Consider the following 56,953-nt stretch of genomic DNA (forward strand, 5'->3'; position numbering starts at 1 on the left):
TGAATATCCATTCTGATGTTAATAATATTCCCACGGATAGTTCAATTGCAGTATTAACCAGCGGTTTGTTGGGTGAGAAGTATCTGGGGATATCGATTGGTGCGGACGATGAAATGCTGAAAAATGGCAGTGAAATATACGATACGCAATCTGCACTTGTTTTGGAAACCTTGATTAGTCAGTTTTTGTTTAAAGCTGGTGACTCGGAGAAGTAAGATATGTCTAGAATTTTGATGAGTTTTTTGCTTGCTTTTACCATGCTGAGACCTCAAGTTTAGTCTGGTCTAATGTGGATGGTGCAAGGGATGCCGTTATTAATGTGGTGGATGCTTTTCGTAAGGATATTGTCGCTGAAAAAACTGTTTTAGCTTCAAATCCCGCTCTGCTTGAGCAGCGTGTCAACGCTATTCTTGAAGATGTTGTGGATTTTGATGATTTTTCAAAGAAAGTAATGGGAAAGTATTATCGCAGGGCGACGGCTGAGCAAAGAGTTCGTTTTGCTACTGTCACTAAAGATACCTTATTGAAAACGTATGGTGCCTCTCTTCTTGAGCTTGATGCAAATCGTATCAATGTTTTGCCACTGGGTCCTCAAGGTCAAGGGCGTGAAACGAAAGTCGATGTGGATTTCCAAATGGAAGCTGGTGGTATGTTGAATATTAGTTTCTATATGGAGCAGTCCAAGGCGAATAAATGGATGCTTAGTAATGTCGTTATTAATAATATTAATTTTGGTTTAACTTTTCGCAAGCAGTTTGCGGTGATGATGGAACAAAATAGAAACGATATTGATGCGGCTATTTCTGCTTGGCGTGACTCTTTGGCGAAAAAGTCTTAACGATTATCGTTGTTTGTTTTTTGTTCTCTAAGGATCCGAATTCATTATATGAGTTCGGATTTTTTTGGTTTTTTTGTCTGGTATTGTCAGTCTGGATTAAAATCTTGGAAAACAAGTGGTTTTTTATTCAGAGTTAGGCATCTGGGTGTTAAGTAGTTGGCTGTACTCATGTAGAATAGTGCGATCAAGTATCTTTATCTATTGGAGCGACTGTGAACGCAGGTGAAGTTAAAGCACTTTTAGAATCCTCTATTCCTAACTGTGAAGTGGTTGCAGAAGGGGAAGGTTGTAATTTCCAAGTGGTTGTAGTGACAAGTGAATTTGAGGGCCTGTCAACAGTGAAGAGGCAGCAGCTTGTATACTCACACCTTCAAAAGGCTATATCCAGTGGCGCCATTCATGCCGTTACAATGAAAACCTATACGCCAGAACAAATAAGCAAGCTATAAATGCGATTATAAGAGATTAAATATATGGATAAGCTTCTGATTACCGGTGGTACTCGGCTTAATGGTGTTGTTCGTGCTTCCGGTGCGAAAAACGCTGCGTTGCCTATTTTAGCGGCAACTTTGTTAACAAAAGAACTAATTACAATTAAAAATCTTCCTCATTTACATGATATTACCACCATGCTTGAACTGCTTGGTTCTATGGGCTGTGGTGTGGTTGTTGATGAAAAAATGAGTGTGCAGTTAGATGTTTCTACACTCAATAACTGTGAAGCACCATATGACCTCGTTAAAACGATGCGAGCTTCTATTTTGGTCCTTGGGCCATTAGTAAGTCATTTTGGTAAAGCGGTTGTTTCTCTTCCTGGCGGATGTGCCATTGGTAGTCGTCCGGTTGACCTTCATCTTCGTGGTTTAGAAGCAATGGGGGCGAAAATTTCGGTTGAAGGTGGCGATATCATTGCAAGCGTAGATGGTCGCCTTAAAGGTGCGCGTATCTTCTTTGATAAGGTGACAGTTACTGGGACCGAGAACTTGTTGATGGCTGCGACCTTGGCAGATGGAAAAACGATTTTAGAAAACGCAGCGCGTGAGCCTGAAGTGGTTGATTTGGCTGAGTGTTTGATTTCTATGGGAGCCAAGATTAAGGGGCATGGTACAGATACTATTACTATTGAAGGCGTTGAGTCCTTACATGGTACTACTTATCCTGTTATGCCTGATCGTATTGAAACAGGGACTTTTTTAGTCGCTGCGGCTATTACTGGCGGTAAAGTAAGAGTGATTGATACGAATGTAAAATCTCTTGAGGCAGTGCTGTCTAAATTGGAAGAAGCCGGCGCAAAAGTGACTTGCGGTGATAACTGGATAGAAGTGGATATGGAGGGACGCCGTCCTGATGCTGTTAATATCAGCACTGCACCTTACCCAGCGTTTCCAACGGATATGCAAGCGCAGTTTGTTGCGTTGAACTCTATTGCTAACGGTGTTGGTCGAGTCATCGAAAATATTTTTGAAAACCGCTTCATGCATGTCGATGAGATGCTTCGTATGGGGGCAGACATTGAAGTGAGTGGTAATACAGCGATTGTTCGTGGTTGTGAGCGTTTGAAAGGTGCTCCGGTCATGGCGACAGATTTGCGTGCATCCGCTAGTTTGGTGCTTTCGGCTTTGGTTGCTGAGGGCGATACGAAAATTGATCGTATTTACCATATTGATCGTGGTTACGAGTGCATCGAAGAGAAATTCGGAGCATTAGGTGCGAAAATTTCACGAGTTTTAAATTAATATGAGCAGAACATTAACGATTGCTCTGTCGAAAGGGCGTATTCTTGGCGAGACTTTACCTCTTTTAGAAAAAGCGAATATTGTTCCAATTGAAGACATTAGCAAAAGTCGTAAGCTGATTTTTGATACCAATCATGAGCATATTAAGTTGGTGATTCTGCGTGCAACGGACGTGCCGACTTATGTTGACCATGGCGTGGCGGATTTTGGTGTTGCTGGTAAAGATGTGTTAATGGAAGCATCCACTAAAAACCTTTATGAGCTTCTGGATCTTAAAATAGCCAAATGTCGCTTGATGACCGCCGGTGTGGTGGGGCAGCCGCTGCCAAATAGGCGTTTGAAAGTCGCTTCTAAGTTTATTAAAACAGCGAAGGCGTATTTTGCCGAACAAGGTATTCAGGCTGATGTCATTAAGCTTTATGGTGCCATGGAGTTAGCGCCTATCATGGGGTTAGCTGACCTGATTGTTGATATTGTTGATACGGGTAATACACTAAAAGCCAATGGTCTAGAGGCGCGAGAACTGATTGCGCCGATTAGCACGCGTTTAGTGGTCAATAAAGCGGCTTATAAAACTAAGTACGCTGAAATTGAGCCTATTTTAGAAATGATACGACGTGCGGTTGACGATAACGAGGGTAAATAATTGAATCTTAATATTCGAGCGTTTTCTTCTAGCTCTGATGGTTTTCGCTCTGAGCTAGAATCTTTGCTGGCATGGGACTCTGTTTCCGATGCCGGTGTGCAGAAAGCCGTTGCTGATATTGTTGAGCAAGTACGCCTTAACGGCGACCAGGCCGTTATTGAGTTTACCAATCGATTTGACCGTCGAAATGTTGCGTCCTCTTCTGAGCTTGAAATAACACGTGAAGAATTGGCTCTGGCGAAAGGTCGAGTCAGTGCTGAGCTTGTGACTAGCTTAGAGGCGGCCGCCAAACGTGTACATGATTATCATGAGCGCCAAAAGCAACCTTCTTGGCAGTATCAAGAAAATGACGGTACGGTGCTTGGTCAAAAAGTGACGCCTTTAGATCGTGTTGGTGTGTATGTGCCAGGCGGCAAAGCAGCGTATCCTTCTTCTGTATTGATGAATGTTATGCCTGCAAAAGTAGCTGGTGTTGGTGAAATTATCATGGTGGTTCCAACGCCTGATGGTTTAGTGAATGATATCGTTTTGGCGGCGGCTTACATTGCGGGTGTTGATCGTGTATTCACTATAGGCGGTGCTCAGGCAGTGGCTGCTTTGGCGTACGGAACAGCCACTATTCCCAAAGTCGATAAAATTGTTGGTCCGGGTAATATTTATGTGGCCACCGCGAAGAAAATGGTTTTTGGTGTTGTTGGTATAGATATGATCGCTGGGCCTTCCGAAATTTTGGTTGTTTGCGATGGTAAGACAGATCCAGATTGGATCGCTATGGATTTATTTTCTCAAGCTGAGCACGACGAAGATGCCCAATCTATTTTAATCTCTCCTGACATGGCTTTTCTAAAAGAAGTAAAAGCGTCAATGGAGCGCTTGATTGAGACTCAGAGTCGCAAAGACATTATTAAGGCTTCATTAGAGGGGCGCGGTGCTTTCATTCATGTTGAAAATATGGATGAAGCGATGGATATTGCCAATATTGTTGCTGCTGAGCATCTTGAGTTGTCGATTGATGAACCCGAAAAATGGGTAGAGAAAATTCGTCATGCTGGTGCGATTTTTATGGGGCGCCATACACCAGAAGCGCTAGGTGACTACTGTGCTGGGCCGAATCATGTTTTACCAACGTCTGGTACAGCAAGATTCTCATCTCCTTTGGGGGTGTATGACTTCCAAAAGCGTAGTTCATTGATTTATTGTTCACCTGAAGGTGCAAGTGCACTGGCAAAAATAGCATCACCCTTAGCGCGAGGCGAATCATTAGAGGCGCATGCTATGTCGGCTGAATATCGTATTCTGAAGAGCTTGTAATGGTAGGCGGTTCATCACATCCGACAGCGCTTTATAAACTTAGAAGAGTAACTCGTGTTACTGCGTTGGTTATTTTGCTTTTGGTGGTAGTGGGTTTTTTTATGCCGACTGACTACCGTGTGGAGCGTGGTGTTTTTATACAGGCTCCAAAGGCAACGGTTTATAAAGACATGCTGCATGGGGACTATTTGGCAGAATGGATGTTTATCCAAGATGGTCAGTTGGAAGTATTTGATGGCGTTTTAGAGGAGGGCGACTCAGTTGCCTTAATCTACGATAAAACAAGTGATCAAGGTGTTTTGTCGATAGTGTCGTCCTCTGAGTCTGTTATTCGTTTCGACGTTCGCCCTAAGCCCAATGTGAATCTTGTTCATAATCAAATTATGTTATCTGATGTGGACGGTGGTACTTTGGTGAATTGGGTGATTGATGGTGATCTTAGTGCTGGGTTGTTGAGTCCTTATCTTGCTTTGTTTGCTAATGACATTGCAGGCAATAACTTCGAGCGTAGTTTGAATCAATTAAAAGTGCTGATTGAGCGTCAACACTAATAATTGATTCTTTGCATGGTAGGCTGCTTTTCTAGCGTGATATTGGTTTGGTAGGATTGTAGCCCTCTAATGCCCACTAAGGATATGTGTGTTCCTGGCTTCAGAGATGCGATAAAGCGTCTGATTTGAAATGGATCTTCGCTTGGTGTGTTGTTTATTTCTAGTATGATGTCGCCAACTTCAATGCCTGCTTTTTCTGCAGGACTCTCTTTCGTAATGTCGTTTACAAGAAGGCCATGATTGGATGGTAGGGATAAATTGTCAGCCAGTAAAGGGGTGATTTTTTGTGCCTCCATTCCTAAATAGCCTCTTATGACTTCTCCGTATTTTATTATGTCGGTCATGACTTCCATGGCGTCATCGACCGAGGTTGCAAAGCCAATTCCTTGAGATCCACCAGAGCTTGAGTAAATGGCTGAACTGATGCCAATGAGACTCGCCTTTTAAGTTGACTAAAGCGCCACCGGAGTTGCCTGGGTTAATGGCTGCGTCTGTTTGTAAGAAATTTTCATAGGTATTAAGGCCTATGCTGTTACGGCCTTTGGCGCTAATGATTCCGGCTGTTACGGTTTGTCCTATTCCAAAAGGATTACCGATAGCTAGGATGCGATCTCCTACTGATACCTTGCTACTGTCTCCCATTTTAATGCTTGGTAGGTTGAGGTGTGGTATTTTTAAAACTGCCAGATCAGTTGATGGGTCTGAGCCGATGAGTTGTGCTTCGATACGTCGATCGTCGTGTAGGGCGATAACAATGCTTTGGGCGTTTTGAATCACATGATGGTTGGTGAGAATAAAGCCATCTTTTGTGACGATTACACCTGAACCTAAATTAATGCTATGTTTTGCTGTGTCTAAGTCATTAAGTCCTTTCTGTTGGATCACTTGAGTGTAAATATTAACCACTGATGGTGTGGCTATTTGCACGGGAGTGGAATAGCTAGCATTCGTTGCTTTGTGCTTTTCTTGTATTAAGAGAACCGTTAAGCCTATGCATGTGCCAGCAAGTGCAGAAAAGATGAGGGGTGACCAAACGTTTTTTTGATTCATAAAATATAAGGGGTTATTTTGCTACGCAGTGAATTTGATAGTCTACTTGATAAGACATTATGTCCCAATCGTTTTAAAGATTATGCGCCCAATGGTTTGCAGGTGGAAGGGAAAAAAGAGATTCAACGTGTTGTTACTGGCGTTACAGCGAGCCAAGCGTTAATCGATGCCGCAATTGATTATAAGGCAGATGCGATCTTTGTTCACCATGGGTATTTTTGGAAAAATGAAGATCCTCGTGTGATTGGCATGAAGTATCGTCGCCTTGCCGCCTTGATAAAGAACGACATAAATCTATATGGGTATCACTTGCCATTGGATGCGCATCCAACGTTAGGGAATAATGCTGGATTGGCGGATGCTCTTGGGCTTTTAAACCGATCTGGGTTGCAAGCTGGGGTTGCTATTGAGGACTCTATTGGTGTGGTTGGTGAATTAAGCGAACCAGTTTCGCCATCAGTATTTCGTCAAAAAATAGAGTCGGCAGTAGGGCGTGACGTATTGTTTGAATGCGTCAATGACCATTTGATACATCGGGTTGCACTTTGCACGGGTGGCGCTCAAGGTTATATTGAGCAGGCAGTCGCGTCAGGTGCGGATGTCTATATTACGGGTGAAGTTTCTGAGCAGACAATTCATATAGCTCGTGAAATGGGAATTCATTTTGTGGCAGCTGGGCATCATGCTACGGAGCGTTTTGGTGCGAAATCAATGGCAGATTTTCTTGTTCAAGAATGTGGGCTGGATGCTGTGTTTATTGATATTGATAATCCGGCTTGATCTATGGTCGGAAATAAAAAAACGGGCTATTCATGGCCCGTTTTCTCGTTTAAATGGTGCGTTTTGGTTCTAGGTCTTGTGCTCTGCCTTCTAGGCCGAAGTTTTCGCTTAACATGCCAGGCTCTTTTCCATGTTTTAGGGCGTAATCCCTTGGAGGTTCTACTGAATCTGAAAACTCAGACGTTTGGTTTTGTTCTCCTATTGCGCTGGATTCAACAGGAATGTTGCTCAATTGACTAGCGTTTTCTGCTAGGCAGTTGCGTAATTCTGCTAATCGTTTTTCAACGGAAATGAGGTGTTGGTTGCTGTCAGTGAAAAAATTATCAATGATGACTTGTTTGCTGTCTAATTCCTGCTGCAATGTCTTCATAGTGATGATGTTTGAGCTTGAGTCCGTTTTATTGCGGTTGTTTTTCGCAATGTAACCTTTAAGAGCAAGTGTGGCGACACAGCCAATAATAATACCAGTGATAAAGATAATAATGTTAAATTCTTCTAAGTTCATGACTTTCTCCAAAAAACAGATAATCCATTATAGCGAAACACCCCTTACGATAACAGCTTGATAGGTGTTGTTTAAGATGCAATTTGTTAGAATAGATATAATTCACTTATTCTAATGAAAGAGCGGCGATGACACCCATTACACGTTATAAGCAAGATTTAACAAGAGCAGACTTTAATTATGACCCAGCGCAAGAGGAAGCAGTAGAAGCGCTTCAAGATTTATTTGATCGCTTGGTTGCAAGCCAATCAGAGGCATCCTCTACTGGTTTTCTAGGGCGTCTTTTGAAAAAGAAAGCGCCTGCGGTGGAGCAAGGGCTTTATTTTTGGGGGGAGTAGGCCGAGGCAAGACCTACTTAATGGATACTTTTTTTGATTGTTTGCCGACGGAAAAGAAAATGCGTCTGCATTTTCATCGTTTCATGCAGATGGTGCATCAAGAATTGCGCAAATTGCACGATGTAAAAAATCCACTTGAGATTGTCGGTAAAGAAATTTCGTCGAAAGCTCAAGTGTTATGTTTTGATGAGTTTTTTGTGACTGATATTACAGACGCGATGATTTTAGCCGGTTTGCTTGATGTGTTGTTTAAGAATGGTACGACGTTAGTGGCAACGTCTAACATAGAGCCAGATGGTTTGTATAAAAATGGTTTGCAACGTGCGCGCTTTTTGCCTGCCATTGATCTAGTAAAGAAACACACCAAAGTGATGAATGTTGATGGGGGTAGATTACCGCTTGCGTACTTTAAAACAAGCTAAGTTGTATCACTTCCCACTAAGCGAGATGGCGAATAAAGAGCCTCAATGATCGTTTTATGAGCTTGATCTCTGATGCTTCCCATATTGTTGAGGGGGGCGCGGTTGAAATCGAAGGACGAAACATCCCGTTATTGCGTAGCTGTGAAGGGATGGCATGGTTTGATATTAAAGCGCTGTGTGACGGTCCAAGAAGTCAAATTGACTATATTGAGATTGCGCGTTTGTATAGCACAGTGATTATTTCCAATTTACCGCAAATGGATGCATCACGAGATGACTTGGCGAGACGTTTCATTAACTTGGTGGATGAGTTCTATGATCGTCATGTTAAGGTAATTTTTAGCGCTGAAGTGGCTATTCCAGATATCTACACGGGCACTAGATTGGCGTTCGAATACGACCGTACAGTAAGTCGACTATTAGAAATGCAATCAGAAGAGTATTTGTCTTTAGAGCACCGCCCATAATCTTCTTATGGCTTTCATATTTGGTTGTGTTGGTGTATACTTCGCCTCGCCTTTTTAAAGGTAAGTGTACGTTGATCAGATAGTATTTATTTGGCCAACCAATAATAATAGGTATAGCGTGCTATTAAGCTCGCGTATTGAAAGGGTTTTTTGATGAAAACTTTTACAGCTAAACCTGCTGAAGTTCGCCGCGACTGGTTCGTGGTTGATGCTGAAGGCAAAACTCTAGGCCGCTTGGCTACTGAAATTGCTCGCCGTCTACGTGGCAAGCATAAAGCTGAATACACTCCACACGTTGACACTGGCGATTACATCGTTGTTATTAACGCTGAGAAAATTCACGTTACAGGTAACAAAGCAGCTGCTAAACAATACTACCGCCATACTGGTTACCCAGGCGGCTTGCGTTCTATGAATTTCGAGAAGTTGATTGATCACGCTCCTGAGCGCGTTCTTGAAATCGCCGTAAAAGGTATGTTGCCAAAAGGTCCTTTGGGCCGTGCAATGCACAAGAAAATGAAAGTGTACGCTGGTACTGAGCATCCACATACTGCTCAACAACCTCAAGCCCTTAACATTTAATACGGAAGATCATTATGTCAGCTACTCAATACTACGGTACAGGTCGTCGTAAAACGTCTACCGCTCGTGTGTTCCTTAAAGCGGGTTCTGGTAACTTAGTTATCAACAACCGTACTCTTTCTCAGTACTTCGGTCGTGAAACGGCTCAGATGGTTGTTCGTCAACCTCTTGAACTTGTTGGTGCTACTGAAAAATTTGACGTTTATATCACTGTTAAAGGTGGTGGTATCTCTGGTCAAGCTGGTGCGATCCGTCACGGTATCACACGTGCTTTGATGCAATATGATGAGACTCTACGTCGTACTCTACGTTCTGCAGGATTCGTTACTCGCGACTCTCGTGAAGTTGAACGTAAGAAAGTTGGTCTACGCAAAGCACGTCGTCGTCCTCAGTTCTCTAAGCGTTAATTTTCGCTTTGGAATTATTATCAAAACGCTTGGTGTTTCGCCAAGCGTTTTTTTTGTTTTAAATAAAGCGCATTATACTATTCTTGCAACAAAATCGTTTTTCTAAGAAAATTTTTCTGAAAATGATGTTAGAATAGCTTGGCTTTAAACTCCATGACTTCATGGTGGTATTCTGAACTTGCTGCGTATCGCTTAGTTTATTGGATGCACGATCGTTTATTCTAATAATGCTAGGCGCTAAGTTGAAGCCTTGTTTTGTAAAAGGTCCGTGGTAAAGTTTCATTAAAGATTTTTTGTGGTGGCGAAATCGTGTAATATTTTTGTTATTTTGCCATCATATTATAGTTTGTCCCCTCCTTTGAAGGGGACGTAGATGTTTTCAATATAGGGGTTAGACATGGGTGTTATTGCAAAGCGCTCCTCAATGACGTTCTTCTCTGATGGAGAAGATCATTACAGCCATCGAGTTCGTATTGTATTGGCTGAAAAAGCCGTCACAGTGGATATCATAGATGTAGACCCGTTTAACAAGCCGGACGAGTTAGCTGATGTTAATCCATATAATGAGTTGCCAGCTTTAGTCGATCGTGACTTGGTTCTTTATGAGCCAAACGTCATGATGGAATATTTGGATGAACGTTTTCCACATCCACCGTTATTGCCTGTATATCCTGTTGCTCGTGCTGAAAGTCGTTTGTTTATGTACCGCATTCAGCGTGACTGGGCAAAGTTAGTGGATTTGATTTTAACAAGCAAAGATAAAGAAGCGGTCGCAAAGGCTCAAAAAGAGCTACGTGAAGGTCTTCTGAACGTGACTCCTATTTTTGAAGAAAAGCCTTATTTCATGAGTGATGAGTTTACGATAGTTGATTGCTGTTTGGCTCCAATATTGTGGCGTTTACCTATATTAGGTGTAGAGATACCGAAAGATCAGGCAAGAGCGCTGTATAAATATATGGATCTCGTGTTCTCTCGTGAGTCTTTCCAAGAGAGTCTGTCCGAAGCAGAACAAGAAATGCGTTTAGACTAAATGTAGTCTCTGAAACGATCGTATCAAGTTACAAAAAAGGAGCTTATGGCTCCTTTTTTTACTAAATAGTTAATAGTTATTAGGTTGGAGGAAAAATGTTACCAAAAAGATCTTATTTATTAAATGCTGCATACGCTTGGGTGGCAGATAATGATATGACGCCTTACCTGTTGGTAGATGCAGAACAGAAAGATGTTGTTGTGCCCACAGAATTTGTAAAAGACGGTCAGATAGTGCTCAATATTGGTATGTCTGCTGTACGTCATTTGATTATGGATAAAGAGGCGGTTTCTTTTGAGGCTCGCTTTAGTGGTAAGCCGATGCAGGTTTATGTGCCTATGCGAGCGGCATTGGCCTTGTATGCGAAAGAGAATGGTGATGGCTTCGTTTTTCCGCACGAAGAATTTTTAGATGAACCGACGCCACCAACAACGCCAGAACCTAAAAAGGGTTTTCAGTTAAAAGTGGTTAAATAGAGTATCATGCGTATTCAATACGACAAAAAACAGCCGCTCAAGAGCGGCTTTTTTGTTATGGGTGGTCGTATCTTGATTGGTTCAGGTTAGTCGTCATAGCCAAAAAGTTGTCTCTCTAGAAGATCAACCAAGATGTGAATGACGCTCAGTTGACATTCATGAACTCTTGCTGTTCCAAGAAGGTTGATCTTTATCTCTGTATCATCCTGAGAGGTGAGTGACGAAACGTTTTAGCTTCTGGGCTGGTGAGCGCAACTATACTCATTTTTCGTTCATGGGCAGCTTGTATGGCTTGTATTATTGGTGATGTATTGCCGCGATTGGCTATAACGAACAATATGTCGCCTTGATTACCAAGTGCTGTTATTTGCTTGGAAAAAACATCGTGATAACTGTCATTGTGAGTAATGGCTAATAATGCCGCACCTTCACCGCTCAGGTTGATAGCGGGTAGACCCGGTCTTTCTCTGTCCATTCTATCTAGCATCAAGGTGCTGAAATACTGAGAAAGATGAGAGCCTGTGCTATTGCCTACGCAGATTACTTTTCCCCCAGAAGCTATGCTCGAAAAAATGACTTTGGCTGCATGTTCAATATAAGGCGGTAAACTTTCCAGTGCTTGTTGTTGTGCTTCAAAGCTCTGGGCAAATTGTGTGTAGATTGCTTCTTGAAAATCCATAGTGATTAAAATACTGCTTTAAGCCAAGTTAAATGTTGAGTGTCTATTTTTTCGTCAAATAAAATTGCGTCGAAACGACTCGCGTTATTTTCTTTATTGTTTTTTTGCAGCCATAAAGCCGCGCTATTGCGTACTTTTCTTAGCTTAGATTGCCGAAGGCTTTCAGCTGCGCTGCCATGTGCACTATTGGCACGAAACCGAACTTCGATAAAAACAAACGTATTTTGATCGAGAAAAATTAAGTCAATTTCTCCTAAGCGACAGAAAAAATTTCTTTCTACAAAGCGCAGTCCTTGCTTACGCAGAAAGTCTTCAGCGGCTTGTTCGGCTTTTTCACCGTTATTTTTCGGTACTTTCCTTTTTCTCAAAAAATTCTGGACTGTTTGCATAAACCAAATTTCCTTTTTGGTAAGTCATTATGACGGGCCTTTTTATGAAAAATGCCATCTTCATCCATGGTGATAATGCCTGTGTTAGCTGAAATTTTAGTGCTCGGGAGTAATGTGAACAGTTGATACTTGTTGGCCAACAAATAAGAGTCTGCCCCTAGAGCTTGAAGTCGACGTAGGATATTTGAATTTTGATTTTTGGGCAGTTCATCAAGCACATTGCTGTTAGGGGTAAGTGCTGGCACTTCAGTGAAAAGAATACGCTCGATATCGCCAGGCTTGATCGACTTATCAAGGGCGCTGTCATTAAGTGTACTGGTGGCGAGCATAGGAATTTTATCAGCGAAGTAAAAATCTAAAAGAGGGCGTATTTGCTTGGCATCATTAAGCTTGCCAACATAGAAAACATAATCAACATCTTCGCGAGAGCGGGCGATGCTATCAACACTGCCTCCAGTCCACTGTTCCACTAATCGCTTGCGAGCGTAGCTTTCGTTAATCAGTAAGAGTTTTTGTATCGCATCTTGTCTACCTTGAGGGGTATTAGCATATGATTGATTTGATGTAATGGCGATATTTTGTTCAACAGCGGCCGATCTAAATTCATCGCTTTGTTTCAATGCCCATGTATCTTGTGTGCTCAAAATCGCTGCTTTTGTTGCACCCTCTTGTTTTGCAAAGTTGATTAATTCATGTATCTCGTCCTCTGCGCTTAGAGAAAAGTGGTATAGATTTTTTGAGTGTTGGTTAAAGTCTAATTGATTGAGAGCAATAACAGGGTATGGCAGATCTAGGCGACTGATCTGGGCAACATTGTTCTTTTGTAATGGGCCAATGATGACGTCGGGTTGTCTTTCATTTGCGGCGGTCATTGCGTCAACGATGTTTGGATATTGATTGACGTCAATAATACTGACCTGAGGTCTTGCTTCTTGTTGATTGTAAAAGCTTGCAAAAAAACCATCTACAATGGCTTGTGAAGCGCGCTCTAGATTTCCACTCATGGGTAGCATTAATACAATTTTCTTTGGTGCCATCTTTTCAATAGATGACATGATTGCAAAATCTTGTGGTGGTGAAATAGCCGCAGGGTGGCTTGGGTTTTCAGTCTGCCAATTCTTGAACATATCGATTTGTTGTTCTATTGACAGAGATTGGTTTCTTAAAATACTGCTGATGGTAAGCCAGCCATTCAGTAGGGGTTGTTGTCTTTTATAAAGCTCATCAATCTCATTTTGAGTGAGATTCTGTACAGCCATCCAAAGTCGAGTTTGGTTCTCTTCGACTTCGTTAAGTGGCAAGTTGTAGGTTAATTCCATACGCAGCAAAACGACGTCAAACCAGTTGCCGAAATATTCTAATATGGTGGCTTTGGTTTGTTTCAATTTGTTTTGGTTATCAGGGTAACTGGCAAGAGCCAACTGATTTGCTTGCGCTAAATAATTTAATGCTTCTAGAGAGTCATCTAAATTAGACGCTGCTAAAGCGGCTAATAGATAGGCGTCAAACTGGATAGGTGAATTCACTGACAGAACTTTGTTTTCTAAGGTATCAATGGCGTTTAGAAAATCACCTTGTTCATAGTCCGTTTTGGCTGAGTTATAAGCGTTCGCTAATGCACCTGACACCCCCGCCCCTTTAAAAGGATGGTAAATGCTTGGCGGCAACGTTCTATCTTGCATAGCACCGTTTTCAGTGTATTGAGCGCCGTTTTGCTGTGATTCCGTGTTTAAATTCATGGAATTACAGGCGCTCAGAAGAAAGAACATAGAGTTAATGATATGATGCGATAATTAATGAGGCTCATAAGCTTACAAAATGACAAATAAAAGAGGCAACATGTTACCACATAGTTCTGATGATGCGAGAGGGTCGTTATACATAGTTGCAACCCCAATTGGTAATCTAGATGATTTTAGCAAAAGAGCAGAGCAAATTTTACGTGATGTAGACTATATTGCGGCGGAAGATACGCGACACACTCGCCGTTTATTGAACCATTTTGCCATTGAGGCGAAATTATTTTCCATTCATGACCACAATGAAAAAGACAAAGCCGATTATGTTGCCAGTTTGTTAGATGACGGTAAAAACGTGGCTTTGGTTTCAGATGCTGGTACGCCATTGATCTCTGATCCTGGTTATCATGTCGTACATGCATTACGTGAAAAAGGCCATAAAGTTGTGCCTATTCCTGGAGCTTGTGCTTTGGTTGCTGCTCTATGTGCTTCTGGGTTACCAACCGACCAATTCTTTTTTGCGGGTTTTGTGCCAGCTAAGTCGAAAGGGCGTTGCGACTTATTTGAATCTTGGAAGAAGCAGGCTGGCACGGTCGTATTTTATGAATCTACACACCGTGTTTATGACTCCATAACGGACGTGCAAAAAGTCTACGGTGATGACGCGCAATTGGTATTAGCTCGTGAAGTAACCAAAACCTTCGAGACGTTTTTGTCGGGTACGGCGTCTGAGATTCTTGCTAAGTTTGATGCCGATGCCAACCAAATGCGTGGTGAGTTTGTTGTTATGCTGAGTTTCACGCAAGAAAGCGGTAACGAAGCCGAGTTAGAAGCGAAGCGTATTCTTACTATTTTGTTGGAAGATTTACCGGTTAAGCAGGCGGCCGCTATGGCGGCCAAATTAACCGGTGAAAAGAAAAATTATCTCTACAAAATGGCACTGGAAATGCAAAGCGAATAGTTTTTGGATTTTTTCTGGTAAACACTCACAAAAAGCATGGGTGTTTACATTCCGATAAGACTGGGTATACTCCACTCTACTTGTCGGAGTGCCATTTGGCTGAGATCGCATCATTAAATGCGGGATCCGCAGAACCTGATCGGGCTAATACCCGCGTAGGAAACAAGAAAGTCTCCATTTTTCTTTTCTGCATCGAATGAACTCCTGATTTTTATGGAACCGATGCGGTCATATCATTTAAAGCGTCCTTTCTACTAAAATTCAGGGTTCATGTTTTGCAATCAACGCCTGTAGTGCGTTAATCGTTGTGAAGCAGCACCCCAGACAAGCCATTCTCCATTTTAATAATAAGGGAAGCGCTTATGTCTACTAGTAATGAGTTACATCGAAGCTCAGCGAATTTATCTAAAAAGCAATCTCGTGAAGAGTCACGCCAAGCGGCGAAATCCTTTATCGAGTCATTGCAGGCCAAACCTTTTCCTGCGTCCGAGCGCATTTATTTAACAGGCTCTGACGACTCCATCCGCGTTCCTATGCGTAAGATCAATCTGACCGATACCCCAATTGGATCGGATCCTGACAACTTAACCTTCGAAGTCTCAATGAAGCGATTTATGTATACGACTGTTCTGGTCCTTATGCGGATCCACAAGAAAACATAGATGTGTATCGTGGCTTGGCGCCCATGCGTGAGTCTTGGATCGAAAAGCGCGGCGACACGGAAGTATTACCAAGTGTGTCTTCTCAGTTTGCTCAATCTCGTCTGGAGAACGCGGCGCTGGACGAATTACGCTTTAAGGCCTTACCTAAAGTACGTAAAGCTCGCCAAGGTAAGTGTGTGACGCAAATGCATTACGCACGTCAAGGCATTGTTACACCAGAGATGGAATACATTGCACTGCGTGAAAACCAAAATATTGACGCTATTAACAGTGAATTACTGCTAAGACAGCATCCAGGTCAAAGCTTTGGCGCGAACCTACAAACCCGTATTACCCCCGAGTTTGTTCGTGACGAAGTCGCTCGAGGTCGCGCTATTATCCCCAATAACATCAATCACCCTGAATCCGAGCCAATGATCATTGGCCGTAACTTCTTGGTGAAGGTCAATGCCAATATTGGTAACTCAGCCGTGACGTCGTCTATCGAAGAGGAAGTAGAAAAACTGGTCTGGTCGACCCGTTGGGGCGCAGATACCGTGATGGATTTATCGACGGGTAAAAATATTCACGAAACCCGCGAGTGGATCTTGCGTAACTCGCCGGTTCCTATTGGTACCGTCCCCATCTATCAAGCCTTGGAGAAAGTGGATGGCGTGGCTGAAAATCTAAATTGGGACATTTTTCGCGATACCTTGATTGAGCAAGCAGAGCAGGGGGTCGACTATTTCACTATTCACGCGGGTGTGTTGTTGCGCTACGTGCCGATGACCGCCAAACGTCTTACTGGCATCGTGTCTCGTGGAGGTTCCATCATGGCGAAATGGTGTTTGGCGCACCACAAAGAGAGTTTTCTTTATGAGCGCTTCCGTGAAATTTGTGCGTTGTGTGCGGAATACGATGTGGCTTTGTCGCTTGGTGATGGCTTGCGTCCGGGGTCTATTATGGACGCCAATGACGAAGCGCAAATGTCGGAGCTTCGCACCTTGGGCGAATTGACAAAAATTGCTTGGGAATACGATGTACAGGTGATGATTGAAGGTCCTGGTCACGTCCCCATGCAATTGATCGAAGAGAATATGACAGAGCAATTAAAGCATTGTCACGAAGCACCATTTTATACTTTGGGGCCTCTAACCCAAGACATTGCACCAGGGTATGATCACATTACCTCTGGCATTGGTGCCGCGCAAATTGGTTGGTACGGTTGCGCTATGTTGTGTTACGTGACGCCAAAAGAACATCTTGGTTTACCTAATAAAGAAGACGTTAAGCAAGGTTTGATCACCTACAAAATTGCGGCCCATGCCGCTGATCTTGCCAAAGGTCATCCGGGCGCACAAATTCGCGATAATGCTTTATCAAAAGCGCGTTTTGAATTTCGTTGGGAAGATCAATTTAACCTGTCTTTAGACCCTGAAACCGCTCGCTCTTACCATGATGAAACATTGCCGCAAGCGTCAGGTAAAGTGGCGCATTTCTGTTCTATGTGTGGACCAAAATTCTGTTCGATGAAAATCACTCAAGAAGTTCGCGACTATGCCAAGGGCTTAGAGGATGCCAAAGGCTTGGAAGGCGCTCAAAAAATCGACATGAGTGCTTTGGAGGGCGATGCCGTTGCTAGTGAAGCCGAAACAGGCATGCAGAAAATGTCGGCGCAATTCCGGGAGCTAGGCAGTGATGTCTATCTCACTACGGATAAACTAAAAGAAACATCGCTGTAGGCGCTAAGGAGGATTTATGTCGATAAAACCTCCTGTTGTCTGGTGTGTGGGCGGATCGGATTCGTCCGCCCACGCTGGACTCCAAGCGGATTTGCGTACAGGGCAAGACTTAGGTTGCCACGTGCAAACGATAGTGACGTGCATCACCGCACAAAATTCTAAAGAAGTGCGGTCTGTGGAACCTGTTTCGCTGACTGTGTTCAATGAACAGTGGCAAGCCTTACTCGATGATGTGTCACCAGCGGTCATTAAGGTTAGCTTACTGCCTTCCATCGACATGGTGAAAGCTTGCTCGGTTTGGGTGCAACGCGTCAAAACCGACTTTCCGAATGTGCTGGTTATTTTTGATCCTGTTATGGCGGCGAGTAGTGAATCGGGTAATCGCCTGCAACAAGATTCTGCTGGGGCTTCTTTATTGGAGTCTTTGCTTCCATATGTGGATGTGATTACGCCCAACTTGCTGGAATTTGAGCGGCTGACTGGCTTGTCTGGCCAGCAGCCAGTGGTGGACATACAGAGTCAATTGGCCGCGTATTTAGCGTCGTCAAAATGCACGTGGTTACTGAAAGCTGGGCATTCAGACGCTGAACAAGCAACGGATTGGCTGGTGAACCAAGATTCTGTCATCGGTTTCTCTTATGAAAAACTCACTGTGCACAATACCCGTGGCACAGGTTGCACCTTGTCGACAGCGTTGGCGAGCTTTATTGCCCATGGCTACGATCTTCTAGATGCCATGACCATGGCTAAGGCCTATATCACTGGGGCGTTAAAAAGTGGCGTGCAGATTGGGGTTGGTGCTGGGCCATTGGGGCGACCTGGTTGGCCGCTTCAGATTGCAAACCTGCCGACAATTGTTTGGCCAAATACGCCAGTCATGCCCATACATCAGCCATTTGCCAAAATGGATCTTGATAAAATGGGCTTGTACCCAGTGGTGGATTCCGTTGCTTGGTTAGAGTTAGTGCTTAAGCAAGGAGTGAAAATGGCCCAGCTGCGCATCAAAGACCCTAACGATGCTGATTTAAAGCATAAAATTCAGCAGGCGATTACCCTAGGAAAAGAATACGACGCTCAAGTCTTTATTAATGACTATTGGCAGCACGCTATCACGTTTGGTGCGTATGGCGTTCATCTTGGTCAGGAGGATTTGGATGTGGCGGACTTGACGCAAATTCAAGCCGCCGGATTGCGTCTTGGCATCAGCACCCATGGTTACTATGAAATCGCTCGCGCTCAGTCTATTCAGCCAAGCTACATCGCGTTAGGTCATATTTTCCCGACACAAACCAAAGAAATGCCTTCTCAGCCACAGGGTTTAACTCGGCTGGCACATTACGCCATTTTATTGAAAGGCACGTTTCCTACGGTGGCGATTGGTGGCATCAATGCAGAGCGGTTACCAGCCGTGGTGAAAACGGGCGTGGATTGTATTGCTTTAGTGACGGCCATTACCAAAGCAACAGAACCCGAGGCCGCGACACGATCTTTGATGATGGCCTTTGAGTCCAGTGTGGGAGATAAGCGATGAAGATTGTGCTAAACGACGTACCTTACGAATTTACTGGAAACACTCTCGAAGACTTACTGAATGAGTTGGGGAAAAGTCAGCAAGGTATTGCCATTGCGATCAATCAACAGGTCGTGCCAAAAAGTTTGTGGTGCGCTACTGAGTTGAATGAGCAGAGTCAGGTGTTTATTTTTGAATCCATTGCTGGAGGTTAACATGTCGTCTTTATTGATTGCAGGGCACGAATTTCACTCTCGACTTTTTACGGGTACTGGGAAATACGCCAGTGCTGATGCCATGATGGATTCGCTAACGGCCAGCGAAAGCGAACTGGTGACCTTATCTTTGCGTCGTATGGATTTAAAAAATCACACGGACAATATTCTTCAGCCTTTGCAGCAGCAGGGCATAAAGTTGTTACCCAATACCTCCGGCGCGCGTACCGCCAAAGAAGCCGTTTTTGCGGCAGAGTTAGCTCGTGAAGCATTAGAGACCCATTGGGTGAAGTTGGAAATACACCCTGATCCGCGTTACTTGATGCCAGATGGTATGGAGACTTTGTTGGCTGCCGAAGAGTTGATCAAAAAAGGTTTTGTGGTCATGCCTTATGTTCATGCCGATCCTGTGCTTTGCAAACGATTGGAAGAAGTCGGTTGTCAGTGTGTTATGCCACTGGGTTCGCCTATTGGTTCAAACATGGGCTTGGCGAGTCGTCCGTTCTTGGAAATTATTATTGAGCAGAGTCGGGTACCTGTCATTGTTGACGCTGGCATTGGTGCGCCTTCGGATGCGTCATTGGCCATGGAGCTTGGCGCGGATGCGGTGTTGGTAAACACGGCCATGGCCGTTGCCAAACACCCTGCGCAAATGGGCAAAGCTTTTCGTCTTGCGGTGGAAGCGGGTCGAATGGCCTATGAGTCAGGCTTGGGGGAGCGTCGTTTACAAGCGCAAGCCACCAGCCCATTGACGGATTTCCTTGGAGCCTTGTCATGATGGATGGTGCAAGCCATAAGATTCGCTTGTTAGAACAAAGCCCAGCAATAGAAGGTCAATTTAGTCAGTTTGTCGAAAGCACAGATTGGCAAGTTGTGACGCAAACGCATCAGGCAAAAACCGAGCAAGATGTGTTGCGTGCTTTGGCTAAAAGCAAACTTGACGTAGACGATTTTGCGGCGTTGATTTCCCCTGCGGCAGAGCCGTATTTGCTGGAAATGGTGACCAAAAGCGAGCAACTGACGCTGCAGCGCTTTGGAAATACCTTGAGTTTGTTTGCGCCCTTGTACTTATCCAACACCTGCGCAAACGAATGTACTTACTGTGGCTTTTCCATGAGTAATGCAATCAAGCGCCTCACGCTGAATGAATCGCAGATAAACAAAGAAGTGGCAGCCATTAAAAGCAAAGGCTTTGACCATATTCTTTTGGTGACGGGAGAAACTAACAAAGTCTCCATGCCTTATTTTGAACGCATGATTCCTCTTATCAAGCCTCACTTTAGTCAGCTATCCATGGAAGTCCAGCCATTAGATATGGAAGAGTACAAACGGTTGCAAGGTATCGGCTTAGACGGTGTGTTGGTATATCAAGAAACTTATCGTCGTACAACTTACCTTGAGCATCATTTACGGGGCAACAAATCCAATTTTAATTATCGGTTGGACGCACCGGATCGTATCGGTCAAGCTGGCATTCATAAAATTGGCTTGGGTGTGTTGCTTGGCTTGGAAGACTGGCGCACGGATTCATTAATGATGGCGCATCATTTACGGCACCTGCAAAAGCGCTATTGGCGAAGTCGCTTTAGTGTGGCGTTTCCGCGTATTCGTCCTTGTGAAGGTGGCATAGTGCCAAAGTCGATCATTTCGGATCGACAATTGGTTCAGCTTATTGCGGCGTGGCGTTTGTTTGACCGCGATTTGGAAATGAGCTTGTCAACGCGTGAATCTCCAACGTTCCGTCATCATGCGGTGCGAATGGGCTTTACTACTATGAGTGCAGAGTCAAAAACTCAGCCTGGTGGTTATGCGGACGATGCCCAAGATGCTCTTGAACAGTTTGAGATCAGTGATGAGCGCCCTGTGGCTGATATTATGACGATGATTCGTGAGCAGGGACGTGACGTGATTTGGAAAGATTGGGATCCGGCACTTTCTGGACCTTAGTAGGAGATCAAGATCTACGCTGATCTTCAAGAATGTGATGGTATTTGCTTGGTTGCAAGTGGAAACAAACAAATGTCGATTTACCTTTACAAACTAATGACAAGTTTTGCACGTGGATTCTTTCTCTTTGGCACTGTTTGACGCAGAAATAGACATAATAGATTCCAACAAAACAGGAAACAGCTTAAGGAGCTTACTATGTTGGATCGTAAAAAAGCAGGAATGATGGGCGTTATTGGTTTGAGTGCCGCGATTATAACCGGTGTGGCTGTGAGTGCATTTGCGGATACGAAAGCACCTCAAAATACAGTTACACAAGGACAAGCCACTCAGGAAGCGCCAGTTAATGCCGTGCCAACCCATGATCAATTGGCAAGCCGTATAGCGCAGCAACTTGGTTTAGATGAAAAAACACAAACGAAAGTGTCTGATCTTTTTGAAAAAGATGGTAAGGCCATTCGTAAAATTCAAGAGCAGTTACAAGCGACTCAAATGGAATTAAGTGGCTTGTCACCAAGTTCAAAAGACTATCTAGATAAGGTCGATGATCTTGCCGAAAAAACGGGCGAGTTAACCGAAGATCTTACTGTTGCCTACGCAAAAAACCGAGTGGGCTTGTATGAGCTGCTTACGCCAGAGCAGATCGAAAAACTGGAAACCCCAGTTCAGCCGCAATCGTAATTTTTCATTGATACATTTCCCTTTGTATTGAGAGCCTTGCCCCAGTTCTAAACAGCTGGGGCTTTTTTAGTTTAACAGCCAAAGGACTTTGATCCCTTTGGCTATTTGTTTCATAAGAGGTGGGGCTCTTAGCTTGCTATGGTATTAAATAGCTCAAAATACGTTGGGAAGGTTTTTGATGTACAACCTGGATCGTTAATGGTGACAGGCGTTTCAGAAAAAGCAACCAACGAGAAGCACATGGCAATGCGGTGATCATTGTAGGTATCGATGGCCGCATGTTGAAGTGTTTCAACGGGAGTGATGGTAATAAAGTCTTCACCTTCGATCACGTCAGCACCCAGTTTTTTCAGTTCCGTTGCCATGGCGTATAAACGGTCGGTTTCTTTGACTCGCCAGTTATAGATGTTGCGAATGGTGGTTGGGCCTTTGGCGAATAGAGCGGTGGTAGCTATGGTCATAGCCGCATCAGGAATGTGGTTCATGTCCATATCTATGCCGTTCAGTTCGCAACGTTCAGCTTCAATCCAAGTCGGGCCATAAGTGATTTTTGCGCCCATTTTGGCCAGTACATCAGCAAATTTCACGTCGCCTTGTACGCTGTCTGTTCCCACACCGTGGACTTTGATTTTTCCGCCAGCAATCGCCGCAGCGGCTAGGAAGTAAGAGGCAGAAGATGCGTCGCCTTCTACCATGATTTCACCAGGGCTTTGGTAAGTTTGCTGACCTTTCACCACAAACGCTTGGTAGTTCTGATTTTCCACTTCCACACCGAATTGTTTCATGGCATGTAGTGTAATATCGATATAAGGTTTAGAAACCAATTCACCATCGACTTTGATGGTTAAATCATCTTTTGCCAATGGTGCGCTCATCAATATAGCGGTTAGGAATTGGCTTGAGATGTTGCCTTTAATAGACACTTCGCCGCCAGATAAACCATTCGCCTTAATACGCAAAGGTGGGTAATTCTTTTCGCCTTCGTATGCGATGTCGACACCCAGTGCTTGCAAGGCATCAACAAGATCGCCAATGGGGCGTTCGTGCATCCGTGGCTCGCCGTGAAGGTGGAACTCGCCTTTGCCTAGGCAAAGTGCGGCAGCCAAGGGGCGCATTGCTGTGCCAGCGTTACCAAGGAATAAATCACCGAAATCTGCTTGAATTGGGCCAGCAAGACCTTCTAGCACACAGGTTGAACCGTTATCTTCTAGTGAATAGTTAACGCCTAATTTGGTTAGGCTTTCTAGCATGCGACGAATGTCGTCGCTATCCAGTAAGTTGGTGATTTTTGTCGTGCCTTTTGCCAGTGTGGCTAGTAATAAAATACGGTTTGAAAGGCTTTTAGAACCTGGGATTTGGATCTCTCCATTGGCGTTAGAAAGAGGGCCTAGTGTTATTGAATTCATTATTAAGTCCATCACAGTGGTTGTGTTTATTGTATTGGTCTTGTGCTAGTAGCGTGTTGCCGCGAGTCAATGATTCGTGTTCGGTATTGTTTAAAAATGTCCATTTGCAGGTGGTCGCGTCGCTCTGTGATTAAGAGGTCAGTCTTGAATGTGAGATAGTATACCTTTGATGGCGTTTCCTGTCAGTTCTGCAAATTCACTAAGTTCGCTGTTTTTTACCACAAAGTCTCTTTAGAATGTTGGTGAATAATATAATGACGTATAGGAAAAAGTTTATGAGACATCAATACCATCCTCTAGGTTTTGAAGGGTCGCGTATTGCCCAAGGTTTTTGGCGCCTGCAAGAATGGAATATGACATCGTCAGAAACACTTGGCTTTATTGAGGCCTGTCTAGATTTAGGGGTAACGACATTGGATCATGCGGATATTTATGGTGGTTATCAATGCGAAGCATTATTTGGTGAGGCGTTAAAACATAAGCCCGCTTTACGAGATAGAATGGAAATTGTCACAAAATGCGGAATATTGCTGCCCTCAGAGAATCGCCCTGAAATACAGGTTCATCGTTATGATTATCGTGCTGAGCACATTCTAGCCAGTGTTGATCGTTCTCTTGCTAATTTGCAATGTGAGTATATTGATACGTTACTCTTGCATCGCCCAAGCCCTTTGATGGATGCGGATGAAGTTGCACAGGCGTTTGATTTGTTGTTTACGCTTGGCAAGGTAAAGCATTTCGGTGTGTCCAATTTTACAACTCATCAATTTGACTTGTTGCAGTCTCGTCTTGATGCGCCTTTGATTGTGAATCAGGTGGAATTATCACCATTGGCATTGCAACATTTTGAGGATGGCACCTTAGACCATTTACAACAACATGCTGTAACCCCCATGGCGTGGTCACCTTTTGCGGGTGGTGAATTGTTCTCAGGCTCCAGTGAAAAAGCAAAACGCGTTCAAATGGTATTGAGTGAGCTAGCACAGCAAAAGAATTGTACTGTCGATCAAATTGTTATTGCGTGGTTATTGCGACACCCGTCTGATATTTGTCCTGTTATGGGATCAGGAAAGGTTGAACGTTTGGCCATTGCTGTTGACGCATTATCCATTCCACTGAGTGATGATGATTGGTTTCGTATTTGGGTTGCATCTAAAGGTCAGCCTGTTCCCTAAAACTTGGAATTGTTAACCGTCATTTTAAGCTCTAAACAGGATATTAAGCCGCTATATGCGGCTTTTTTTGTATCTAGTGTCTTGTATTTGTTTTGCTTGGTGTAGAAAGCGTGTTGTTTCGTAACCATAGGATGGAAAGTGCACTTTTATTCCCTATACTGGCAGCAATGTATCTGTATAAAGAGGAGATTTATTAAATGAAAAAATACTTGGTTATGGCATTAATGGCGCTGGCTGTTGTTGATTCACACGCGCATACGTTACCAAAGCCAACAGGCCCAGTGATTTTAACGGTGACGGGGAATATAAGTAATACTAATACAGAGAGTAAAACAGCAGAATTTGATCGTGAGATGCTGATGAATTTGGGGGTTGTCGAGCAAAAGACAATGACGCCGTGGAGTGAAGGTGTGGATTCCTATAAAGGGCCGTTATTGAGATCCTTGATGGCTGCAGTGGGGGTAGATTCTGGTACTTTGTCTGTGACTGCGTTAAACGATTTTAGTGCCATAGTACCTGTGCAAGATGGTAAGAATCATAATGTTATGCTTGCTATGGATATTAATGGGAAACCGATGTCTGTAAGAGATAAGGGGCCTATCTTTTTACTTTATCCTTTTAGTGATGTGCCAAGTCTAAACAATGAGGTAATTTACAACCGATCTGTTTGGCAGATAAAACTGATAAAAGTAGAGTAAATTACAACATGCGTTTTCTCTTTCTGCCAAGGCTTAAAAAAATTACCAATAGGCAGTTATCGCCATTTATTATATTGGTTTTTTTGGCGTTTGTTTTTATGAGTGCTGCTGTACTAATGTTTACCGAATTAGTTGAGCGGCAAAAAATGATTATGTCTGCGGTAGAGGAAGATGCTGTATGGGCTGCTTATCAATTAGATAGAGAGGCATTGAAATTCAGCAATTCGCTCAGCTTATTGCATGATAGTTTCACTGATGAACGCCTTGAAGATGCCAAGAATCGTTTCGATATACTGTATAGTCGAGTCAATATATTAGAGAAAGGTCAGTTAAGGGTGCTTTTTGATCGATTGAAAAACTCTGATCAAATTTTGACTTTCCTTCAAATGAAAATGTCTGAAATAGACCGTGTTTTATTCTCTAATAAAGACGCCATAGACATTAATTTTTTGTTACATGAAAGTAATGATTTATTGAAAAATATAGAAATTACTGTGGTTGAGACAGTCGCTTTTCGATCAAAAGAGAAAGTTGTACAGAGAAAGGATTCTTTAGGCCTGTTTCTTTATCTAGGGTCATTGATCGCTTTATTAACTATTACCATGATGTGTATTATCGTCATGCTCTTTAGGCAGTTAAAGGTGGCTCGTGAATCGTACGAGAAAACACAAAAATTAGCTGATGAATTAGAAAAAGCGGTTTATTCAGCTGAGCAAGCACTAAAAATAAAATCAGAGTTCTTGGCAACCATGAGTCATGAAATACGGACGCCAATGAATGCTATTATCGGGTTCAGTTATCTGCTGCTTGATGACAGTCTAGAGAAAAATCAGCGAGAAAAAGTGATTAAAATCCAGAAGTCTGCTGATGGTTTGTTAGCAATAATAAACAGTATCTTAGATTATTCAAAAATTGAATCAGGAAAAATGGAGTTAGAAAAAGTGCTTTTAGTCTAGATGATGTTTTGGATTATGTTTATCAAAGTAATGAAACAGCAGCAGAGTCTAAGAAGATAGATTTTATTATCCGTCGTGATTTTTCTATCTGTGACAATCTTATTGGAGATAAAACCCGCTTACAGCAGATTTTAATTAATGTTGTGGGTAATGCAATTAAGTTTACTCATTCTGGATTTGTACATCTTAATCTATCCTTGTCATCGAATGAAAATTTAGTGATTGAGGTTGAGGATACTGGAGTGGGAATTAAAGAGGGAGTGGATGTTTTTGATGTATTCAAGCAAGCTGATAGTAGTACCACTCGATTGTATGGTGGAACAGGGTTAGGTAACTCAGTATCACACAAAAACTCGTGGCCTTATTAGGTGGTGATATTTCTTACACTTGTGCTCTCGGTGAAGGATGTTTGTTTAGAATTACCATACCTTATTGCCCCGATCAAAGCTCAGAACCGTTTATTTTGAGCAATATTGCTTTTATAAAAGAGGATGTTCAAACGAACGCTTTATTAAAAGACCTTAAGATCAGTTCTTTAACTGAATGGCGTACATCTGATTTGCTCAATTGTCACCTTCCTGTTATTGCCAGTCTTCATTGGCTTAAAATCAGAATATGTGTTGTCTACTCAACTAGAAAAATTCTTAACAAAAAAAGTGCTTTTTTTAGGTGGCGGCCTAGATGAAATAGGTGAGTATTCCATGACCGGATTAATTACACCTTCGAATATCGTAAAGAAAATTTTGCTATTGGAATTGCATGGTTCAAATCAGGAAGTAGAGCCTTCTTCTGATTTTTCTGATAAAAAATATTTTTTCAAAGATAAGGTTATTCTGTTAGCAGAAGATAATAAAGTTAACGCCAACATTGTTAAAGCTATTATTGAGAAAGTAGGAGCGAAAGTGGATTGGGTGGAAAACGGTAAGGAAGCAGTTGAACGTTCCCTTTCTCAACAATATGACTTAATTATCATGGATATTAGGATGCCACTGATGGATGGCTATGAGGCAAGTGAAAAAATTTGTCAAAAATTATCCGAAAGTAAGCCCCCGATTATTGTTTTAACAGCGGATACATTTATGGACTCGCAAGAAAATATGATTCGATCTGGTATCGATGATGTGCTTTTTAAGCCGCTTAATCCGTATCTTTTGATTGAAAAGATAGAGTTTTGGATGATGAAATATGGTGTAAATGCTTTGCAAGGTACGGAGAATACCAGCTGTTCATCGGTGAGTTATGAGGATTTAAAATATGTCCTCTCTAAAATAGAGGTGCTTGAAAACTTGCTTTTATCAGGTGGTTCTGATTCTGAGATGATAATAGATAGTCTAGTGAAGAAATGTGCACAATGTGATGACTTAGCCGTGCTTGTTTCGGCGGCAAAGGATATTGCGTCTTATGACTATCAAGATGCGTTGATAAAGGTTAGAACGTTTAAAAGGCAACTTTTACTGTAGTTTCTGAGGGAAAGATAAATGAATAAAATGAAACTAGAATTTTCGATGGATATGAAAGATAAGCGAGTGCTTATTGTCGATGATGTGCCGAGTAATATTGATTTGCTCAAAAGCATTTTAGCCGAACATTATCAAGTTCAGGTTGCAAAAAGCGGTCAGGCCGCGTTGGATATTATCAATCGGTGTATGCCTGATATCGTATTGTTGGATATTATGATGCTGGGCATGAACGGTTTTGACGTCTGTAAAGTGCTCAAAGCGGATGCTAAAACAGCGGATATTCCAGTGATTTTCTTAACGGCAATAACGGATGCACACCATGAGCAAGAGGGTTTCAATGTCGGCTGTGTTGATTTTATTACGAAACCGATTACGCCATTAACTACCTTATCTAGAGTCGCCACTCACCTGAAGCTTGCTGATAACAATAAACGTAATAAACAAACTATAGCATATAGAACAAAGCAATTAGACGATGCTTTAAAGTCTGCTATAGAGATGCTTGGTGAGGTAGGGCAGCTTAACGATACCGATACCGGTGTGCATATGTGGCGCATGGCCGATTATTGCGCCATTTTAGCAAGAGCGATTGGTTGGAACGAAGAGCAAGTTGAATTACTAAAGTTAGCCGCACCCCTTCATGATACGGGTAAGGTTGGTATTCCCCATTCTATTTTGAAGTCACCAAATAAATTGAGTGATGAAGAGTGGGAAGTAATGCGCCAACATACGGTTATAGGTCACCAAATTTTAATTAAAAGCGATGCACCTCTGTTTAAATTGGCGGCTGAAGTGGCGCTTGGGCATCATGAAAGATGGGATGGCACCGGTTATCCTTTCGGCTTGACTGGACATGAAATTCCGCAATCCGCTCGGATTGTTGCTTTAGCTGATGTATTTGATGCCCTCACTATGGAGCGATCCTACAAGCAATCTTGGACAGTGGAAGAGGCTCTTGGGCATATTAAAAACGCTGCCCATTCACATTTTGACCCAGAGTTGGTTGACTGCTTCTTGTCAATTGAAAGCGAAATACGCGAGGTTAAGGAAAATGGGACGCTGTTGATTAATGAACAGCGCAGCATTTTTTAAACTTTTTGCCCGATCCACATAGGCAAGGGTCGTTCCTGCCTACTTTCATTGCTTCAGAATTGATCAGTGGCGTATTTTTTTGTATGTCATGTTCGCCTGATATATAAAACCATTTACCTTTAATTTTTTTGAATAGGGAGCGTTCACTCAAGCGACCAATGTGCTTCCCTTCCTTAAAATGAGCAGAAAAGGACACAAGACCTTTTTTGTCTTTTTCTAAACCCTCTTCAGTACTATGGATTTCAAGCTTTATCCATTTTGTTTGTTCATTGCTGTCTTGTATGTCTGAGGCAGACTGGTTAGGGTCATCAATCAGCTTTTGAGTTGCCGCGATGTAATCAAAATTGCCCAAAGCAAAAGCAGTGTAGCGTGAGCGCATTAGGGTTTCTGCCGTTGGAGCGGTACTCCGGATTGTTATGGTACATACCACAACACATTTCATAGGGGCTGCCTGTTTCACAAGGACAATTTACTGGAATTGGCATGGTTCACTCCTCTCATCGCCAAATGCACTTTCACAAATGTACTTCAAGGTGCGTATAATACCTTTTTATTTAATGGCTAACAGGAATTATTTGTGACCTCATCGGGCTCTACATCATTTTTTGGTTTGACTTTGAAACAACCGGAACGGACCCAGCGCGTGATCGTCCCATGCAATTTGCTGGAATTAGAACAGATCTTGATTTTAATCCTATTGGTGAGCCTGTCATGTTTTATTGCCGATTGGCAGAAGATGTGCTCCCGCAACCAGAAGCTTGTTTGTTAACGGGGATAAGTCCCCAGGATGCAAATCGTGAAGGGCTTTGTGAGGCGGAATTTATGCAGGCGGTAGAAGCTGAATTGTCTTTACCAGGAACCTGTGCGCTTGGTTACAACTCTATTCGGTTTGATGACGAAGTGGTGCGTTACAGTTTTTATCGTAACTTTATCGATCCTTATGCTAGAGAGTGGCAGAATAACTGTTCTCGATGGGATATTATTGATCTAGTTCGAATGACTTATGCTATGCGTCCTGAAGGAATCGTTTGGCCAAAAGGTGACGATGGTCAGGTCTCGATGAAGCTCGAAGCACTGACAAAAGCCAATGGTATTGCGCATGAGCAAGCACACGATGCGTTGTCCGACGTGTATGGCACCATCGAGATAGCGAAATTGATTCGTAGTAAGCAACCTAAATTGTTTGCCTACTATTTTAAGATGCGTCAAAAACATGAGTTGCAGCAGTTTATTGACATATCGAGGCTAAAACCCTTTCTGCATATCTCTGGAATGTTTGGTCAGGCGAGATACTATGCTGCGTTCGTTGTCCCGATTGCACCTCATCCAACCAATAAAAATGGTGTGATTGTTTACGACTTAATGGCAGATGCACAACCTCTAGTAGATTTGAGTGTTGAGGAAATTCGCCATCGTGTGTTTACGCGTCAGGATGAGTTGGGGGAACTTGAAAGGTTGCCTTTAAAAGTCATTCATTACAATAAATCTCCAGCAGTTGCTCCCGCCACTTTTCTGAAAGATGCGCAAGTTGTTCAGCGCTTAGGTTTAGATGGTGCTGTTTGTCGTCATAATCTTGCCATCATAAAAGGGCATGCTGGTCTTGCGGCTAAGTTAAGCGATGTCTTTGCGCAAGAGGAACGACTCATCCATAAAGATCCAGATGTCATGCTTTATTCTGGTGGTTTTTTCTCCAGAGAAGATAAAGCCAGAATGGAAACGATTCGTTCGACGCCAGCAAGTCAATTGGCTGAACTGGCGGTATCGTTTGATGATCGACGATTGCCAGAAATGTTAATGCGCTACATTGGGCGTAATTACCCAGATCAATTGACAGAGCAACAAAGAGTGGAGTGGGAAGAGTATCGTCAAGTCCGCTTGCTTGAAAAAGATGGTGGCGGTTCTATTTGTATGGAGCAGTATTTTGAACGCTTGAATCAGATCGCTCAAACTCCTGATTTGACACCGGCAAAGCAAATAATGCTGCAAGACTTGGCTGACTATGCACAAAGTATTTATCCTATTGCGCTATAAGGAATTAAAATGAGCGAACAACATAATGGTACAAATTGGCTGGTTGGTTTTGCCGCTTTCATCATCATTATTGCAGGGCTAAAAGCCGCATCACAAATAGTCGTACCTTTTATGCTATCTGTGTTTATCGCTATTATTTGTGCGCCTCTGATGTCAAGTTTACGTCATCGAAAAGTGCCGACTTGGTTGGCTATTATTTTGGTGGTGATGCTGATATTGGTTGGGATTGGATCTTTAGCCGTGTTGGTTGGCGCATCCTTGGATAACTTTTCCAGTCAACTGCCAAGCTACAAAGCTCGATTTGCTGAAGAAACATCTAATCTGATTAAGTTAGTGAACAGTTTTGGCTTACAAATATCCTATGATCAAGTAAAAGGCTATATTGACCCTTCAGCATTAATGCAGATGGTAGCCAATGCGTTACGTGGACTGGGTAGCGCTCTGACAAATCTTATTTTGGTTGTCATGATCGTTATTTTTATTTTATTCGAAGCGGTTGAGTTGCCCAAAAAGTTATCTGTGGCTTTAAATGACGCGTCGCAATCCCTACAGAAATTTGAATCTTTCATTCAGTCTGTTAATCGTTATCTTGTCATTAAGACCTTGGTGAGTATTTTAACAGGGGTGCTCATTACGCTTTGGCTTTGGGTGATTGGCGTAGATTTTCCTATTTTATGGGGTGTGTGTGCTTTTCTTTTGAATTTTGTGCCTAATATAGGGTCCATCATCGCGGCGGTACCGGCCGTTTTATTGGCATTTGTTCAGTTGGGTAGTCTTTCTGCAGGACTGACTGCGGCGGGATTTTTAGCTGTCAACTTAATCATAGGAAATGTCATTGAACCTCGATATATGGGGAAGGGGTTGGGGCTGTCTACCTTAGTGGTGTTTTTGTCTTTACTTTTGTGGGGTTGGGTTTTTGGTCCCGTTGGCATGTTACTCTCGATTCCTCTGACTATTATTATGAAATTAGCATTTGAAGCGCATCCAAGAATGCAATGGTTGGCTGTCATGATCGATTCGGACTCAAGTAATCCAAGACGTTAATTCAGCTTAGTCTATGGTCTTAAGCTGGCAGGATCTTATTTTGAACCTAGCTGGCTTTATTTTGTTTTTTCGCGTATACTTCGCCATCGGATTTTCGTCCGAAGAAATCTATTAAGGCATGTAAATACTTACAGGCCTTATACTCACCAATAAAAGGTACTAATTTACATGTCTGACGCTGATACTCAGCCTACATTTGATTCGTTGGGCCTAATCGCCCCTGTTCTTAAAGCGGTTGCTGACCTAGGTTACGAGCAACCATCTGCTATCCAAGCGCAAAGTATTCCATATCTATTAGAAGGTCGAGACCTTTTGGGGCAAGCGCAGACGGGTACCGGTAAGACAGCAGCGTTCGCGCTCCCGTTACTGTCTCGCATTGACGTTACAGATAAAACGACACAATTACTTGTACTGGCTCCAACTCGTGAACTTGCTATTCAGGTTTCTGAAGCATTTCAAAGTTATGCTCGCAATCTACCCGATTTCCATGTACTGCCTATTTATGGCGGCATGTCTTATGACACACAATTGCGCCAATTAAAGCGTGGTGTTCAAGTTGTTGTCGGAACGCCTGGTCGTGTAATGGACCATATTCGTCGTAAAACATTGAAGCTAGATGGCATTAAAGCTTTGGTTCTTGATGAGGCGGATGAAATGTTACGTATGGGATTCATCGATGATGTCGAGTGGATTCTTGAGCAAACGCCACCTACACGTCAAATCGCTTTGTTTTCTGCAACAATGCCTGCCGTGATTCGTCAAGTGGCTAACCGTCACCTTAACAATCCGAAAGAAGTGAAAATTGTTACCAAAACTTCTACGGCTATGACGATTACACAAAAATATTGGTCGGTAAGTGGTCTTCATAAATTAGACGCTTTGACTCGTATTCTTGAGATGAATGAACACGATGGTATGATCATTTTCGTTCGTACCAAAGCCGCAACGATTGAGCTTGCTGAAAAACTAACCGCTCGTGGGCATGCCTGTGAAGCGCTAAATGGTGATATCAGTCAAAACTTGCGTGAGCGTACGGTTGATCGCATTAAGAATGGCCAAATTGACATTCTTGTTGCTACAGACGTTGTTGCTCGTGGTCTAGATGTAGAACGCGTAAGTCACGTGGTCAACTATGACATTCCATACGATACTGAGTCTTATGTTCACCGTATTGGACGTACAGGTCGTGCTGGTCGTTTAGGGACGGCGATTCTATTCGTTGCTCATCGCGAGCGTCGTATGTTGCAAGCTATTGAGCGTGCGACTCGTCAGCCAATTGAAAGCATGACGTTACCAACTGCTTCCGATATTAACGCACATCGCGTTAATCGATTTAAGCAGCGCATCACTGATGCGATGGACAATGAAAACCTTGATTTCTTCTTGGAGCTTGTAGAAAGTTACCAGAAAGATAATGAAGTGGATCCTTTGAAAATGGCGGCTGCTTTAGCGCATATGGCACAAGGCAAAACGCCATTGCTATTGTCTGAAATGGAAGTTCGCCAAGAACGCAGAGAGCGTCGTGAAGATCGCGATGGATCTCGTTCTGAGCGAGGTGATAGAGGCGATCGTGGTGATCGTGGTGATCGTGGTGATCGCGCGCCGCGTGAGCGCAAGGTTCGTCCTGTTACTGCAGAAGCAATGCCGTTAAAAGATGATCCAAGTACGTCCATGACCCGTTACGTTGTTCAAGTTGGTTACAGTGATGGTGTTAAACCTGGCAATATCGTTGGTGCGATTGCGAATGAAGCGGATATTGAAAGCCGTTATATTGGTCATATCGAAATCTATGAAGATTTTGCAACAGTTGATTTGCCTTCTAACTTAAGTGCCGATGCATTAGGTAAGTTGGGGAAGACGCGCATCTGTGGACAGCGTACTGATATTACTAAGCTAGAGAATGTTGATGAGTTGAATAAGCGTGCAGCCGCGCCTTCTACTCGTAAGCGTCCAGCAGGTGGCGGTGAGCGTCGTCCTACTAATGGTGGTGAGCGTCGTCGTTCAAGCGCCGGTGCGGGTGGCGGTCGCGACCGTGATGCAAATCGCAGTGCTGAGCGTCGTCCAAGAGCGCCAAAAAAGAATAGCTAATCGTGTAAAAACGATAATACAAAAAAGCCGCTTTATAGCGGTTTTTTTGTATCATATAGCACTCAATTTTTTAGTCGGGTTAGAAGATAAGCTATGATCAAAAGTGCTTTATTTAATAGACAGAAAAAAACGTAACAGCACTTGTCTTTTTAGGTATCGGACTATTTTTTACATTAATAGGGTATTTTTTAACCCGATTGTATTTTTTTGCGACAAACGCCAGTTACTTTGCCGCGGAACCTCTTGGCAATATCCTCTTAGCTTTTTTTCATGGTGTGCGTTTTGATTTGTCTGCGATGGCATTTTTAAATGCACCGTTATTGTTGGTTCTATTTGTCTCTCTTTGGTTTCGTGTTTTAGCTAAAGTAAATATGAACTTGGTATTTCTCTATCTATTTGTAGTGAATACCTCAGCTATCGTTATTAATTTTGTCGATACAATTTATTTTCCATACACAGATCGCCGTAGCGGTATGGAAGTTTTTTCTATGACCAATGATGTTGTGTCTCAGTTACCAGAGTTAGTGGTTGTTTACTGGGGATACGCTGTTGCCAGTGTTTTGATCTTTGCTGCTTATTTTTGGTTGCTTTTGCAGGTAAAAAAGCGTGTACCTCTTGTGCAACTAAATCAAATCTTTCTATTTTTCTTATGTTTTTCTTTGTGTCTAATTTTTATTCTTGCTATTCGAGGAGGCTTTCAATCTAAGCCTATCAGGTCGCTGAATGCCTATAGTTATCCGTCTAGTAGGCTTGGCGCTTTGGTATTAAATACGCCTTTTACATTGCTAAAAGAAGATGCCGATCACTTAAAAAAAGTGGCGTATTTTGCAACAGATGAGGATGTCAGGAAATCATTACGTGCTGAAAAGCGTCACAATAACGAGTCTGAAATAAAAAAACATAATGTTGTTATTCTGATGTTGGAAAGCTTTGGTCTTGAATATTTCGGACCGCCGTATGGACTTAAATCTTACGTTCCTTTCTTACAAGAACTTTCAGAAAAAGGTCGATTTTTTCCTAACGGAGTGGCGAACGGACGTCGCTCAATTGAGGCGGTTCCGTCTGTTTTAGCTGGGATTCCATCATTGATGCCGGAAGCCTTTATGCGTTCTCCTTACCAGTCAAACACTATTCATGGTTTAGGTCAGATTGTTAAACCTTACGGTTATAGTACGGCATTTTTTCATGGCGCTAAAAATGGCAGTATGTATTTTGATGATACAACTTATCGTTTTGGCTTTGACCACTACTTTGGGCTAAATGAATACCCAAATCCTTTACATTTTGATGGGCAGTGGGGGATTTTCGATGAGCCTTTCCTTCAATTCTCTATTCATGAGATGGATAAGATGCCTAAGCCATTTATGGCTGGAATTTTTACCATTAGCTCCCATCCACCTTATACTTTGCCTGAGCAATACATGGGTAAAATAGAGGAGGGCAGTATACCAATGCACCGCGTCATTCAGTATTCTGATATGGCTTTGCAGCGTTTTTTTGACGAAGCGTCAAAGAAAGATTGGTATAAAGATACGCTCTTTATTATCACGGCTGATCATACGTCTGATAATTTTGATCCTGCGTTTGCAACGCCTTTGGGCCGTCATCAAATTCCTATAATCTTGTATCAGCCAAATCATCAACTATCTCCAGGTGTGGTTACGGATATGGCTCAGCAAATAGATATTCCTGCAACAATTGTTGATTATTTAAATCTGCCAGAAAGAGATAAGATCTTGCCATTTGGACGATCATTGCTGGAAGATGATGCGCAATCTGATGCTCTTATTAAAGCGGAAGATGCTTACTGGCTAATGTCTCAGGGCAAATATGTGAAATTGCCCATGATTAAAGGTGGGGTGATTGAAACGGGTAGTCTCCCAGGAACATTTATGCAGCCAACTGACAAAGAGGCAAGGGTAGATCTGGATAAGTTAGAACAACGCTTAAAAGCGTATGTGCAGATTTACACCAACGGGCTGATTGATAATTCGTTGTACAATTTTTCATCTAACAAAACGCAGTAGGTAACTAATGAACGAGATTACTATTATTAAGCCAGATGATTGGCATTTACACTTTCGCGATCAAGACATGTTGTTCGAGACGGTTCCAGCAACAGCTCGCTGCTTTGAGCGTGCTGTGGTGATGCCCAATTTGGTGCCGCCAGTAACAACGGCAGCGCTCGCATTAAGCTATAAAGAACGTATTTTAGCGGCCCGTCCAGCTGGCAGTACATTTATGCCAGTAATGACCATTTATTTAACAGACAAAACCAGTGTGCAAGACATTAAAGACGCAAAAAAGGCCGGTGTATTGGCGGCGAAAATGTATCCAGCTGGCGCGACGACCAACTCTGATTCTGGGGTCAATTCTTTAGAGTCTTTATACCCTGTTTTTGAAGCGTTGGCCGACAATGGTATGTTGTTGTTGATCCATGGTGAAGTGACCCAGAAGCACATTGATATTTTCGACCGTGAAAAAGAATTTATTGATCAACACATGGTGAAGATTGTTGAACGTGTACCTCACCTAAAAGTTGTGTTTGAACACATTACGACCAAAGAGGCTGCTGATTTTGTGTTGTCTGCTCGTGAAGGGGTTGCTGCGACTATTACGCCTCAACATTTGCTGTTGAATCGTAATGATATGTTGGATGGTGGGATTCGCCCGCACAACTATTGCTTGCCTGTTCTTAAGCGCAGTACTCATCAACAAGCTCTACGCGCGGTGGTGAAATCTGGCTCGCCACGATTTTTCTTGGGAACAGACTCCGCTCCTCATGCCAAGCATCGCAAAGAATCCGACTGTGGGTGCGCGGGTTGTTACAGTGCTTGGTCTGCACTTGAGTTGTATACGCAAGTGTTTGATGAGCTAGACGCACTCGATAAGTTAGAAGGTTTTGCGAGTTTTTATGGTGCTGACTTCTATGGATTGCCTCGCAATACAGAAACCGTGACCTTGGTTCGCGAGTCTTGGGAGGTGCCTAGTAATATCACCCTGCCAAATGGTGAGCTCCATTGTGCCGTTTTTTGCTGGTAAGCAAGTGGCTTGGAAATTGAAGTAAGACACTCTGTCTATGTTTAAATGAAACCGGATGCAGCAATGTGTTCGGTTTTTTTTTCATCATTTTGAGATTAACGTCGTCAACGATTCGGTAGCACTTGGAGGTATAAACGTTGGATGATTAAAGATGGGAAAGAAATTTAGAGAAGTATAAGGTGGTGCGGATGGAGAGACTCGAACTCTCACGCCGTGAAGCACTGGAACCTAAATCCAGCGTGTCTACCAATTCCACCACATCCGCATGCCGTGTTAATGTGCGAGATCTTACCGATATTTTTTGCTGATGCAAGCGTTTTTTTGGTGAAGTATTTATATTTATTTTTTTAGAATGGATCACGGAATTTTATAAGATGAAACAGGACTTATAAAATCAAAAATGGTCTAATAATAGTACCCTAACTTGTTATTTCAGCAGAGTGAGAATATGGAAAGTCATTCGGTGTTAATGTTATTAAATCCTCTTGATCTTGTTACACTTTTTGTCTTTTTTGCTTGCTGGTGGGGATACGCTTTTTATGCTCAATACAATTCTAAGCGTCGTTCTTGTTTGGTGAGTGTGTTGCATCAATTTCGCTTAGCGTGGATGTCTCGTTTACTTAGACGAGACAATCGAATCGCCGATGCCTCGGTGATGGCGAATTTGGAGCGCAGCAGTTTGTTTTTTGCATCGAGTAGTTTGCTGATTATCGCAGGTTTGTTCACTGCCTTTAATTACTCCGAAAAAGCCATTGGTATTTTATCCGATTTTTATCTTGTCTCACCCATGAGTCAGCAAGAGTGGGAATTGAAAATTATTGTTTTGGTGGCGATCTTTTCTTATGCGTTTTTCACTTTCACCTGGTCTGTTAGGCAGTATAATTTTTGTTCTGTATTGGTTGGTAGTGCACCACTGGCAACAGAACGTGGTATCGAAGACAGTGAGCGTGAATTGTACGCCATGCATATGGCGCAGATTTGTAGTTTAGCGGCCAATCAATTCAACTACGGATTGCGTGCTTTTTATTTTGCGATGGCGTTTTGTGGTTGGTTTCTTGGTCCATACTTTTGTATGGCCGCCAGTGTCATGGTGGTGGCGGTATTGTATCGTCGTGAATTCCGTTCTAAAACATTCAAAACATTGAGCCGAGGACTCGTTATGAAATCTCATGCTTCCTAATTTCCCCAAGCCCTTACCAGTAGAGGATAAGCCTGTTAATCGTACGGTGAATGTTGATGACAGGCTTTACCAGTATTTGGTTGATGTTTCCGTTCGTGAAAATGATTTTTTGAAAGCGTTACGACGTGAAACAGCACAATATCATATGGCTCGCATGCAACTGTCCCCAGAAGTTGGTCAGTTGTTGGCTCTATTAGTCAAACTACAAGCCCCCCAAAAACTGCTCGAAATAGGTGTATTTACTGGTTACAGCACGTTATCAATGGCGATGGCGATGCCAAAAAATGCGAGATTAGTCGCCATTGAAAAGAAGCAGATGTGGCTGGATATTGCGACGCGTTATTTGGAGCAAGCAGGGGTGATGGATCGTGTTACCACTTATTGCGATAAAGCCTTGCCAGTCATGCAGTCTTTTTTAACCGCTGAGCGGGAAAGTTTCGACTTCATTTTTATCGATGCGGACAAGCAAAATCTTTTGGCTTATTACCAATTGGGAAAGCAATTATTGCGTCCAGGTGGTTGTCTGTTGATTGATAATACATTGTGGTGGGGCAATGTGGCTGATGAAGCATTTACCGATAAAGACACCAGAATTGTTCGTGAGCTTAACAAAACTATCTATGAAGACACGGATGTTGAGTTGTCACTTATTCCTATTGGTGATGGCCTTACATTGGTTAGGAAAAAGATCGATAGTTAACAGATTTCATTTCTAATGCTGATTAAGATGAAAAATAAAGGTAGTGACTTTAAACGCCCCAGTATTTTGGGACGTTTAATGAACCTCTTTATTTAAAGAGGCGTGACTTCTTGCTTCTCATTTAAACTTACTCCCAATGTAGCTAGCTGATATTTTTCGAGATACCGGTAGATAGAAGTGAAAGTGGTTGTTCTAATCTCACCTTGATGATCCTTGGTCGTAATGTCATCTATAAACATAGAACCAAGAGCTAACTTAAAACTATTAATCTTAACGACTTGTGGTGTGAAGTAGGTCTTTTCAATGGCTTTGAGTCTTTTCATATCCGTGGTTTGGTAGATAGCAGCATTGATTAAATTTAGTGTGTGTTCCGTACAGTTTTGATATTGATTATTAAATGGATTGGCAATAACAGAATAATTAGGATTATGTAGCTTAGCGTCATTTCCATTGTCGATTAAGGCGATTAGCCTGGCTTGTATCTCTTTACTCGGTATGATTATTCCCGCCTTTAATTCCTGAACACCCCAGAAAAAATCAACAGGGTAGTCTATCACTAGCTTACTTCGATCTGCTTCTCCATCTAGCTGATATAAGTTATGTATTGCATAGCCTTGGACTGTTGCTCCGTTAGAAAGTTGAATATTTGAATAAACAGCAATCGCTGTGTGGGTATAGTTAATACCCTCCGGTAAGTCTTTTTTGGGTCTGCCAACACGAGCGATAATAAAGGCTCGTGCACCATTAGACGCGGCGTATTTCTCGACATTCTTAGCAAACTTAATAATTCTTTCAGGCTCTATCACGGCCTGCTCTGTGGCTTGGCTGCCTGCCCAAATATTGCTCGATATTAGTATTAATAAAGTTAGTAATATCCTGATATTCATTTCAGTATCCTTTTGAAAAATGCCGAATGACATACACTGCTTAAATATTGTGCAGTCTATGTCACTTAGAAGAAGTTCTTATGGCTTTATTGTTTGATTCGCAATGGCCTGATTTGGTGCAGGGTCTGCGGTAATGGTGGTCTCAGTGATGGTTAATGGGCCATTTGTGTTGCTGATTGAATCATAGTTGTTGGCGATTGAAGTGCTTCCTTGTGTGCTCGCTGCTCCAGAAGCAAGAGCAGCACCGCCACTGACCATAAGAGGAACAGCCACCGCTGTACTCGCTGCTTGGGCGACGGATGCTGTGCCGTGGCCGATGGCATAGGCAGAGTGTTTACCTGCTTGACTGCTATGTTCACTTGAACCTGCTGCATGTGAAGTAAGGGTGGTAAGCGAAAGAGTGAGTGCAATTGTGATGTGAGCTAATTTCATTGTCGTATTCCTTTTACGTGGTTGATGAAATAGACAATAGTGGTTGATATTTTTAATGTAAACTTTGTTCTGATATGTATACTTTTTAAAAACTATTAGTCTATTTATCATATACTTTTTGGACTTTTTTATGTGTAGGAGTGGTCGTAATGAGCCAAATTAATCAAATTAAACAAACTCTTAAGCAGCTATTACGTCAACAACAGATTACTTATAAGGATATTGCTGTTGAATTAAATATGAGTGAAGCCAACATAAAGCGTATTTTCGCGACGCAAAATTTTACTCTTGAGCGACTTGAGCAAATCTGTCAGATATTGAAAATGAGTATTTCTGATTTGTTTTTAATTGCGCAAAAACAAGTAGAAAAAATTAGCCAGTTAACCATTGAGCAAGAAAATGAGTTATTGGCCAATCCCAAATTACTATTAGTGGCTGTCTGTGTTCGAGATGGTTGGAAGTTTGATGAAATCACAGCTTCATATGATATAGATAAACATCAATGTATTCAGTTATTAGCTAGGTTAGATAAATTGAAGATTATTGATCTGTTGCCTGATAATCACTATAAATCACTGATTGCCCAAGATTTTAGGTGGAGACCTCATGGTCCCTTAGAAAAATTCATGGAGCAGAATATATTTACTGAATTCATGCAACCGAAGAAGGGCGAAACTTGGGATTTTCGTTTTTATCTACGTGGTCATTATTCACAAACCTCCATTGATATTATTCAGCGTAAATTAAATCAACTTACCAAAGAGGCTGCCATTCTCAATCAAGAGGATGCTGAGCTCCCTCTAGAAAAACGTCAACATACAGGTTTGTTAATGGCCATGCGTCCATGGGAACCCTCGTTGTTTGAACGCATGCGTAGGCCGTCTTAAGTATCAATGATTTCGCCTAACGTTTTTGCCATTCATCTATATCCATAAATTTACTTGTGACTTTTTTGCTTCTTTTGCTGAGTTTGCCTCTTGAAATTGCCACAAGAGGCTTTATCTATGAGTCACAAGTGAAAAGAAATACGCCTTTGGATCTTGGGTCCGAGGGTTCATTCAAATAGGAGCAAGCTATAACATGGCAACTGATACTCAAAAAGAAACGTTAGGGTTTCAAACCGAAGTAAAACAACTACTTCATTTGATGATCCACTCTTTGTACTCCAACAAAGAGATCTTTCTACGGGAGCTGATTTCGAACGCGTCTGATGCGGTTGATAAGCTTCGCTTTGAGTCTGTCGCTAACGCAGACCTTCTCGCCGAAGATCCAAATCTTCGTGTCCGTATTGAGTTTGATAAGGACAGCAACACTGTCGTTATTGATGATAACGGCGTGGGTATGTCCCGTGAAGAGGCTATTACCAACCTAGGTACGATTGCTAAATCCGGCACCTCGGCTTTTCTTGAGCAATTGAGTGGCGATCAGAAAAAAGACAGCCAGTTAATTGGTCAATTTGGTGTTGGTTTCTATTCCGCCTTTATCGTGGCGGATCAAGTGACCGTTGAAACCCGTCGTGCTGGTGTAGCAGCAGATCAAGCGGTACGTTGGGTATCGGATGGTTCTGGTGAGTTTACTATTGAAAATATTGAAAAAGCGACGCGTGGTACACGCATTACTTTACATCTTAAAAGTGATGAAAAAGAATTTGCAGACAACTTCCGTTTGCGTCATCTAGTGACTAAATACTCTGACCATATTTCTATTCCAGTGGAAATGGAAAAGCCCGTTTACCCAGAAATGGACGAAGAGGGGAATCCTAAGCCTGTTGACGAGAATAAAGCGCCAGAATTTGAGGCGGTTAACTCGGCAAAAGCCTTATGGACACGTTCACGCAGCGATGTTACTGATGAAGAATATCAAGAGTTCTACAAGCATATTTCTCACGATTATCAAGAGCCTTTGAAATGGTCTCACAATAAGGTTGAAGGCAAATTGGAATACACTAGTTTGTTGTATATTCCTTCTAAGGCACCTTACGATCTATGGAATCGTGATATGCAGCGTGGCTTGAAACTCTATGTTCAGCGCGTGTTTATTATGGACGAAGCGGAAGCATTCCTGCCACCTTACATGCGTTTTGTGAAAGGCGTGGTAGATTCTAACGATTTGTCGTTAAACGTGTCTCGTGAAATCCTGCAAAATGATCATGCCGTTGATTCTATGCGCTCAGCATTGACGAAACGCGTACTCGATATGCTAAGTAAGATGGCGAAAAATGAGCCTGAGGATTACCAAAAATTCTGGAACGAATTTGGTAACGTGATCAAAGAAGGCCCAGCTGATGATATGGGCAACAAAGATAAAATTGCTGGTTTGTTGCGTTTCAGCTCGACTCACACAGATGCTGCCGCGCAAACTGTCTCGTTGGCTGATTACATCGAGCGTATGAAAGAAGGCCAAGATAAGATCTATTATATCTACGCTGAGAGTCATAATACGGCGAAAAACAGCCCACATTTAGAGATTTTGCGTAAGAAAGGCTTTGAAGTCTTATTGCTAAGTGATCGCATTGATGAGTGGATGATGTCTTCTCTACAAGAGTTTGAAGGCAAATCTTTCCAAGACGTTACTAAAGGCAAGCTAGACTTAGCTGACCAAGAAAACGAAGAAGAGAAGAAAGAGAAAGAAGAAAAGGCTGAGCAAATCAAACCGCTTCTGGATCGCATGAAAACCGTACTTGAGTCGAAAGTGACAGCCGTAAACAGTACCGATCGTTTAACCAATTCTCCTGCGTGTTTAGTGGTTGGGGAATACGATATGGGTCTGCAGATGCGTCGCTTGCTTGAACAAGCGGGTCAGAAATTGCCTGAATCTAAGCCAACATTGGAGGTGAATCCAGATCACCCCATTGTTGCTAAGATGGACGCTGAAACAGACGAAGAACGTTTTGCGGATATGGCTTGGCTGTTATTCGAACAAGCAACTTTGTCTGAAGGTGGTCAGCTAGAAGACCCCGCGACGTTTGTTAGTCGTATGAACAAATTGATTGTTCAGCTAAGTAAGTAATATTAGCAAACGGTGTAATTGTCTCATTACGCCGTGATGCTAAGCTCAGTAAAGCCTCTATTTAAACTGTATAGGGGCTTTTTTTATGGCAGGTGGTTTGCTTTTTGTTGGATAATTCTTTAGGTTGATAAGGCACTAAGGACAGTGTGTTAACTATTCAACGTGTTAATTATTCAAAGGAGTGACATATGTTTTTAAAACAATGCCTAGCCACGTGTTTTCTGCTTTTTTCGGCACTTGCTGTGTCTCAACCACAGGTGCAATTAGCCTCTCAATTCTCTGATGATGTCCCCGTTAATGACTATTTAATTAGTGAAAAATACGATGGCATTCGAGCGATTTGGACGGGAAAGCAATTGATAACCCGCCAAGGAAATTCCATCTATGCGCCAGATTGGTTTGTTGACCCACTGCCCGAGGTTTGGTTAGATGGCGAGCTGTGGTCAACACATAATGACTTTGCTTTTATTATGTCAACGGTGCGAAAAAATACACCAGTTGATAGTGAATGGCGAAAAATCCATTACATGGTGTTTGATGCACCGGATCAAGCTAGACAGATGCCATTTGAGCAACGGTATGAACGTTATACTCGGATTGTGAATGGCCTGAATGCCTCCCATGTCCTTCCTGTCAAACAATTTACTGTCGTGGATAATCAGGCATTGGCATTATTATTGGATGCTTACGTAAAAAATGGCGCAGAGGGTTTAATGCTGCATCGCAAGACGGCGACGTTTGAAAGTGGCTGCACTGATAATTTATTAAAACTGAAGCCACACATGGATGCAGAAGCCAAAGTGATTGCTATCATGAATGGCGCAGGTAAATACGATGGTATGATGGGGTCGATTCTGGTTGAAATGCCATCGGGCATTCAGTTTAAAATTGGCAGCGGTTTTTCCGATGATGAACGACGTAACCCACCTCAGCCTGGTGATTATGTAACCTATAAATATCATGGTTTTACGGAGCGAGGCATTCCAAGATTCGCCAGTTTTTTGCGGCTTCGAGAAATAGACTATTAATGCTTTTGAAGAGGTGATCGTGCTGACAGAGGTTTATTGTTTGCCTGGTACTATGTGTGATCAGCGCCTTTGGGACACAACGCAACAGGCTCTAGGTTCCCAAATTGCACTGCGCCATGTGGCGATACCCAGTGAAAGCTCGATTGAGTTAATGGTCGCAGCCCTCGCTAAGATATTGCCGACAGCGCCCATTAATCTGTTGGGATTTTCTATGGGAGGGTACATTGCTTGTGCTTTTGCCTTGACATACCCTGAGCGAGTAAACCGACTAATGGTCTTGTCTAATACCGCAAGTGGCTTGTTAGAGTCAGAGCGTCAGCAACGTGAAATTGCCCTTAATTGGGTTGCGAAACAAGGCTATCATGGCATACCGCGTAAAAAAGCCCTAGCTATGTTGAGTCCTGTGAACCAAGGTAATAGCGAGCTGATTGGTTGCATTTTGGCCATGGACGAAGCATTGGGCGAAGCGGTTTTTATTCAGCAATTGAAAAGCAGTTTGCAGCGTCCAGAGCTATTAACTGAGCTTGAACATGCAAGGTTTGCGTTGTGTTTTCTTGTCGGTACAGACGATATTTTATTATCGGGCGCGGTATTAGATAAAATGCAGTCTTGTGAGCGTTACGCCCTGCAAAAGATCGATCATTGTGGGCATATGGTGCCTTTGGAGCAGCCAGCGTGGCTGGCTCAGCGGATGCTGGCGTTTTATAAAGGCTAATCCCCTCGCACTAAAGTGTTGGGCAAAAAAGTCTGTGAAGTGTTTGGATCAGCTCTTTTACTCTGCTGTCGCCTATCATATAGAAAATAGTTTGTGACTCTCGACGGGTGTTGACTAAACCGTCTTTTCGCAATATCGCAAGGTGTTGTGAAAGGGCGGATTGGCTCAAAGGCAGCTTTTCATTTAAAGCCGTCACGGACAGTTCTTTATCCAGCAAATGGCATAAAATCATCAGACGATTCTCGTTACTGAGTGCTTTTAAAAACAGGGCGGCTTGTGAGGATTGTTGTAGCATATCTTTCATGGTAGGCGTTGTGTTTTCCATTGTTTTTCTCTTTCTAAAGTAGCCGTTGGTGCATCGTGTTTTCTGCCGTCAACAAAACCATCCACATTGTCTGTGGATAAACTCGGTAGTAGTCGCTGTCAACTACTGTTGTTGTCAGGTAATGCGGTCATTATGTCGTGTTGTATGATATTTGCACAATGACCGTGTCATGGCTTTTTATTTGTTAAGATTAAAGCTTGTCCAAATAGGGGCGTGATCGGATGGCTTCTCTAGGGCGCGCAAATCGTAATCTACATCGGCATCTTCTAAATAAGGTGTCAGTCCATTGGAGGCCATAATGACATCGATTCGTAAGCCACGTTTAGGCGTGTCTTCAAAGCCTTTGGAGCGATAGTCAAACCAGCTGAAACGATCATCTCGTGTTGGGTTAAGCTGACGATAAGTGTCTGTTAGTCCCCAGTTGGCCAAGGTAGAGAACCATTCTCTTTCTTCTGGCAAGAAACTGCATTTGCCTGTTTTTAACCAGCGTTTGGCGTTGACCTCTCCAATGCCGATGTCTAAATCCGTAGGGGAAATATTAATGTCACCCATGACAATGATTTTTTCATCAGGAGAATGGGCTGCAAGGTACTGCATTAAGTCTGCATAAAATTTACGCTTCGCTGGAAACTTAGTTTCATGGTCGCGGCTTTCTCCTTGAGGGAAGTAACCGTTTATCACTTTTACTGGTCCTTGGGGAGTGTCAAACGTCGCAATAATCATTCGACGCTGCGCGTCTTCATCATCATCTGGAAAGCCGTACTCCACGTTAGTCGCTTCTTGCTTACTAAAAATAGCCACGCCGTAATGGGATTTTTGTCCGTAATAATAAGCATGATAGCCAACAGATTGTGGAATCTCGTGAGGAAAAGCATCATCGTGCACCTTGATTTCTTGCAGGCCAATGACGTCCGGTGCGTGTTTTTCGACAAGCGCGGTTATTTGATGTGGTCGAGCACGTAAACCGTTGATGTTAAAAGAGACAAATTTCACGGGGATTCCTTGTTAAACGAATTTGCTCAATGATACCGAGATGTGGGGTTTACATAAAGCGGTTAAATAAGATGAATTGATGGCTTTTTCATGGCACGTATATGGGATTGTTTTTAACTTCTTTTGGCTGGCCTGTTACACTGTACGAATGGTTTAAAAAGTAATTTTGGAGACTCAAAATGCCTTATCAGTACGACTTATTTGTTATTGGCGCAGGCTCTGGTGGCGTTAGAGCGAGCCGAATAGCAGCATCGAAAGGTTATAAAGTCGCCGTTGCAGAAGGCGGCGCATTGGGTGGCACTTGTGTCAACATCGGTTGTGTGCCTAAAAAACTCTTTGTCTATGGTTCAGAATTTGGCCATGGTTTTGACGAAGCGGCTGGTTATGGTTGGTCTCACCAAGGTGTTGAGTTTAACTGGTCGGTTTTACGTGATAACAAAACCAAAGAAATCCAACGCCTCAACGGCATCTACGGCAATTTACTTGGCAATGCTGGTGTTGAGGTCATTGCCGGTTTTGCGAGTTTTGTCGATGCGCATACTGTTATGGTAGATGGTAAAACCTATACCGCAGAACGCATCTTGATTGCTGTTGGCGCTAAGCCTTTTATCCCTGAATTTAAAGGCAGCGACCTCGTCGTCAGCTCTAACGAGATGTTTTTTTTAGAAGAACTGCCTCAAAAAGCACTGGTTGTTGGTGGTGGTTACATTGCTGTTGAATTTGCTGGTATTCTGAATGGCTTAGGCGTGGAAACCAGCCTTGCCTACCGTGGAGATCAGTTGCTGCGTGGCTTCGACCAAGATGTTCGGGATTTTGCCAGTGAAGAATACAAAAAATCTGGCATTGATGTTCGTTTAAATACCGACGTTGAATACATTGAATTGGCGGATGCGGCGGACCCAAAAGGCGCTCGAACAGTGTATTTTAAAGATGGTCATGTAGAAGAGTTTGGTTTGATTCTTTATGCCACTGGTCGTGTGCCCAACGTGGCTTCCCTAGCGCTTGACAAAGCGGGCGTCAAAACCGGTACAAACGGTGCAGTGATCATTGATAAAAACTTCACTACTTCTACAAAAAGCGTCTTTGCTCTTGGCGATGTGACGGATCGTATCCAGTTAACGCCGGTTGCGATTAAAGAAGCCATGGCGTTGATCGCTTATTGGTTTGAAGGCAAAGAAGTGACCTTCGATTATGACAATATTCCAACCGCTGTTTTCAGCCAACCAGCAATAGGCACCGTAGGCTTAAGTGAGCAGGAAGCCGAGACGCGAGGCTTAGACTTCCGAGTGTATCAAACGGACTTCCGCCCAATGAAACACACACTGAGTGGCAGCACGTCACGCTCTATGATGAAGTTGTTGGTAAACAATGCAGACGATAAAGTCATTGGTGCGCACATGGTCGGCGATTACGCTGGCGAGATTATCCAAGGCTTAGGGATTGCGATCAAAGCCGGTGCAACCAAAGCGGATTTCGACGACACGGTAGGGGTTCACCCAACCAGCGCGGAAGAGTTTGTGACTTTTTCAGCTGCGTCTTTAAAGAAAAAATAAGACGGACAAAGACGCTCGAGTAATGCACTGAAGAAGACGCCTTGATACGGTTTATCATGGCGTCTTTTTTGTATGTCTAATGTTTGTCCATCTAATCTAGAATTTGGTTTCTTCTTCACGATCAAATTGTACAGCGCATACGTTTTCTCTATCAGCATAGTCTTAATTTCGATTGCCTCAATGGCGGCACTTCATTAGTGTGGCTAGCATTCGCAACATGTTCTTAAAAAAATACACGAGACTAAAATGAACGAAGTACTAACAACGTTACAACCTGCGGCTATTTGGCGCCATTTTCAAACATTATGTAACACACCAAGACCGTCCTATCATGAAGCGGCACTAAGAGAACACCTCATTCAATGGGCGACCAAGCTAGGTCATGAAACCTATGTTGATCCAGTCGGCAACCTATTAATCCGCAAAGCCGCCAACAAAGGCATGGAAGACAGAGAAACTGTCGTCTTACAAGGTCACTTGGATATGGTTGCGCAGAAAAATGCCGACATCGACCATGACTTCACCAAAGATCCGATTGTCACCCAAGTGATCGATGGTTGGGTTCACGCAACCGGAACCACCCTTGGTGCTGACAATGGCATTGGTGTTGCCGCCGCCATGGCCGTACTAGAAGCGACTGACTTAGTCCATGGACCTATTGAAGCCTTGTTTACCATCGAAGAGGAAACCAGTCTACGGGGTGCTCTACAACTCGAAGAGGGCATTTTACAGGGCAAGATCTTATTAAACTTGGACTCTGAAGATCGTGGCGATGTGTATATTGGCTGTGCAGGTGGCATGGACATCAATATTGAAAAACAGTACGTCGCTATCGCGGCTGATAGTGACCAAAAAGCCTTCAAAATTACCGTCTCTGGTTTACGTGGTGGACATTCTGGATTGGATATCCATAAAGGTCGTGCCAGTGCGAACGTGCTGATAGTCCGTTTGTTAAACTTGCTAAAAGAGCGTTGTGATTTTGGTTTAAGCGCGTTTAGCGGCGGTACATTACGCAATGCCATTTCACGGGATGCCACAGCGACCATCAACGTCAGCAGCAAAGACCAAGCTAAACTGTTTGCCTTTATTGAAGCATTTGAGAAAGCCACACAAGCGGAGTTTTCAGCGACAGAAGCGAATTTAAGCGTTACCTTAGCCACGGCGGCATTGGATTCAGAACTGGAAAGCAACGCTAAAGACGCTTTGTTAAATGCCATGTACTGCGCGCCCCATGGTGTTCATCGCATGAGTGCGGACTTGGAAGGCGTCACCGAAACCTCTTGTAACTTTGGTGTGATGAATCTTCGTAACACCGCTGACGGTAAAAAAGCGTTTGATGCCTGCTTGTTAGTACGATCGTTAGTGGATTCTGCCGTAGAGCACCTGGCTTACGTGGCAAAATCTGCTTTCTCATTAATTCAAGCTGACGTGAAACTCGAAAATGGCTACCCCGGTTGGCGCCCAGATCCAAAGGCATGCTTACTCAAGCACTTCTTAACCGTTCACACCAATGTCATGGGGCACGAAGCCAATGTAAAAGTCATCCATGCGGGCCTAGAGTGCGGCATCATCGGCGCGAAATACCCTGGTATGGAAATGGTCTCCTTCGGCCCCAACATCCGTGGTGCCCATTCACCAACAGAGCGCATGGAAATCGACTCCGTTGGGGATTTTTGGCGACTACTCGTCGCGTTGTTGGCGTCCACGCCGAAGGCCTAAGTTGCTTCCCCTTCTTCAAGGGGAAGACGGAAGATGGGGTTGTTCTTTTATTTCTTTTGAATCCTCTTATTGGCTTTGTATTCCTAAAGGTTATTCCGCTCTTCAATTCAGTGAATGCTGAGCGGATAACTTTTTGCAAGCGCCCAAAACTTACCTTATAAAGAAAAGCAAAAATTCGCTTTAAGATCTTTAATGCCTGATTTCTTTCATAGGTACATCATTTTTACCTACGCTCCTTTTACCGTAAGGCATAGATTGGTTTTATTGGTAGAGAGCCTCTTTCTGTTAATGACCCTGAAACGCCATAACGTCGCGCAACTTCGTCGCGTCGAACTGACTTCTTCGTGGCACAAGGGCGTCGTACTATATCTCACCTTGGTATTGCTTTGCTTGCGCCTGTTTCGCAGGCTCAACGCGTCAGCGCAAAATCAAACCAAGGTGAATGGCTGGCGTTAGGCCTGTATATATCGACTTTTGTAGGCCGTGCCTTTTTCATAGCTAATCGTAGAGCATCATGAGCGCAGCGTAATGTGCCGTTGAAAGCGAAGCTTTCACTTTTTGACTGGACGGGCTAAAAGGTCTTTGGCTTTGACCATTAGCCCTCAAAGAGTGTTTAGAAAAGCTTCACCGTCGGCTGTGTCACCACTGTCTAACTCTTTTTTGGCAGATTCAACGTAGTGTTTTAGGTAATCAAGTTTCATTGCTTCAAGCTCGTCAAAATTTCTCTTAGCATCATTTGTGGTAAGAGTATGCATAATTAAGCTTCATTTTTAGAATTACCCAGAAGCATAATTTATGGCGTGGTTTAATTAAAGCGATTAAACCGTGCGATTTTTATAGAGGGTGGATCAAGTAAGGTGGCTTTAGCCCGATAAAGCTTGCGTTTAAACAGAGTATCTTGTATTCGCGTTCAGCTGCGTCGTTAACGAAGGCAAATCTTTTCACTATGAGTCCCTTGCATAAATGAAAAGAGCAACTGTACATTGAAAAATTACATATTTTAATAAGCGGTGTTTTGTTGGATTTATATGGAGGCATGACGTGATGTGTAATCGCGATTTATTCACAGAATTAAGATCTGCCCTTGATGAAGCCAAACAGCATTCTGAAGAAAAATTGCCACTCAAACAAAGTAAAACGAGGTAGGCGATAGTTTCGAGGGAGGAATGTCATTTCACTTTGTTGCTACCAAACCTTCTCATTTCAAAATGTGATCCTAAGGCAATGCGTTCAATCAGCATTGCCTTTTCTTTTTTTAGGAATGGGTTTTAAGAAAGGGCGAGGGTGAGGTGTGAGAATATGTCATAATAGCCGTATCAAAAAACGAGGTTGGATGATGGATTCACAGGCGCTGACGATAAAATTGGATGACGAGCAGTTTGAGGTGGTGTTGGGGGGCAACTTGTTGTCTTCCTTGCTTTCTCAGGGTGCGGATGTTCGTTACGGTTGTCGCGCTGGGGCGTGTGGGGCTTGTCGTCTTTATGATGTGAGTAATTGCGAGTCGATTCTTTCCTGTCAAACGACCGTGGTGTCGGCGATGTCTTTAACTCGGCAAACGCCGGCTGAGTCTTCCTCTTTTACTGTTTTAAGTAATATCACTATTGATGAAGCATCGATTGAGCTGACTCTTTTAGGAGCAAGTGACGATTCTTTTGGCGACCGCGTTTTTGTGTCTCTTCTCTCTGAAAGGTTATCGAGTAAGGTATCTGAATATTCGTCTGCTGAGCGAGACTCATTTTTATGAATGCATGACACTAAATCCTGCTGGCGCCCCTTTGAAATTGGTTCTGCAGAAAGAGCATGTTTCCGCTGAGGATTGGTGGCGAGCCTTGGCGCTTTCGTCTGATGATAAGCTTGCTGTTCAATTATTCACGGGGATTAGAAAAGGACGTTTGTTGTTTGAAATGGACATTTCCGATGCGCCTGTGGTGGTGATTTCTTCTCCGGATAACGCTATTTTTGAATCTTATTGGCGTGAGGCAGTGCTGGATTATACGCCAAGTTTTCTCGGGCATTTTGTTTTGCCTGCGAAGAGTGATCCCAAGCTAAGTTTGGCGGATGCTGCGCTGTTGGCGTTTCTTCAAGCGGCGCTGGTGGATGCAGGCGATGCCTCTTTACAGCTTATTTACCATGGTCAAAACGTGTCTGCGAAGGATTGGGGTAGGTTGTTACGTCCTTTGCGGATTCATCCGAATCAGCTGCATTTTGTTCGGTAGCTTGGCCTTTTTATTTTTATGCATATTTTTATGCTTTTTAATTTTATTCACGGATTCTATTAATGAAAATTCTACATACCTCTGACTGGCATCTTGGTCAGCACTTTATGGGGAAATCCCGCCGAGATGAGCATAAGGCCTTTATTGATTGGTTGTTGGCGCTGGTGGATCGAGAGTCAGTCGATGCGGTGATTATCGCGGGCGATGTGTTCGATACTGGTTCTCCGCCAAGTTATGCCCGTGAAATGTACCATCAGTTGGTGTTGGATATGAAGGCTCGCCACTGTCAGTTGGTGATTATTGCGGGTAATCACGATTCGGTCAGTATGTTAAATGAATCTAAGAGTTTGCTGATGTATCTTGATACGCAAGTGTCTAGCCAAGCCACTCTCGAAGATATTGACTCTCATGTTGTTGCGCTGAAAGACAAGACCGGCGAGGTGGCTGCTTGGGTTTGTGCTGTGCCGTATTTGCGCCCAAAAGACGTGATGCAAAGCGTTGCTGGGCAATCTGAGCAAGACAAGAAGTTGAGTTTGTTGCAGTCGATTGGCGAATTTTACCAGCAGGTGTATGAAGCAGCGTGTGAGAAAAATAAAGCGCTGAAAACGCCAGTGCCGATTATTGGTACTGGGCATTTGACCGCGGTGGGCGGGCAAGTGAGTGAGTCGGTTCGCGATCTTTATGTCGGCACATTAGAAGCCTTGCCGACGTCTGTGTTTCCGGCGTTTGATTACCTTGCGCTTGGGCACATTCATCGTGCTCAGCCAATCAGTAAAAGCGGTCGATTCCGTTACAGCGGGTCACCCATTCCGTTGAGTTTTGATGAACTGGGACGAGACAAGACGCTGGTGATACTGAATACCGACTTGTTAGGTGAAGACACCTTTGTTGAAGACTTGTTTGCCGAGCCGGTGGACCCTGTTCAGTTGGTAACGATTCCAAATTTTCAGCCCATGGCGAGTGTAAAAGGCAATTTGAAAGATGTTATTAAGCAGATTTCTGCCTTGCCATTAGACGAAGATAAAACTTTATGGTTGGAAGTCACTGTGATTGCAGATGATTATTTGAGCGATGTGCATAAGCGTTTGCTAGAGGTGATTGAGGGCAAGCCAATCGAGTTGCTGCGAGTCATGCGAAGAAGTGCCATAGAGAAAAAGAACGACGGTTTTGAGGCGCGTAAAACCTTGTCAGAATTGACGGTCGGTGATGTGTTTCAGCAGAGTCTTAAATCGAATTTAGAGTTGGATGAAGAAGAGTCTAAAACTCTGACGGAGCTTTTTAATGCCTGTTTGACGGAGTTGGAAGCGCATCAGCAAAACGGCGAGGAGAAGCAATCATGAAAATTTGCAAACTGCGCCTAAAGAATCTGAATTCCCTCAAAGGCGAGTGGGAAATTGACTTTACCAAAGCGCCGTTTGACGATGCGGGCGTGTTTGCCATTGTTGGGCCAACGGGCGCGGGTAAGTCGACTTTATTGGATGCCATCTGTCTGGCTTTGTACCATGAAACACCGCGTTTGAAAGTCTCGCCGAGTCAGAATGATGTGATGACGCGTCATACGTCTGAATGTTTGGCGGAAGTGGAGTTTGAAATTAAGGGGAAAGGTTATCGCGCTTTCTGGGGGCAACGACGCGCCCGCGGTCAAAGCGATGGCAAGTTGCAACCCATGACCTGTGAGCTATGCGAACGTGATGGCACCATTATCACCACCAAGATAAACGAAAAAATTGATAAAATTGCTGAGATCACTGGCTTGGATTTTTCGCGTTTTACCAAGTCTATGTTGTTGGCTCAAGGTGGGTTTTCGGCCTTTTTGAATGCGTTGCCTAATGACAGAGCCGAGCTATTAGAAGAGCTAACCGGTACGGAAATTTACGGTGATGTATCTAAGTGGGTGTTTGATAAACACAAGCAAGAAAAGCAGGCCATCGCCGCCTTGGAAAAAATCAATGAGCAAGCTCAATTGCTGACAGACGAGGCTTTTTCAGAGCTAAAGCAAACAGAGTCGAATTTTGAAGCCAATGAAAAAACCAATGCTCGAGCGCTAAAACATCATCAAGCAGTTTTGGAATGGCGACGTACAGAACAAAATTTGCAAGAGCAAGTGGCGCAATATCAGCAGCAATTCGATGAAGCAACCCAGGTCCTTGCGGACTTTGCTCCTCAACAGCAGCAACTTGAGCAGGCATTGACCGCACAAGTATTGCAACCGGATTATGCAAAGCAGCAAGACTTAAAATCGCGCTTAGATAAGAATCAGGCTGACGTTAGCAAATACACTGAAATGCAAGACGCACAGCTCAAACAAAGCCAAGTTTTAGCCGAATCGGTTGAGCAGGCAAAAGGGCAATTAACCAAGGCGCATGCTGAATTAGTGGCGTTGAATAATAAGATCAATGATGAGATTCAGCCTGTCCTGACACGCCAAGAAAGTGTGAAGGCGCAGCACCAAGATGCGTCAGCTCGCTTCATGCAAGCCGCTGAAAAAGTCGAAAATCAGCAGGCGCAACTAAAAGGCATGACTGAGAAACAAACGGATATTAATAAAGCCTGCGATGAAAGTAAGGCGATTTTGAGTCGTTGGCGCTCGCCGGAGAAGATTGAACATCAATTAGCCAGTTGGCAGCATCAAGCGCAAAGCATGGCATCGAATACCCAAGCGATTGTTGAGCTTGAACAGCAAATTGTGTCGAATACAAAGAACTATGAGGTGGCTCGCGCTTTGTATTTAGAAAATCAGGCTAAGCTTGAACAGGATCAAGCGCGGATATCTGAGCATCAGAACACCCTGCAGAGAGATGTTGATGCTTTTATGGCCTTGTCCTCGCAACGTGACTACGCAGATTGGCAGAAAGTCTATCATCAGGCTGAACGCGCTCAGTATCATGCGCAATCTCTTTGGAAGCAGTTCCATCAGTACCAAGAACAGCAAGCACAATTAACAGAGTTGGACGCGAACTTGAATGCAATGACGCAGCGTATTCAGCAGCAACAAACTCAGTTAGCGCAGCAAAGACACGCTTATAAAGATAAGCTTCTCCTTCAAAAATCGATTGAAAAACTCGCAGAGGCCGAGCGTCATATCGTGGCGCTCACTCAATTACGGGATGAATTGGGTGAGCATGATGCTTGTCCACTGTGTGGCTCAGCAGAACATCATTTTGCCAATGCCTTGTACCAAGCAGACTCTGGTCGTCAAGATGAATTTATTCGCTTAGGCAAAGAGCTTGATAGTTTGAAAGGCGAAGGAATGCAGTTGGCCGCGGACTTGGAATCCATGCAGAGGGAATTTGCGTCTATTCAAATTCGTCGTCAGCCATTAGTGGATGTTTTACTGAAAACAGAGCAGGAGTTGAATGAGTGGCTGGCATCTTTACATCATGACAGGAAAAGCCAAGGCGCTAGTGTTAGTCTTTCTAATAAAGAACAGGTGTTGGCTCTGGTGCAGTATGTGGATCAAGAGTGGCGAGATATGCAAGACATTGCTCCTAAGCTTGAGGCGCTTCAGCGGTCTCGTTTAGCGTTAGAGGCTGAGTTGCAAAACTTGCATGCTCAGCAGCAAGCGACACAACAGCAGGCGGCGAAAAATGAATCTCAATGTCAGTTACTCTGGCAAACTCTAGAGACGCTCCAGCAGAATTTAGCCAGTAGGAAAGGTGAGCAAGCACAAACCATTGAGCGTTTGAAAAATGACATGCAGCAAGCGGGTGTTCCTGAAAGTTACTTTGACTTGTCCTTGACCGAGGCATTGGCACAGTTGCAAGACGCGATAACACAGTGGCGAAATAGTAAAGCGGGTTACGAGGTGTTGTTGCAGCAAAAAGATCAGCTTGCTTATGAGGTAAAGAACCTAGAAAACGCGTTAACAGACAGTCAGCAGTTATATGGTGAAGCGAGTGAAAAGGTCGCTGGATTTGAGGCTAGCTTACAGGCTATTGAAGAGCAGTTAAATGCCCTTTTAGGTGACAAGAGTATTGGTGAGCTTCGTCACGACAGGCAGTCTCAGGTTGATCATGCTCATCAAATGCTCGAAAAAGTCGAAGTGGAGTGGCAGCAGATGGCTCAGGCATTAGCGTCCAGTAAGGCGACATTGGCGACGCTTTCTAAGTCTCATCTTGCCTTAGAAAAGGAATATGACCTTGCTCTATCTGAATGGCAGAAACGTTTGGTTGAGAAAGGCTTTGAGGGCGAGGGTGTTTGGTTACAGGCGATGTTATCCACAGAAGAGGTTAGTCATCGTCAAGCAAGATTGACATCATTACAGGAAGCCGTTTCCCGATCACAGACCTTGCTGAATCAATCCGCTGAGTCTTTGTTAAAGCATAATAATATGGTGCCAGACGAGACGGAGTTGATGGTGTTACCATTCGATGTTCTTGTGGACAAACATGCTCAGCTTGAAATTGAGCGTCAAACAATGCATCGTCAGTGGGGCGTGGTCACTCAGCAGATCCAAGAAGAATTTCAACGTAGGGAACAGGTGGCGAAATCCAAAGAAACCTTAGAGGCCCGTCGAGAGGCGTTTGTGCATCTTGAGCGCCTAAATCATCTGATTGGTTCTGCTGATGGTGCAAAATTCCGCCGTTTTGCGCAAAGTCTCACCTTAGATCATTTGGTGTATTTAGCCAATCAGCATTTGGCTATCTTGCATCGTCGATATCAATTAATGCGCAATGAAGAGACATTGTCTTTGTTGGTGGTCGATACTTGGCAAGCAAACGCTTCTCGAGATACAAAGACCTTATCTGGGGGCGAGTCGTTCTTGGTCAGTTTGGCGCTGGCTTTGGCTTTATCTGATTTAGTGTCTCATAAAACCAGTATCGACTCTTTGTTTTTGGACGAAGGTTTTGGCACGTTAGACGGCGAGACACTTGAGTCTGCATTGGACGCTTTGGATAACCTGCACTCATCTGGTAAAACCATTGGTATCATCAGCCATATTAGTGCGCTGAAAGAGCGTATTCCTGTGCAGATAAAATTGACTAAGCAAAGCGGTTTAGGCGTTAGTCGTCTTGCACCAGAATTTGCACCGCATTCAACAAATGAATGAGAATTTTGTTGTGTGTTTGTGGTGCAAAAGTTTTCCCCAGATTAATGGGAACAAGTATGTAAGTAAGTTGTAAAATATTAACTAAATCAAAAGCTTAATCTTTCGTTCATTATTGTGCATTTTGCGTTATTCTTAGCCCTATAAGAGAGCAAATAATATGTAGCGAGAATGTAAATAGTGTGTCTTGATGGCTTTCTTTAATCATGTAGCTTGATAGAATAGATTTTCAATGCTGATAGTGAAAATTCAGTGCGGCTTGGCAGTATTTGGGGCCATTTAAGGTATTAAAAAAGGACAGTTTGCATGACAGACTCAGGCTTCCGACTTAAAGGAAGTGTCGTTACGACGATTTTGCTGGAGATTCAGACTTTTTCATTAGATGACATCGTTTTTCATTTAAAAGAAAAGATTGATCAGGTTCCACATTTTTTTAATCAAGCGCCGATCATTATTGATATTTCAAAAATGAAGCGTGGCATTACGATTGATGAGTTTGATGTTCTTATTCAGT

The 56,953-nt window shown here is 43.2% G+C and carries 55 protein-coding genes, 1 tRNA gene, 3 pseudogenes and 1 riboswitch (2 of these 60 only partly in view); of the genes and pseudogenes, 45 read left to right on the forward strand and 14 right to left on the reverse strand.

Annotated elements, in window-relative coordinates:
• The 7 genes from mlaD to ONZ52_RS04760 all read left to right on the forward strand — a co-directional run.
• Nucleotides 1–215, forward strand: partial view of an outer membrane lipid asymmetry maintenance protein MlaD gene (mlaD, locus tag ONZ52_RS04730; RefSeq protein WP_111606032.1) — the 3' portion only. The gene continues 250 nt to the left of window position 1, outside the view; 215 of the gene's 465 nt are visible here — the last part of the coding sequence; the start codon falls outside the window, past its left edge; its stop codon occupies nt 213–215.
• Between the two features lie 104 nt (nt 216–319).
• Nucleotides 320–838 (forward strand): MlaC/ttg2D family ABC transporter substrate-binding protein, encoded by a 519-nt coding sequence (locus ONZ52_RS04735; RefSeq protein WP_265217567.1) that lies wholly within the window; start codon nt 320–322, stop codon nt 836–838.
• A 212-nt stretch (nt 839–1,050) separates the two neighbouring features.
• Complete coding sequence (locus ONZ52_RS04740) at nt 1,051–1,287, forward strand: BolA family protein (protein ID WP_111606030.1); 237 nt, start codon at nt 1,051–1,053, stop codon at nt 1,285–1,287.
• 24 nt (nt 1,288–1,311) lie between these two features.
• Complete coding sequence (gene murA / locus ONZ52_RS04745) at nt 1,312–2,574, forward strand: UDP-N-acetylglucosamine 1-carboxyvinyltransferase (protein ID WP_111606029.1); 1,263 nt, start codon at nt 1,312–1,314, stop codon at nt 2,572–2,574.
• A 1-nt stretch (nt 2,575) separates the two neighbouring features.
• On the forward strand, nt 2,576–3,220 hold the full coding sequence (gene hisG, locus ONZ52_RS04750; protein ID WP_111606028.1) for an ATP phosphoribosyltransferase: 645 nt from the start codon (nt 2,576–2,578) through the stop codon (nt 3,218–3,220).
• Entirely contained in the window at nt 3,221–4,531 is a 1,311-nt protein-coding gene (hisD, locus tag ONZ52_RS04755; RefSeq protein ID WP_265217568.1) for a histidinol dehydrogenase, read from the forward strand.
• Nucleotides 4,531–5,082: an SRPBCC family protein gene (locus ONZ52_RS04760; RefSeq protein ID WP_265217569.1), complete on the forward strand. Its 552-nt coding sequence runs from the start codon at nt 4,531–4,533 to the stop codon at nt 5,080–5,082. The genes hisD and ONZ52_RS04760 overlap by 1 nt, the downstream gene beginning before the upstream one ends.
• Here the strand turns inward: ONZ52_RS04760 and ONZ52_RS04765 are convergent.
• Nucleotides 5,079–5,426 carry a S1C family serine protease gene (locus ONZ52_RS04765; RefSeq protein ID WP_265217570.1) on the reverse strand — a complete coding sequence of 116 codons (348 nt, stop codon included), beginning with the start codon at nt 5,424–5,426 and terminating at the stop codon, nt 5,079–5,081. The two genes, ONZ52_RS04760 and ONZ52_RS04765, sit on opposite strands and share 4 nt — an antisense overlap.
• Nucleotides 5,427–5,439: 13 nt before the next feature.
• Nucleotides 5,440–6,132, reverse strand: coding sequence for a S1C family serine protease (locus tag ONZ52_RS04770; RefSeq protein WP_265217571.1), 693 nt, complete (start codon nt 6,130–6,132; stop codon nt 5,440–5,442).
• 18 nt (nt 6,133–6,150) lie between these two features.
• Between ONZ52_RS04770 and ONZ52_RS04775 the strand changes: the two genes are divergently transcribed.
• Nucleotides 6,151–6,912, forward strand: a complete 762-nt coding sequence (locus ONZ52_RS04775; protein ID WP_265217572.1) for a Nif3-like dinuclear metal center hexameric protein — start codon at nt 6,151–6,153, stop codon at nt 6,910–6,912.
• 49 nt (nt 6,913–6,961) lie between these two features.
• Here the strand turns inward: ONZ52_RS04775 and ONZ52_RS04780 are convergent, their stop codons facing one another.
• Complete coding sequence (locus ONZ52_RS04780; protein WP_265217573.1) at nt 6,962–7,417, reverse strand: ZapG family protein; 456 nt, start codon at nt 7,415–7,417, stop codon at nt 6,962–6,964.
• Nucleotides 7,418–7,545: 128 nt separating this feature from the next.
• Here ONZ52_RS04780 and zapE (ONZ52_RS04785) point away from each other — a divergent pair.
• The 6 genes and pseudogenes from zapE (ONZ52_RS04785) to ONZ52_RS04810 all read left to right on the forward strand — a co-directional run bounded on the left by zapE (ONZ52_RS04785) (nt 7,546) and on the right by ONZ52_RS04810 (nt 11,139).
• A pseudogene (zapE, locus tag ONZ52_RS04785) lies at nt 7,546–8,177 on the forward strand (cell division protein ZapE).
• A gap of 56 nt (nt 8,178–8,233) precedes the next feature.
• Nucleotides 8,234–8,644 (forward strand): AFG1/ZapE family ATPase, encoded by a 411-nt coding sequence (gene zapE / locus ONZ52_RS04790; RefSeq protein WP_265217574.1) that lies wholly within the window; start codon nt 8,234–8,236, stop codon nt 8,642–8,644.
• A gap of 153 nt (nt 8,645–8,797) precedes the next feature.
• On the forward strand, nt 8,798–9,226 hold the full coding sequence (gene rplM / locus ONZ52_RS04795) for a 50S ribosomal protein L13 (RefSeq protein WP_111606021.1): 429 nt from the start codon (nt 8,798–8,800) through the stop codon (nt 9,224–9,226).
• Between the two features lie 14 nt (nt 9,227–9,240).
• Nucleotides 9,241–9,633: a 30S ribosomal protein S9 gene (gene rpsI, locus ONZ52_RS04800; protein WP_072839866.1), complete on the forward strand. Its 393-nt coding sequence runs from the start codon at nt 9,241–9,243 to the stop codon at nt 9,631–9,633.
• A 397-nt stretch (nt 9,634–10,030) separates the two neighbouring features.
• Nucleotides 10,031–10,663 carry a glutathione S-transferase N-terminal domain-containing protein gene (locus ONZ52_RS04805; RefSeq protein ID WP_111606020.1) on the forward strand — a complete coding sequence of 211 codons (633 nt, stop codon included), beginning with the start codon at nt 10,031–10,033 and terminating at the stop codon, nt 10,661–10,663.
• 95 nt (nt 10,664–10,758) lie between these two features.
• Nucleotides 10,759–11,139, forward strand: coding sequence for a ClpXP protease specificity-enhancing factor (locus tag ONZ52_RS04810; RefSeq protein ID WP_265217576.1), 381 nt, complete (start codon nt 10,759–10,761; stop codon nt 11,137–11,139).
• Between the two features lie 190 nt (nt 11,140–11,329).
• Here ONZ52_RS04810 and ONZ52_RS04815 read toward each other — a convergent pair whose 3' ends face one another.
• Genes ONZ52_RS04815 through ONZ52_RS04825 form a run of 3 tightly spaced genes read right to left on the reverse strand, consistent with a single transcriptional unit; the run spans nt 11,330 to nt 13,946 of the window.
• Nucleotides 11,330–11,818, reverse strand: coding sequence for an SIS domain-containing protein (locus ONZ52_RS04815; protein WP_265217577.1), 489 nt, complete (start codon nt 11,816–11,818; stop codon nt 11,330–11,332).
• A 5-nt stretch (nt 11,819–11,823) separates the two neighbouring features.
• Nucleotides 11,824–12,207 carry a YraN family protein gene (locus ONZ52_RS04820; RefSeq protein WP_265217578.1) on the reverse strand — a complete coding sequence of 128 codons (384 nt, stop codon included), beginning with the start codon at nt 12,205–12,207 and terminating at the stop codon, nt 11,824–11,826.
• Nucleotides 12,183–13,946 (reverse strand): penicillin-binding protein activator, encoded by a 1,764-nt coding sequence (locus tag ONZ52_RS04825; protein WP_265217579.1) that lies wholly within the window; start codon nt 13,944–13,946, stop codon nt 12,183–12,185. Before ONZ52_RS04825 ends, ONZ52_RS04820 begins: the two co-directional genes overlap by 25 nt.
• 100 nt (nt 13,947–14,046) lie before the next feature.
• Here ONZ52_RS04825 and rsmI point away from each other — a divergent pair, with 100 nt between their 5' ends.
• The 7 genes and pseudogenes from rsmI (at nt 14,047) to ONZ52_RS04860 (ending at nt 21,643) form a co-directional block, all read left to right on the forward strand.
• Nucleotides 14,047–14,907, forward strand: a complete 861-nt coding sequence (gene rsmI, locus ONZ52_RS04830; protein WP_265217581.1) for a 16S rRNA (cytidine(1402)-2'-O)-methyltransferase — start codon at nt 14,047–14,049, stop codon at nt 14,905–14,907.
• 74 nt (nt 14,908–14,981) lie between these two features.
• Nucleotides 14,982–15,086: riboswitch (TPP riboswitch) on the forward strand.
• Between the two features lie 183 nt (nt 15,087–15,269).
• Nucleotides 15,270–17,290, forward strand: a pseudogene (gene thiC, locus ONZ52_RS04835) (phosphomethylpyrimidine synthase ThiC).
• A 16-nt stretch (nt 17,291–17,306) separates the two neighbouring features.
• Nucleotides 17,307–18,821 (forward strand): thiamine phosphate synthase, encoded by a 1,515-nt coding sequence (thiE, locus tag ONZ52_RS04840; RefSeq protein ID WP_265217583.1) that lies wholly within the window; start codon nt 17,307–17,309, stop codon nt 18,819–18,821.
• Nucleotides 18,818–19,015, forward strand: coding sequence for a sulfur carrier protein ThiS (gene thiS / locus ONZ52_RS04845; protein WP_111606012.1), 198 nt, complete (start codon nt 18,818–18,820; stop codon nt 19,013–19,015). Before thiE ends, thiS begins: the two co-directional genes overlap by 4 nt.
• Before the next feature lies 1 nt (nt 19,016).
• The gene (locus ONZ52_RS04850; RefSeq protein WP_265217585.1) at nt 19,017–19,793 is read left to right on the forward strand and encodes a thiazole synthase; all 777 of its coding nucleotides are present in this window, start codon (nt 19,017–19,019) and stop codon (nt 19,791–19,793) included.
• Nucleotides 19,790–20,962 (forward strand): 2-iminoacetate synthase ThiH, encoded by a 1,173-nt coding sequence (gene thiH / locus ONZ52_RS04855; protein WP_265217587.1) that lies wholly within the window; start codon nt 19,790–19,792, stop codon nt 20,960–20,962. The genes ONZ52_RS04850 and thiH overlap by 4 nt, the downstream gene beginning before the upstream one ends.
• A 198-nt stretch (nt 20,963–21,160) precedes the next feature.
• Nucleotides 21,161–21,643: a Spy/CpxP family protein refolding chaperone gene (locus ONZ52_RS04860; protein ID WP_265217589.1), complete on the forward strand. Its 483-nt coding sequence runs from the start codon at nt 21,161–21,163 to the stop codon at nt 21,641–21,643.
• 128 nt (nt 21,644–21,771) lie between these two features.
• Here the strand turns inward: ONZ52_RS04860 and aroA are convergent, their stop codons facing one another.
• On the reverse strand, nt 21,772–23,049 hold the full coding sequence (gene aroA / locus ONZ52_RS04865) for a 3-phosphoshikimate 1-carboxyvinyltransferase (protein WP_265217591.1): 1,278 nt from the start codon (nt 23,047–23,049) through the stop codon (nt 21,772–21,774).
• 275 nt (nt 23,050–23,324) lie between these two features.
• Between aroA and ONZ52_RS04870 the strand changes: the two genes are divergently transcribed.
• The 6 genes from ONZ52_RS04870 to ONZ52_RS04895 all read left to right on the forward strand — a co-directional run bounded on the left by ONZ52_RS04870 (nt 23,325) and on the right by ONZ52_RS04895 (nt 28,430).
• The gene (locus tag ONZ52_RS04870; protein WP_265217593.1) at nt 23,325–24,224 is read left to right on the forward strand and encodes an aldo/keto reductase; all 900 of its coding nucleotides are present in this window, start codon (nt 23,325–23,327) and stop codon (nt 24,222–24,224) included.
• A 197-nt stretch (nt 24,225–24,421) separates the two neighbouring features.
• On the forward strand, nt 24,422–24,922 hold the full coding sequence (locus tag ONZ52_RS04875) for a putative pterin-binding protein (RefSeq protein ID WP_265217594.1): 501 nt from the start codon (nt 24,422–24,424) through the stop codon (nt 24,920–24,922).
• Complete coding sequence (locus ONZ52_RS04880) at nt 24,892–25,878, forward strand: histidine kinase dimerization/phospho-acceptor domain-containing protein (protein WP_265217595.1); 987 nt, start codon at nt 24,892–24,894, stop codon at nt 25,876–25,878. The genes ONZ52_RS04875 and ONZ52_RS04880 overlap by 31 nt, the downstream gene beginning before the upstream one ends.
• Before the next feature lie 8 nt (nt 25,879–25,886).
• A complete protein-coding gene (locus ONZ52_RS04885; protein ID WP_265217597.1) occupies nt 25,887–26,246 on the forward strand; it encodes an ATP-binding protein in 360 nt (119 codons plus the stop codon).
• Nucleotides 26,247–26,498: 252 nt separating this feature from the next.
• Nucleotides 26,499–27,338 (forward strand): response regulator, encoded by an 840-nt coding sequence (locus ONZ52_RS04890; protein WP_265217598.1) that lies wholly within the window; start codon nt 26,499–26,501, stop codon nt 27,336–27,338.
• 18 nt (nt 27,339–27,356) lie between these two features.
• On the forward strand, nt 27,357–28,430 hold the full coding sequence (locus ONZ52_RS04895) for an HD domain-containing phosphohydrolase (protein WP_265217600.1): 1,074 nt from the start codon (nt 27,357–27,359) through the stop codon (nt 28,428–28,430).
• Here ONZ52_RS04895 and ONZ52_RS04900 read toward each other — a convergent pair.
• On the reverse strand, nt 28,405–28,872 hold the full coding sequence (locus tag ONZ52_RS04900) for a YchJ family protein (RefSeq protein WP_265217602.1): 468 nt from the start codon (nt 28,870–28,872) through the stop codon (nt 28,405–28,407). The genes ONZ52_RS04895 and ONZ52_RS04900 overlap by 26 nt on opposite strands.
• 212 nt (nt 28,873–29,084) lie before the next feature.
• Between ONZ52_RS04900 and sbcB the strand changes: the two genes are divergently transcribed.
• The 5 genes and pseudogenes from sbcB (at nt 29,085) to pyrC (ending at nt 36,660) form a co-directional block, all read left to right on the forward strand.
• On the forward strand, nt 29,085–30,461 hold the full coding sequence (gene sbcB, locus ONZ52_RS04905) for an exodeoxyribonuclease I (RefSeq protein WP_265217603.1): 1,377 nt from the start codon (nt 29,085–29,087) through the stop codon (nt 30,459–30,461).
• 9 nt (nt 30,462–30,470) lie between these two features.
• The gene (locus ONZ52_RS04910) at nt 30,471–31,505 is read left to right on the forward strand and encodes an AI-2E family transporter (protein ID WP_265217604.1); all 1,035 of its coding nucleotides are present in this window, start codon (nt 30,471–30,473) and stop codon (nt 31,503–31,505) included.
• Nucleotides 31,506–31,673: 168 nt separating this feature from the next.
• A complete protein-coding gene (locus ONZ52_RS04915; RefSeq protein WP_265217606.1) occupies nt 31,674–33,593 on the forward strand; it encodes a DEAD/DEAH box helicase in 1,920 nt (639 codons plus the stop codon).
• Nucleotides 33,594–33,790: 197 nt separating this feature from the next.
• The gene (locus ONZ52_RS04920) at nt 33,791–35,620 is read left to right on the forward strand and encodes an LTA synthase family protein (protein ID WP_265217607.1); all 1,830 of its coding nucleotides are present in this window, start codon (nt 33,791–33,793) and stop codon (nt 35,618–35,620) included.
• A gap of 7 nt (nt 35,621–35,627) precedes the next feature.
• Nucleotides 35,628–36,660 (forward strand): annotated as a pseudogene (gene pyrC, locus ONZ52_RS04925) (dihydroorotase).
• A 155-nt stretch (nt 36,661–36,815) separates the two neighbouring features.
• Here pyrC and ONZ52_RS04930 read toward each other — a convergent pair.
• Nucleotides 36,816–36,900 (reverse strand) — tRNA-Leu (locus ONZ52_RS04930).
• Nucleotides 36,901–37,083: 183 nt separating this feature from the next.
• Between ONZ52_RS04930 and ONZ52_RS04935 the strand changes: the two genes are divergently transcribed.
• Both ONZ52_RS04935 and ONZ52_RS04940 read left to right on the forward strand, forming a co-directional pair.
• Nucleotides 37,084–37,815: a DUF599 domain-containing protein gene (locus ONZ52_RS04935; RefSeq protein ID WP_111605999.1), complete on the forward strand. Its 732-nt coding sequence runs from the start codon at nt 37,084–37,086 to the stop codon at nt 37,813–37,815.
• Nucleotides 37,805–38,515, forward strand: a complete 711-nt coding sequence (locus tag ONZ52_RS04940; RefSeq protein WP_265217608.1) for an O-methyltransferase — start codon at nt 37,805–37,807, stop codon at nt 38,513–38,515. Before ONZ52_RS04935 ends, ONZ52_RS04940 begins: the two co-directional genes overlap by 11 nt.
• A gap of 92 nt (nt 38,516–38,607) precedes the next feature.
• Here ONZ52_RS04940 and ONZ52_RS04945 read toward each other — a convergent pair whose 3' ends face one another.
• Together ONZ52_RS04945 and ONZ52_RS04950 are read right to left on the reverse strand one after the other, a co-directional pair.
• Nucleotides 38,608–39,435: a DUF2145 domain-containing protein gene (locus ONZ52_RS04945; protein ID WP_265217609.1), complete on the reverse strand. Its 828-nt coding sequence runs from the start codon at nt 39,433–39,435 to the stop codon at nt 38,608–38,610.
• 45 nt (nt 39,436–39,480) lie between these two features.
• On the reverse strand, nt 39,481–39,834 hold the full coding sequence (locus ONZ52_RS04950; protein ID WP_265217610.1) for a hypothetical protein: 354 nt from the start codon (nt 39,832–39,834) through the stop codon (nt 39,481–39,483).
• A 149-nt stretch (nt 39,835–39,983) separates the two neighbouring features.
• On the opposite strand from ONZ52_RS04950, the gene ONZ52_RS04955 reads away from it, so the two are divergent.
• The 4 genes from ONZ52_RS04955 to ONZ52_RS04970 all read left to right on the forward strand — a co-directional run bounded on the left by ONZ52_RS04955 (nt 39,984) and on the right by ONZ52_RS04970 (nt 44,586).
• Complete coding sequence (locus ONZ52_RS04955) at nt 39,984–40,721, forward strand: helix-turn-helix domain-containing protein (RefSeq protein ID WP_265217611.1); 738 nt, start codon at nt 39,984–39,986, stop codon at nt 40,719–40,721.
• Nucleotides 40,722–40,914: 193 nt separating this feature from the next.
• Nucleotides 40,915–42,843: a molecular chaperone HtpG gene (htpG, locus tag ONZ52_RS04960; protein ID WP_265217612.1), complete on the forward strand. Its 1,929-nt coding sequence runs from the start codon at nt 40,915–40,917 to the stop codon at nt 42,841–42,843.
• 188 nt (nt 42,844–43,031) lie between these two features.
• Nucleotides 43,032–43,871: a DNA ligase gene (locus ONZ52_RS04965; protein WP_265217613.1), complete on the forward strand. Its 840-nt coding sequence runs from the start codon at nt 43,032–43,034 to the stop codon at nt 43,869–43,871.
• A 19-nt stretch (nt 43,872–43,890) separates the two neighbouring features.
• Nucleotides 43,891–44,586 (forward strand): alpha/beta fold hydrolase, encoded by a 696-nt coding sequence (locus ONZ52_RS04970; RefSeq protein ID WP_265217614.1) that lies wholly within the window; start codon nt 43,891–43,893, stop codon nt 44,584–44,586.
• 10 nt (nt 44,587–44,596) lie between these two features.
• On the opposite strand, the gene ONZ52_RS04975 is transcribed toward ONZ52_RS04970, so the two are convergent.
• Together ONZ52_RS04975 and xthA are read right to left on the reverse strand one after the other, a co-directional pair.
• Nucleotides 44,597–44,911, reverse strand: a complete 315-nt coding sequence (locus ONZ52_RS04975; RefSeq protein WP_188322979.1) for an ArsR/SmtB family transcription factor — start codon at nt 44,909–44,911, stop codon at nt 44,597–44,599.
• A gap of 177 nt (nt 44,912–45,088) precedes the next feature.
• Nucleotides 45,089–45,904, reverse strand: a complete 816-nt coding sequence (gene xthA, locus ONZ52_RS04980; RefSeq protein ID WP_265217615.1) for an exodeoxyribonuclease III — start codon at nt 45,902–45,904, stop codon at nt 45,089–45,091.
• Between the two features lie 179 nt (nt 45,905–46,083).
• Here xthA and gorA point away from each other — a divergent pair, with 179 nt between their 5' ends.
• Both gorA and ONZ52_RS04990 read left to right on the forward strand, forming a co-directional pair.
• Entirely contained in the window at nt 46,084–47,457 is a 1,374-nt protein-coding gene (gene gorA / locus ONZ52_RS04985; RefSeq protein ID WP_265217616.1) for a glutathione-disulfide reductase, read from the forward strand.
• Between the two features lie 246 nt (nt 47,458–47,703).
• A complete protein-coding gene (locus ONZ52_RS04990) occupies nt 47,704–49,176 on the forward strand; it encodes an aminoacyl-histidine dipeptidase (protein ID WP_265217617.1) in 1,473 nt (490 codons plus the stop codon).
• A gap of 602 nt (nt 49,177–49,778) precedes the next feature.
• On the opposite strand, the gene ONZ52_RS04995 is transcribed toward ONZ52_RS04990, so the two are convergent.
• Complete coding sequence (locus ONZ52_RS04995; protein ID WP_265217618.1) at nt 49,779–49,931, reverse strand: hypothetical protein; 153 nt, start codon at nt 49,929–49,931, stop codon at nt 49,779–49,781.
• Nucleotides 49,932–50,509: 578 nt separating this feature from the next.
• Here ONZ52_RS04995 and ONZ52_RS05000 point away from each other — a divergent pair.
• From ONZ52_RS05000 to ONZ52_RS24595, 5 genes are all read left to right on the forward strand, one after another.
• A complete protein-coding gene (locus ONZ52_RS05000; RefSeq protein ID WP_265217619.1) occupies nt 50,510–50,920 on the forward strand; it encodes a 2Fe-2S iron-sulfur cluster-binding protein in 411 nt (136 codons plus the stop codon).
• Nucleotides 50,921–50,924: 4 nt separating this feature from the next.
• Nucleotides 50,925–51,392, forward strand: a complete 468-nt coding sequence (locus ONZ52_RS05005; RefSeq protein WP_265217620.1) for a hypothetical protein — start codon at nt 50,925–50,927, stop codon at nt 51,390–51,392.
• Between the two features lie 62 nt (nt 51,393–51,454).
• On the forward strand, nt 51,455–52,732 hold the full coding sequence (gene sbcD, locus ONZ52_RS05010) for an exonuclease subunit SbcD (protein ID WP_265217621.1): 1,278 nt from the start codon (nt 51,455–51,457) through the stop codon (nt 52,730–52,732).
• Nucleotides 52,729–56,442 carry an AAA family ATPase gene (locus ONZ52_RS05015; RefSeq protein ID WP_265217622.1) on the forward strand — a complete coding sequence of 1,238 codons (3,714 nt, stop codon included), beginning with the start codon at nt 52,729–52,731 and terminating at the stop codon, nt 56,440–56,442. Before sbcD ends, ONZ52_RS05015 begins: the two co-directional genes overlap by 4 nt.
• A 303-nt stretch (nt 56,443–56,745) precedes the next feature.
• Nucleotides 56,746–56,953: the 5' portion of a septum site-determining protein MinC gene (locus ONZ52_RS24595; protein WP_321160256.1), read on the forward strand. It continues 44 nt past the right edge of the window; 208 of the gene's 252 nt are visible here — the first part of the coding sequence; the start codon lies at nt 56,746–56,748; the stop codon falls past the right edge of the window.

The organism is Marinomonas rhodophyticola (assembly GCF_026113935.1).
GTDB classification, from domain to species: domain Bacteria; phylum Pseudomonadota; class Gammaproteobacteria; order Pseudomonadales; family Marinomonadaceae; genus Marinomonas; species Marinomonas rhodophyticola.

Excerpts from the sequence above, each read along its gene's own strand:
- ONZ52_RS04815 (WP_265217577.1), bottom strand. The coding sequence starts at position 11,818 with ATGGATTTTCAAGAAGCAATCTACACACAATTTGCCCAGAGCTTTGAA.
- ONZ52_RS04910 (WP_265217604.1), top strand. The coding sequence starts at position 30,471 with ATGAGCGAACAACATAATGGTACAAATTGGCTGGTTGGTTTTGCCGCT.
- rsmI (WP_265217581.1), top strand. The coding sequence starts at position 14,047 with ATGTTACCACATAGTTCTGATGATGCGAGAGGGTCGTTATACATAGTT.
- ONZ52_RS04965 (WP_265217613.1), top strand. The coding sequence starts at position 43,032 with ATGTTTTTAAAACAATGCCTAGCCACGTGTTTTCTGCTTTTTTCGGCA.
- rplM (WP_111606021.1), top strand. The coding sequence starts at position 8,798 with ATGAAAACTTTTACAGCTAAACCTGCTGAAGTTCGCCGCGACTGGTTC.
- ONZ52_RS04850 (WP_265217585.1), top strand. The coding sequence starts at position 19,017 with ATGTCGTCTTTATTGATTGCAGGGCACGAATTTCACTCTCGACTTTTT.
- ONZ52_RS04820 (WP_265217578.1), bottom strand. The coding sequence starts at position 12,207 with ATGCAAACAGTCCAGAATTTTTTGAGAAAAAGGAAAGTACCGAAAAAT.
- ONZ52_RS04990 (WP_265217617.1), top strand. The coding sequence starts at position 47,704 with ATGAACGAAGTACTAACAACGTTACAACCTGCGGCTATTTGGCGCCAT.
- ONZ52_RS04950 (WP_265217610.1), bottom strand. The coding sequence starts at position 39,834 with ATGAAATTAGCTCACATCACAATTGCACTCACTCTTTCGCTTACCACC.
- ONZ52_RS04780 (WP_265217573.1), bottom strand. The coding sequence starts at position 7,417 with ATGAACTTAGAAGAATTTAACATTATTATCTTTATCACTGGTATTATT.
- rpsI (WP_072839866.1), top strand. The coding sequence starts at position 9,241 with ATGTCAGCTACTCAATACTACGGTACAGGTCGTCGTAAAACGTCTACC.
- ONZ52_RS05015 (WP_265217622.1), top strand. The coding sequence starts at position 52,729 with ATGAAAATTTGCAAACTGCGCCTAAAGAATCTGAATTCCCTCAAAGGC.
- gorA (WP_265217616.1), top strand. The coding sequence starts at position 46,084 with ATGCCTTATCAGTACGACTTATTTGTTATTGGCGCAGGCTCTGGTGGC.
- murA (WP_111606029.1), top strand. The coding sequence starts at position 1,312 with ATGGATAAGCTTCTGATTACCGGTGGTACTCGGCTTAATGGTGTTGTT.
- ONZ52_RS04955 (WP_265217611.1), top strand. The coding sequence starts at position 39,984 with ATGAGCCAAATTAATCAAATTAAACAAACTCTTAAGCAGCTATTACGT.
- ONZ52_RS04875 (WP_265217594.1), top strand. The coding sequence starts at position 24,422 with ATGAAAAAATACTTGGTTATGGCATTAATGGCGCTGGCTGTTGTTGAT.
- aroA (WP_265217591.1), bottom strand. The coding sequence starts at position 23,049 with ATGAATTCAATAACACTAGGCCCTCTTTCTAACGCCAATGGAGAGATC.
- ONZ52_RS04895 (WP_265217600.1), top strand. The coding sequence starts at position 27,357 with ATGAATAAAATGAAACTAGAATTTTCGATGGATATGAAAGATAAGCGA.
- ONZ52_RS04870 (WP_265217593.1), top strand. The coding sequence starts at position 23,325 with ATGAGACATCAATACCATCCTCTAGGTTTTGAAGGGTCGCGTATTGCC.
- sbcB (WP_265217603.1), top strand. The coding sequence starts at position 29,085 with ATGCAATTTGCTGGAATTAGAACAGATCTTGATTTTAATCCTATTGGT.
- thiS (WP_111606012.1), top strand. The coding sequence starts at position 18,818 with ATGAAGATTGTGCTAAACGACGTACCTTACGAATTTACTGGAAACACT.
- ONZ52_RS04810 (WP_265217576.1), top strand. The coding sequence starts at position 10,759 with ATGTTACCAAAAAGATCTTATTTATTAAATGCTGCATACGCTTGGGTG.
- ONZ52_RS05005 (WP_265217620.1), top strand. The coding sequence starts at position 50,925 with ATGACACTAAATCCTGCTGGCGCCCCTTTGAAATTGGTTCTGCAGAAA.
- ONZ52_RS04860 (WP_265217589.1), top strand. The coding sequence starts at position 21,161 with ATGTTGGATCGTAAAAAAGCAGGAATGATGGGCGTTATTGGTTTGAGT.
- ONZ52_RS04995 (WP_265217618.1), bottom strand. The coding sequence starts at position 49,931 with ATGCATACTCTTACCACAAATGATGCTAAGAGAAATTTTGACGAGCTT.
- zapE (WP_265217574.1), top strand. The coding sequence starts at position 8,234 with ATGAGCTTGATCTCTGATGCTTCCCATATTGTTGAGGGGGGCGCGGTT.
- ONZ52_RS04760 (WP_265217569.1), top strand. The coding sequence starts at position 4,531 with ATGGTAGGCGGTTCATCACATCCGACAGCGCTTTATAAACTTAGAAGA.
- htpG (WP_265217612.1), top strand. The coding sequence starts at position 40,915 with ATGGCAACTGATACTCAAAAAGAAACGTTAGGGTTTCAAACCGAAGTA.
- thiE (WP_265217583.1), top strand. The coding sequence starts at position 17,307 with ATGTCGATAAAACCTCCTGTTGTCTGGTGTGTGGGCGGATCGGATTCG.
- ONZ52_RS04805 (WP_111606020.1), top strand. The coding sequence starts at position 10,031 with ATGGGTGTTATTGCAAAGCGCTCCTCAATGACGTTCTTCTCTGATGGA.
- ONZ52_RS04945 (WP_265217609.1), bottom strand. The coding sequence starts at position 39,435 with ATGTCATTCGGCATTTTTCAAAAGGATACTGAAATGAATATCAGGATA.
- ONZ52_RS05000 (WP_265217619.1), top strand. The coding sequence starts at position 50,510 with ATGATGGATTCACAGGCGCTGACGATAAAATTGGATGACGAGCAGTTT.
- ONZ52_RS04765 (WP_265217570.1), bottom strand. The coding sequence starts at position 5,426 with ATGACCGACATAATAAAATACGGAGAAGTCATAAGAGGCTATTTAGGA.
- sbcD (WP_265217621.1), top strand. The coding sequence starts at position 51,455 with ATGAAAATTCTACATACCTCTGACTGGCATCTTGGTCAGCACTTTATG.
- ONZ52_RS04935 (WP_111605999.1), top strand. The coding sequence starts at position 37,084 with ATGGAAAGTCATTCGGTGTTAATGTTATTAAATCCTCTTGATCTTGTT.
- hisG (WP_111606028.1), top strand. The coding sequence starts at position 2,576 with ATGAGCAGAACATTAACGATTGCTCTGTCGAAAGGGCGTATTCTTGGC.
- ONZ52_RS04940 (WP_265217608.1), top strand. The coding sequence starts at position 37,805 with ATGCTTCCTAATTTCCCCAAGCCCTTACCAGTAGAGGATAAGCCTGTT.
- thiH (WP_265217587.1), top strand. The coding sequence starts at position 19,790 with ATGATGGATGGTGCAAGCCATAAGATTCGCTTGTTAGAACAAAGCCCA.
- ONZ52_RS04770 (WP_265217571.1), bottom strand. The coding sequence starts at position 6,132 with ATGAATCAAAAAAACGTTTGGTCACCCCTCATCTTTTCTGCACTTGCT.
- ONZ52_RS04900 (WP_265217602.1), bottom strand. The coding sequence starts at position 28,872 with ATGAAATGTGTTGTGGTATGTACCATAACAATCCGGAGTACCGCTCCA.
- ONZ52_RS04975 (WP_188322979.1), bottom strand. The coding sequence starts at position 44,911 with ATGGAAAACACAACGCCTACCATGAAAGATATGCTACAACAATCCTCA.
- ONZ52_RS04915 (WP_265217606.1), top strand. The coding sequence starts at position 31,674 with ATGTCTGACGCTGATACTCAGCCTACATTTGATTCGTTGGGCCTAATC.
- ONZ52_RS04825 (WP_265217579.1), bottom strand. The coding sequence starts at position 13,946 with ATGAATTTAAACACGGAATCACAGCAAAACGGCGCTCAATACACTGAA.